The organism is Nostoc sp. 'Peltigera membranacea cyanobiont' 210A (genome assembly GCF_002246015.1).
Lineage (GTDB): Bacteria > Cyanobacteriota > Cyanobacteriia > Cyanobacteriales > Nostocaceae > Nostoc.
In genome coordinates this window covers 230,687-273,721 of record NZ_NOLJ01000011.1, presented here as the reverse complement: position 1 = coordinate 273,721, position 43,035 = coordinate 230,687, and the positions used below count along the sequence as shown (strand labels likewise).

The 43,035-nt window shown below is 42.6% G+C and carries 39 protein-coding genes; 18 read left to right on the top strand and 21 right to left on the bottom strand.

Annotation, left to right across the window (positions count from 1 at the left end):
- Window positions 1-180, top strand: a 180-nt coding sequence (locus CDG76_RS38735; protein ID WP_223265451.1) for a hypothetical protein, incomplete at its 5' end; no start/stop codon positions are given.
- A 199-nt stretch (window positions 181-379) separates the two neighbouring features.
- Here CDG76_RS38735 and CDG76_RS30140 read toward each other — a convergent pair.
- Both CDG76_RS30140 and CDG76_RS30135 read right to left on the bottom strand, forming a co-directional pair.
- A complete protein-coding gene (locus CDG76_RS30140; RefSeq protein WP_094352508.1) occupies window positions 380-1,144 on the bottom strand; it encodes a peptidylprolyl isomerase in 765 nt (254 codons plus the stop codon).
- A 644-nt stretch (window positions 1,145-1,788) separates the two neighbouring features.
- Window positions 1,789-2,163, bottom strand: a complete 375-nt coding sequence (locus tag CDG76_RS30135; protein WP_094352507.1) for a c-type cytochrome — start codon at window positions 2,161-2,163, stop codon at window positions 1,789-1,791.
- Between the two features lie 209 nt (window positions 2,164-2,372).
- On the opposite strand from CDG76_RS30135, the gene petG reads away from it, so the two are divergent.
- Entirely contained in the window at window positions 2,373-2,486 is a 114-nt protein-coding gene (petG, locus tag CDG76_RS30130) for a cytochrome b6-f complex subunit V (protein WP_063721252.1), read from the top strand.
- Between the two features lie 108 nt (window positions 2,487-2,594).
- Here petG and rsmD read toward each other — a convergent pair whose 3' ends face one another.
- Window positions 2,595-3,140, bottom strand: a complete 546-nt coding sequence (gene rsmD / locus CDG76_RS30125) for a 16S rRNA (guanine(966)-N(2))-methyltransferase RsmD (protein WP_094352506.1) — start codon at window positions 3,138-3,140, stop codon at window positions 2,595-2,597.
- 85 nt (window positions 3,141-3,225) lie between these two features.
- Window positions 3,226-3,861 carry an imidazole glycerol phosphate synthase subunit HisH gene (hisH, locus tag CDG76_RS30120; RefSeq protein WP_094352505.1) on the bottom strand — a complete coding sequence of 212 codons (636 nt, stop codon included), beginning with the start codon at window positions 3,859-3,861 and terminating at the stop codon, window positions 3,226-3,228.
- A gap of 58 nt (window positions 3,862-3,919) precedes the next feature.
- On the opposite strand from hisH, the gene CDG76_RS30115 reads away from it, so the two are divergent.
- The 3 genes from CDG76_RS30115 to CDG76_RS30105 all read left to right on the top strand — a co-directional run bounded on the left by CDG76_RS30115 (window position 3,920) and on the right by CDG76_RS30105 (window position 6,470).
- The gene (locus CDG76_RS30115) at window positions 3,920-4,441 is read left to right on the top strand and encodes a pyroglutamyl-peptidase I family protein (protein WP_094352504.1); all 522 of its coding nucleotides are present in this window, start codon (window positions 3,920-3,922) and stop codon (window positions 4,439-4,441) included.
- Between the two features lie 31 nt (window positions 4,442-4,472).
- Window positions 4,473-5,861, top strand: a complete 1,389-nt coding sequence (locus tag CDG76_RS30110; protein WP_094352503.1) for a DUF3370 domain-containing protein — start codon at window positions 4,473-4,475, stop codon at window positions 5,859-5,861.
- A 171-nt stretch (window positions 5,862-6,032) separates the two neighbouring features.
- Window positions 6,033-6,470 (top strand): response regulator, encoded by a 438-nt coding sequence (locus CDG76_RS30105; protein ID WP_094352502.1) that lies wholly within the window; start codon window positions 6,033-6,035, stop codon window positions 6,468-6,470.
- Window positions 6,471-6,623: 153 nt separating this feature from the next.
- On the opposite strand, the gene CDG76_RS30100 is transcribed toward CDG76_RS30105, so the two are convergent.
- Entirely contained in the window at window positions 6,624-7,958 is a 1,335-nt protein-coding gene (locus CDG76_RS30100; protein ID WP_094352501.1) for a hypothetical protein, read from the bottom strand.
- A gap of 508 nt (window positions 7,959-8,466) precedes the next feature.
- Here CDG76_RS30100 and CDG76_RS30095 point away from each other — a divergent pair.
- Together CDG76_RS30095 and CDG76_RS30090 are read left to right on the top strand one after the other, a co-directional pair.
- A complete protein-coding gene (locus tag CDG76_RS30095) occupies window positions 8,467-8,652 on the top strand; it encodes a hypothetical protein (protein ID WP_094352500.1) in 186 nt (61 codons plus the stop codon).
- Between the two features lie 60 nt (window positions 8,653-8,712).
- Complete coding sequence (locus tag CDG76_RS30090) at window positions 8,713-9,324, top strand: LexA family protein (protein WP_094352499.1); 612 nt, start codon at window positions 8,713-8,715, stop codon at window positions 9,322-9,324.
- A gap of 25 nt (window positions 9,325-9,349) precedes the next feature.
- Here the strand turns inward: CDG76_RS30090 and CDG76_RS30085 are convergent, their stop codons facing one another.
- The 3 genes from CDG76_RS30085 to hetZ all read right to left on the bottom strand — a co-directional run bounded on the left by CDG76_RS30085 (window position 9,350) and on the right by hetZ (window position 14,181).
- Window positions 9,350-11,653 (bottom strand): transglutaminase TgpA family protein, encoded by a 2,304-nt coding sequence (locus tag CDG76_RS30085; protein ID WP_094352498.1) that lies wholly within the window; start codon window positions 11,651-11,653, stop codon window positions 9,350-9,352.
- Between the two features lie 352 nt (window positions 11,654-12,005).
- Window positions 12,006-12,983, bottom strand: coding sequence for a PatU (locus CDG76_RS30080; RefSeq protein ID WP_094352497.1), 978 nt, complete (start codon window positions 12,981-12,983; stop codon window positions 12,006-12,008).
- On the bottom strand, window positions 12,976-14,181 hold the full coding sequence (hetZ, locus tag CDG76_RS30075; RefSeq protein WP_094352496.1) for a heterocyst differentiation protein HetZ: 1,206 nt from the start codon (window positions 14,179-14,181) through the stop codon (window positions 12,976-12,978). The genes CDG76_RS30080 and hetZ overlap by 8 nt, the downstream gene beginning before the upstream one ends.
- A 204-nt stretch (window positions 14,182-14,385) precedes the next feature.
- Here hetZ and CDG76_RS30070 point away from each other — a divergent pair, with 204 nt between their 5' ends.
- Window positions 14,386-14,859: a hypothetical protein gene (locus tag CDG76_RS30070; protein ID WP_094352495.1), complete on the top strand. Its 474-nt coding sequence runs from the start codon at window positions 14,386-14,388 to the stop codon at window positions 14,857-14,859.
- 557 nt (window positions 14,860-15,416) lie between these two features.
- Here the strand turns inward: CDG76_RS30070 and sds are convergent.
- The 9 genes from sds to CDG76_RS36645 form a co-directional block, all read right to left on the bottom strand.
- Window positions 15,417-16,388 carry a solanesyl diphosphate synthase gene (gene sds / locus CDG76_RS30065; protein WP_094352494.1) on the bottom strand — a complete coding sequence of 324 codons (972 nt, stop codon included), beginning with the start codon at window positions 16,386-16,388 and terminating at the stop codon, window positions 15,417-15,419.
- A 1,192-nt stretch (window positions 16,389-17,580) separates the two neighbouring features.
- Complete coding sequence (gene murI / locus CDG76_RS30060; protein ID WP_094352493.1) at window positions 17,581-18,447, bottom strand: glutamate racemase; 867 nt, start codon at window positions 18,445-18,447, stop codon at window positions 17,581-17,583.
- A 129-nt stretch (window positions 18,448-18,576) separates the two neighbouring features.
- Complete coding sequence (locus CDG76_RS30055; protein WP_094352492.1) at window positions 18,577-20,493, bottom strand: N-acetylmuramoyl-L-alanine amidase; 1,917 nt, start codon at window positions 20,491-20,493, stop codon at window positions 18,577-18,579.
- Window positions 20,490-20,645 carry a hypothetical protein gene (locus CDG76_RS37835; RefSeq protein WP_190241026.1) on the bottom strand — a complete coding sequence of 52 codons (156 nt, stop codon included), beginning with the start codon at window positions 20,643-20,645 and terminating at the stop codon, window positions 20,490-20,492. Before CDG76_RS37835 ends, CDG76_RS30055 begins: the two co-directional genes overlap by 4 nt.
- Before the next feature lie 352 nt (window positions 20,646-20,997).
- Window positions 20,998-22,875 carry an N-acetylmuramoyl-L-alanine amidase gene (locus tag CDG76_RS30050; protein ID WP_094352491.1) on the bottom strand — a complete coding sequence of 626 codons (1,878 nt, stop codon included), beginning with the start codon at window positions 22,873-22,875 and terminating at the stop codon, window positions 20,998-21,000.
- 664 nt (window positions 22,876-23,539) lie between these two features.
- Window positions 23,540-25,018, bottom strand: a complete 1,479-nt coding sequence (locus tag CDG76_RS30045) for a cation:proton antiporter (RefSeq protein ID WP_094352490.1) — start codon at window positions 25,016-25,018, stop codon at window positions 23,540-23,542.
- Window positions 25,019-25,228: 210 nt separating this feature from the next.
- Window positions 25,229-25,936, bottom strand: a complete 708-nt coding sequence (locus CDG76_RS30040) for a transposase (RefSeq protein WP_223265263.1) — start codon at window positions 25,934-25,936, stop codon at window positions 25,229-25,231.
- The gene (locus tag CDG76_RS30035) at window positions 25,920-26,432 is read right to left on the bottom strand and encodes a helix-turn-helix domain-containing protein (protein WP_094350179.1); all 513 of its coding nucleotides are present in this window, start codon (window positions 26,430-26,432) and stop codon (window positions 25,920-25,922) included. The genes CDG76_RS30040 and CDG76_RS30035 overlap by 17 nt, the downstream gene beginning before the upstream one ends.
- 49 nt (window positions 26,433-26,481) lie before the next feature.
- Complete coding sequence (locus CDG76_RS36645; RefSeq protein WP_143854195.1) at window positions 26,482-26,670, bottom strand: hypothetical protein; 189 nt, start codon at window positions 26,668-26,670, stop codon at window positions 26,482-26,484.
- 62 nt (window positions 26,671-26,732) lie between these two features.
- Here CDG76_RS36645 and CDG76_RS30030 point away from each other — a divergent pair, with 62 nt between their 5' ends.
- On the top strand, window positions 26,733-27,476 hold the full coding sequence (locus CDG76_RS30030; RefSeq protein ID WP_094352526.1) for an SIMPL domain-containing protein: 744 nt from the start codon (window positions 26,733-26,735) through the stop codon (window positions 27,474-27,476).
- 107 nt (window positions 27,477-27,583) lie between these two features.
- Here the strand turns inward: CDG76_RS30030 and CDG76_RS30025 are convergent, their stop codons facing one another.
- A complete protein-coding gene (locus tag CDG76_RS30025) occupies window positions 27,584-27,946 on the bottom strand; it encodes a single-stranded DNA-binding protein (RefSeq protein WP_094352489.1) in 363 nt (120 codons plus the stop codon).
- A 373-nt stretch (window positions 27,947-28,319) separates the two neighbouring features.
- Between CDG76_RS30025 and CDG76_RS30020 the strand changes: the two genes are divergently transcribed.
- The 4 genes from CDG76_RS30020 (at window position 28,320) to ribD (ending at window position 32,454) form a co-directional block, all read left to right on the top strand.
- Complete coding sequence (locus tag CDG76_RS30020; RefSeq protein WP_094352488.1) at window positions 28,320-29,327, top strand: rod shape-determining protein; 1,008 nt, start codon at window positions 28,320-28,322, stop codon at window positions 29,325-29,327.
- Window positions 29,328-29,427: 100 nt separating this feature from the next.
- The gene (mreC, locus tag CDG76_RS30015; RefSeq protein ID WP_094352487.1) at window positions 29,428-30,222 is read left to right on the top strand and encodes a rod shape-determining protein MreC; all 795 of its coding nucleotides are present in this window, start codon (window positions 29,428-29,430) and stop codon (window positions 30,220-30,222) included.
- A 25-nt stretch (window positions 30,223-30,247) separates the two neighbouring features.
- A complete protein-coding gene (gene mreD / locus CDG76_RS30010) occupies window positions 30,248-30,865 on the top strand; it encodes a rod shape-determining protein MreD (RefSeq protein ID WP_094352486.1) in 618 nt (205 codons plus the stop codon).
- Window positions 30,866-31,209: 344 nt separating this feature from the next.
- A complete protein-coding gene (ribD, locus tag CDG76_RS30005) occupies window positions 31,210-32,454 on the top strand; it encodes a bifunctional diaminohydroxyphosphoribosylaminopyrimidine deaminase/5-amino-6-(5-phosphoribosylamino)uracil reductase RibD (protein WP_094352485.1) in 1,245 nt (414 codons plus the stop codon).
- A 57-nt stretch (window positions 32,455-32,511) separates the two neighbouring features.
- On the opposite strand, the gene CDG76_RS30000 is transcribed toward ribD, so the two are convergent.
- The 3 genes from CDG76_RS30000 to CDG76_RS29990 all read right to left on the bottom strand — a co-directional run bounded on the left by CDG76_RS30000 (window position 32,512) and on the right by CDG76_RS29990 (window position 36,397).
- A complete protein-coding gene (locus CDG76_RS30000) occupies window positions 32,512-32,730 on the bottom strand; it encodes a hypothetical protein (RefSeq protein WP_094352484.1) in 219 nt (72 codons plus the stop codon).
- A gap of 366 nt (window positions 32,731-33,096) precedes the next feature.
- Complete coding sequence (locus CDG76_RS29995; protein WP_094352483.1) at window positions 33,097-34,911, bottom strand: serine/threonine-protein kinase; 1,815 nt, start codon at window positions 34,909-34,911, stop codon at window positions 33,097-33,099.
- A gap of 433 nt (window positions 34,912-35,344) precedes the next feature.
- Window positions 35,345-36,397, bottom strand: a complete 1,053-nt coding sequence (locus CDG76_RS29990; protein WP_094352482.1) for a hypothetical protein — start codon at window positions 36,395-36,397, stop codon at window positions 35,345-35,347.
- A gap of 465 nt (window positions 36,398-36,862) precedes the next feature.
- On the opposite strand from CDG76_RS29990, the gene CDG76_RS29985 reads away from it, so the two are divergent.
- The 5 genes from CDG76_RS29985 to CDG76_RS29965 all read left to right on the top strand — a co-directional run bounded on the left by CDG76_RS29985 (window position 36,863) and on the right by CDG76_RS29965 (window position 43,021).
- The gene (locus tag CDG76_RS29985; RefSeq protein ID WP_094352481.1) at window positions 36,863-38,791 is read left to right on the top strand and encodes an alpha-amylase family glycosyl hydrolase; all 1,929 of its coding nucleotides are present in this window, start codon (window positions 36,863-36,865) and stop codon (window positions 38,789-38,791) included.
- A 154-nt stretch (window positions 38,792-38,945) separates the two neighbouring features.
- On the top strand, window positions 38,946-39,620 hold the full coding sequence (locus CDG76_RS29980; RefSeq protein WP_094352480.1) for a hypothetical protein: 675 nt from the start codon (window positions 38,946-38,948) through the stop codon (window positions 39,618-39,620).
- A gap of 81 nt (window positions 39,621-39,701) precedes the next feature.
- Entirely contained in the window at window positions 39,702-40,139 is a 438-nt protein-coding gene (locus CDG76_RS29975; RefSeq protein WP_094352479.1) for a DUF29 domain-containing protein, read from the top strand.
- A gap of 280 nt (window positions 40,140-40,419) precedes the next feature.
- Entirely contained in the window at window positions 40,420-41,994 is a 1,575-nt protein-coding gene (locus tag CDG76_RS29970; RefSeq protein ID WP_094352478.1) for a CPBP family intramembrane glutamic endopeptidase, read from the top strand.
- Between the two features lie 751 nt (window positions 41,995-42,745).
- Window positions 42,746-43,021 carry a TM2 domain-containing protein gene (locus CDG76_RS29965; RefSeq protein ID WP_094352477.1) on the top strand — a complete coding sequence of 92 codons (276 nt, stop codon included), beginning with the start codon at window positions 42,746-42,748 and terminating at the stop codon, window positions 43,019-43,021.
- Window positions 43,022-43,035: the final 14 nt, after the last annotated feature.

The following is a 43,035-nucleotide window of genomic DNA, read 5'->3' as shown; positions in this document are numbered from 1 at the left end:
AAACGCTGCTGCGGCAACGATAGTTTAGGGGTAGCCCTACGCAAAAATAGCTCGATGCCAGGTTTTTTAATTCATACAATACCAAAAGCCCCACGCTCCACAGCCTGGGGCTTTTTGTTATGGTTGTTGGGTAATGTATTCCCTCTTCTCTCACTCTCCGAAAACTTTTGCCATTTCTGAATTCTAGAGCTTTTGTATAGCAGGCGATGTCTACGACGGGCTACGCCTACGCGCGATTATTTTCTAATAACAAATACAAGACGGATTTTTTTGTAATAGTGTAGCTTGTATTGGTTGCCTCATGAGGCTTCTAGCGATCGCCCTCGCGGAAAGTGACAGAAGAGGGATTAATAATACGAAGTTGCCAAAGATAGTATTGTCACGTATCCCCCTCCGCTTGTAGTGGAGACATGATTTGCTTTTGCTGTTCTTGTAGCCAAGTTTCAAAAAGTTCATTCAGCAAGCGCACTTTCATAAATTCATCCAGTTGTGCTGGAATAAATTTTTCTAAACGCAAAATTACAAACCATTCAGCGATACGGGTAGGGGGCAATATCTGACTTGGTTGAGTGCTAGAGAGCATTTGCACCATTATCGGATGTAGTGCATTCAATTCAATCGGGCCTACCAAGCCACCAGTTTGGGCTTCCGGTCCGAGTGAGTATTCCCGTGCTAAATCAGCAAAAGAGTTTTCTTTTGCCTGAATCCTGAAGTATAGTTCTTGGGCAATTCCCACATCCTGGGTTCGTAGTAGGGAATAAATTACTTTGTCCAGTTTTGCCTTGGACTGAAAAAAGTAAGATTCCAGTTTATTACCCCAAGTGGCTTGCTTGAATTTTTCAATTTTCAGCTTACGAGTGGTGATAACTTCTAGTTGATCTGGATTCAGCCCTTGATGTGCCATCCAAGCCTGGATATCTTCTTCATTTTTGAACTGTTTTTCGGCGTAAAACTGCTGTTTAGCTTGGGCTACTTCCTCTGGTGTACAGTCTATTGCAATCTTGGCGGAGCGCAAGTTTTGCTCTATTGCCTCATCAATGATCAATTCTCGCTGCAACTGTGGCAGCATTTGGTAACTTGCCAGTAAGGAAATCAGTTCACTAGCTGTGATTGTACGATTACCGATTTGGATCGTTTCGGTCATTAGCTTTCGGGCATCTCAAGAATATTTAGTCTGTTAAAGAAGCTATACCGTAGCCCATTTACTAGGAGCTTTTACCTTAATTCTACAGAGTTAGGTATACTAACCTCACTTTCGCAATAATTAAATAGTTACTTGCTAACATACTTAAAAATATACAGTTTATATGAGTTTTTATCAAAGATTCTACGCAAATACTAGTGGATGTAAAGATAAAGACAAAATATAGTTCTCGCCACTACGAGTTTAGAAGACGAAGTTTATCGGAGCTAGGCTATTTTGAGGTTTCTATTATTATGTATAGAGGCACAGTGGTATTAGTGTCGTGATTCTTCTCCCAACCTCAAAAGACCGTTTGGTAGATAAGGGGAGACGTGAAGGACGTTAGTACGCGTACTCTTACGGGGAAGCAAGCTACGCGCAGCGTCTCGCACTTAAGTGTTTGGAATTTTCTCAAGTAGAGCAGGCGTGATGTGCCAAGGGCAACGCTCCTACGTTGCTAAAGCGTCTCTACGAGACACTGTGCGATCGCTATCGAGTATCTAGGGATCTCTTTACATTTATCAGAGGTGTAACAAGGCACACATCCTATTCTGCCTTTTTACATAAGGGTATTGTATGTATCCTACAACCAAAAATTCTTAGGTCTATAACGACTCTAAATAGTTCAAAAGATCCGCCATTTCTTGAGCACTAGGTTGGAATTTTGGCATTGGCGGTGTTTCGCCACTAATCACTTGGTGAATCAGCCCATACCGAGACTTGTGCTTTGAAACAGCTTGCAAACTGGGCCCCACTCGCCCGTCTGCTTCCAAGCCATGACAACCAGCACAGTTAATTTGAAATATCGCGTGTCCTTGAACTGGGTTTCCTGTTAGGGATAGAACACTCTTGACATATGGATCGGAGGCTTGAACCAACTGAACACCAAAAAAGCCCAAAGGGACTCCTAGCAGTATAGCCAGCGTTAATAAAACGATCCGCTGAATCAAAATTTCAGGTTTGGTAATCTGGTTATCCAAAAGGTTTGCTGTGAAAGTCTAGGTGTGCTAAAAAGTTTTCATTTCCTACACATAGCTTAAAAGTTCTTGATTGTGTCTGCAAGCACAGAAGACTATTTTTTTGTGGGCAGTCGCCCTCCAAAAGGCTGTAGGGCGCAGGATTCATACGAAATTTGGTAAAATCAAAAACAGGCAACGAATATTTAATAATTACAAAGAGGAGATTTACAGTGGTTGAACCCCTGCTATCAGGTATTGTCCTTGGTCTAGTTTTCGTCACTCTCGCTGGACTTTTTTACGCTGCATATAAGCAATACAAGCGCCCCAATCAGTTGGGCGGATGAGAGAGTAAAGATAGAGTGCCCAGTTGTGAGCGCTGAGTCCTGAGTGGGATGAGAGAAGGGGGACAAGGAGGACAAAGAAGCAATTTTCTGCCCTACTCCCCACTCTTTTCATTCCATAATTCTATAGAAAGTAAGTGATGTGTTGCCGTAAACTTTCTGGCGGCAAATTTCCCAAGCGGGAATCTCTGGCGGTGTCCAACCTTGTGAGGCGTGTTCAACTGCGATTTCGCCGCTAGGAGCTAAAAGTTGATGGTGAGCGATCGCTTCTAATACTGGCTGGTACAATCCACTGGCATAAGGTGGATCGAAGTAGATTCTATCAAACTGTTTACCTGATAAAGTCTTTAACTGCTGGGTAATATCTCCTCGCAATACCCGAAATTCTTGGTCGGCATTAGTTAACTGCTGCCAATTTTGTTGGATGGTGGCACAGGCTCGGCTCGATTGTTCAATTCCCACTACTAGGCTGGCTCCTCTACACAAAGCCTCTGCGCCCATTGAACCAGTACCGGCGCACAAATCTAGCCAGCAACAACCTGCAATTTCTCCTTGCCAAATATTAAAGACTGCCTCTCTTACTCGCGCACTAGTGGGTCTAGTTTCTTTCCCTGGTAAAGTTTTTAGCTGGCGATTACCGTAAATTCTCAGGCTCATTGGTTATTAGTCATTGGTCATTTAGTCATTAGTCATTGGTCATTAGTTTTAGACAAAAGACAAAGAACAAATGACAAAAAGAATATTAGGCAGGAATTTTTTCGCGGACTTGAGCAACGAAATTAGACAGGATTTGCAATCCGATATTAGAGGATTTTTCGGGGTGAAATTGTACTGCCATGAGGTTTTCATGAGCGATCGCAGCTGTGACGGTTTGAGTACCGTGAGTGATAGTTGCTGCACGGATTAGCGGGTCTATTGGGTCAACATAGTAGGAATGGACAAAATACACCCAAGGATCGGACGGTAAATGCTCCCACAAAATACTTTTTGGTTGAGTAACTTCCAGCTGATTCCAGCCCATGTGAGGAATAGTGATGTCAGGTTCGGGACGAAACCGCCGCACTTTTCCTTTGATAATTCCTAGCCCTGGTTGAGTACCTTCTGCACTTGATTCAAAGAGAATTTGCAATCCTAAACAAATTCCCAAAAAAGGTTTACCAGATGCGATCGCTTCTTTAATAGGTTGTTCTAAACCACGCGATCGCAGGTGTTGCACTGCTGGATCAAATGCTCCCACTCCCGGTAGGACTATAGCATCTGCCTGCTCTAATTCCTTTGGAGAATAAGTAACATTAGGAGTTGCCCCAGCTTTTTCCAAGCCTTTGCAAACTGAGTGCAAATTTCCCATCTCATAATCTACGACCGCAATTACTGGCATTTACCTGCTCCTTGTAAATTTATTATGGAGGGTTTTTCTATTCTAAATAATATTTGTTATGAAGAAAAGAATTCTATTAACTTCTTTTGACACTTGGCTAAAAGATCAACAGTCAAATTCTTCTGATGATTTATTACTTGAAGTTACCAAACTTGAGTTGATACCACATGACTTAACTTTTTTACGCCAATTACCCGTAGATGTGCAACTTGCCAGTACTCAGGTAATGGAAAAAATCAAGGCAATCCAACCTGATTACATCATCTGTTGTGGCATGGCTGCAAGCCGTACACAATTAAGTGTGGAAGCAGTTGCTAGCTGTGGAGAAAGTATTTTACAGACAGAAGTTGATTTAGAAAAATTAGTGGTGGGAGCAGCAAAAATTCAGATTAGCCACGACTGTGGGAAATTTGTTTGCGAGGGTCTTTACTATTCAGTGTTGGACTACTTAAGCCAAAGTCAACTCACAGCACGTTGTATTTTTGTCCACGTTCCGCTTCTCAATCAAGAAAATTTGATGGGGATTCTTGGCGATTTTGTATTAATTATTAACAAACTGGCACTCTCATCAAGTTGTTAATGTCTGTATGGTGAAAGAAATATCTAAGTATATGTTGCCATTGTTACTAATTTTCCCAATTGCCCAATCAACTCCTGCTACGCTACCACCTGAAGAAGTCGTGCAACCTCAAGAAGTGCGTCCTTTACCAGGTCAATTGGATACAGTGCCAACCTTTAATAGCAATAGTCCAGAATTGGTTTTGAAAGAAGGAATTTTACTCTCGACTTTTCCACCAGATGGGAAAAAAGTGCCAACAGCGCATCTGAATTTTCCTTTTCGGGGACGATTTGATATTTTTGCTCATCACGTTGCAAAAGCTGAACCACCAGAGAATTTGCGTAGGCGTAGCCCGTCGGAGACATCGCTCTATCTAGGAATAATTTTGCATAACCCTAGTTCGGAACCAGTGAAAGTAAATATTTGGCAGGCGGCGAGTTATTTAAGTCAACCGGATGCACCATTTATTCAGTTACCATCCTTTAGCCAAAACCTTTTAGGTAAAGTTTTTGCCGGGCCAGGCGATCGCGTCATGTCTGATGTGCTTCGGGGAGTGCGACAAGAGATTTTCCCTGCACAAATTGAGATTCCACCAAAGCAAAGTCGGATGTTACTAAATTTACCAATTCCTGTGCAGGGATTGACACCACCCCTAAATGGTCGGTCTACGTTCATGCGACTGCAAAGTGATGGTACTGTCTATGCAGCTAGCCTAGCGATGTTTGCACGGGAGAATCCTGATGGCAGTGAGCGATCGCCTACTTTAGAAGAGTGGCAGAATTTACTAGATAATGGTGATCTAGCTGGGCCACGAGATAAAACTCCCACTCCCTTAGAGGAAACTGGGAAACCAAGAATTTATGGGCGTGTTGCGGGAGTGGTTGGTGGTTCGCGATGGACAGCCTTATTAGTAGATAAGCCTAAAGCTAGCTATCTAACTATTCCCCAGCCTGGTCAAGTGTTTTCCTACGCTCTGAGTACCCTGCATGGCGGTACATTAGGAACTGGTCAAATTCAAAGTGCGCCTATGCTAGTGCGCTATCCTGACACCGCATATCGCGCTCATGGCAATTATGGAATTCAATATAATCTCAAGTTGCCGCTATACAACAATACTCAAAGTCCTCAAACTGTTAGTGTGTCGATACAAACACCACTCAAGGAGGATCAGTTAGTCAAACCAGGGCTACGCTTTTTGAGTACACCCCCTCCTCAAGTATTCTTCCGAGGCACAGTGCGGGTACGTTACAAAAATGACCAAAATCAGCCACAAACTCAGTTTGTGCATTTAGTGCAAAAGAGAGGTCAACCAGGAGAACCCTTAGTTTTATTAAAGATGAAACCAGGCGATCGCTCTTTGGTAGAAGTAGACTTTCTCTATCCGCCAGATGCTACACCACCGCAAGTATTAACAGTTTCAACTCAGGCTGAACCTCGGTAATGATTCACGGGTAATGGGTAAGGGCTTTTTTCTAATTACCTGTTACCAAAAAATAATTAAAGCCTATTCTAGAACTTTTCACCCCAAGTTTCTATATTTAGGGTGAATACTTATTCCGCTCCATACATTGCAATAGAAATAGCAGACTATAGCAGGCAATAAAGGGACGGTATGGCAACCGATCAAAAAATGAATCAAGAAACTGAATTAAATTCGCTCCAGCCGCTTGTTGGAATCTTGATTTTACTGGTAGAGGATGAGCCAGATATTGCAGATTTGCTCATCTTCATTTTGGAAGCAGCTGGTGCAGAGGTTATGGCTTTAACCGATGCAGAAGAAGCTCTTGCCTCAGTTGAATCGCTTCATCCCGATATTCTGGTGTGCAACATGAAGTTGCCCGAACATGATGGAAATTGGTTAATTGAGCAAATTCGAGTGCATTCTCGCCAATTTTTAAGACAGTTGCCTGCGATCGCTGTCACTTCTTATACACGGGAAGTCTCAGGGTATAAGGCTTTGAATGCTGGTTTTAACCGATTTCTAGTCAAGCTTGAGAGTCCAGAAGAAATTGTAGATGAGATTGTTCACCTTTTATCTACCGATTTTTAAATATAACTAGCTAGCTCGATCTCTCTCGTTTTTGATCGTGATTTCACACAATACTCTGTGGGAGCGCACAGCTAGCTATACACTCCTAAAAACCATTTTAAAAATGAAACCATATAACCCTAAGTGAGTAGGATTATATATTGGATATATTTACTAACCTCGTTGAAAACCCTTTGCTGGCTTTTGTTGTCCCTTACCCTTGGGCTTAGATTTGTTAACTTCTCCTAAAGCTTCCTGAAATAAGTTATGCAAATGTATGGGTACACTGGCAATGTCTGGCAACTCTGGCTCGATAGGTTTGTGGAATTCTTGCAAAAGTGTATCCAAGTCACTTTCAAGCCTAAAATCTGGACGTTGCAAAAATGTTTGCAACACATTTTCTAATTGAGTTGGATGCTGTTGCGCTAATCGATGCCAAATAAAAGCATTAATACTTTTATCTTCGAGGTAGTAGTGAACGAGTTTTTCTGCTCCTTGAACACTTTGCCAGTCCTCTGCCGATAAGATTGCTTGTACCTTACTATATGTTGGTAAAAACATTTGTCCCCAACGGGGATGAGAAAGAGCCGTTACCTGTTCTGCTTTCTTGAGTTCAGCAGGCAAATCAACCTTTGGCATCACCATTTTGCTCTTGCTGCTTTTGCTGTTAAACATTTCAGAGACTACGTTGGAATCAGCACCAAATTCTTGTGCTGCGGCTTCTATTTCCTCGTCGCCAATGCCAGCTGCTTCTGCCACTTCAGCAAGAGATTTAGAAGTATCAATTCCTGCGGCTGCAAAAGTTTTCTCAGTAATTACTTCTTGAAATTCCGCTATCTTTTTATTAAGCTGGTATCCAGATAGTGTGATTTCATCAGTACCAAAAAAGTCCACAAACTGCTGATGATATTTTTCTACTGACTGCCAAGCTTCTTCTAGCAAGTCTGGAGCATCGCTGTAAAGATTACTTTTATAGTTTTCTTTGAAATTACCAATTGCTACGGCAAGTTTTGGTTTACCTAATTTACCCATTATTGTGTAGGGGCCAGAAAACATCCAGTAGCTATCGGTAACGGGAGAAATGCGAGTTAGCAAGATTTCTCCGACTTTCAACCGAGATATTGCCTGTAATGTTTGAGTATTGTTTGGCTTGACGATGTAGCGTTTATCTGTCAACCAGTTCGTCAATTCAAAGCCATCAGGTAAAAGATTAGTGATGGCAAATAAGCCAATAAAAGTATGATGCCAACTATTTATCAGACTGCGATCGCTTTCTGCTAAATCTGGATGGCTTTCGATAAACAACTCTAATGGAGACTTATCACCGACTTTCCCGGCTGTCAAAAAGCTATCGATGGTTAAATCCTGCTGTGTATTATCACCACTTCCACGGCGCAACTGTTCTGCTGCATAGGTTTCCAGCGCTTGTGCCAGTTCGCCTTCAGCATCAAGGACAAAATCAACTAAGGCTTGTTTTAATTCGTGCGATCGTTCTAATATGACATCCACAAGTTAATCTCTCGGTGCAACAGATGTAGATTATAGCTTTTGAGAGAATTTCAGCATCTAGCTATTGCTAGATTTTTGAAGATATACACTTAGCAAAATAGGTTTTATCATGCAGGCATACTAAAGACGACATCTTGCACAGCCCGTTTACTCCATACACCTAAAGTACTATTCCTCGACGAACCCACAATTGGACTGGATGTAATTGCTCGTCAGGAATTAAGCGACCTCATCCGAGAGTGGAACTGTAGGGGAAGTGCATCTTTTTTTCTGATTCTTGCTTGTACTTGAGAAAGCGCAGAAAGTCCAGAGTTTCTTATACAAAAAACTCTTGAGAGAATTCATCTAATGAATTCAATTTCTTGGGGTAGGAGTTTTTTGAGAGTTATAAATATCAAGAAAAATGGGAATATAGAAGTTTGATTTCCAGACTTTTTTCAAAACCTACTATGCAAACTTAGTTCGTTTGTACTATTTTTGTATTTGTAGATTTTATTACAGGCATATTATGAAAAGCGATCCTAATCAGAGTAAGGAAACAAATTATAACACTGGGCTGAGTGTTATTTTCTCTGAAAAAGCTCTCATTGCATTGTTGCATATCATACTTGCCTTAGGTATTGCTCATCTACAATTTAGCAGTTCAGCTAATCAAGAACACCCTGCAAAAGTTTTGCAAGACAAACACAATTAGTAAGGTTTTTACTAGGGAAATATGAGAAATTGCGAAAACTTGCACAAAGGATGATTGCTTATGTCTAGAGGCGGTTCCAGAAAAGGTTCAGGTCGTAAATATAAATTTGGGGAGCCACTTGCAGAGATTGGTGTTCCTTCATCAATCAGTAATGACTTGATTGTGGTAATAGAGTACCTCTGGGAAAAGGGAATAAGAGGAAAAGAATTGATAGATGCTCTACGTTCGGCAGAGTTTCGCAAAGTCAGGAAGTATGACTATGCAGTATCAGCAGGCACACACAGCACATCCAGTGTTGGAGGAGATTCAATGAACATCGATTATGAAGAAATTGATCTCTGTGAGGAACTGATCAATGAATCAAATAAAACGGTCATCTTACCTGTAATGGGAGACTCAATGATAGGTATTGGTATATATCCTGGTGATTGGTTAATTGTTGAATTAATTAATCCTCTATATCAAAAGCCTAAGGAGCAAGAGATTGTTATAGTTTCTGTGGATGATGAGACTTTAGTTAAACGTTATAGCAGGGAAAAAGGAGAAGTAGTTTTAGCATCGGAGAATGAGAACCACGAGCCAATCAGACGCTCTGAAGGAGCAATTTATATTTCAGGAATTGTGAAAAGTGCTATTCGTCGCAATTTATCAAAAAGCTTGCCAAATGGATAACCTTTGTACAGGACTCATTGATGAGTTACTTAGCAGCTTTTTTCAAACCTTGCCATCTTTGGCGCAATCGCTGCAAGTTAGGCGGATTATCACCATAACGCCAACCAACATAAGCTTGACAAATTTCATCTATTACCTCAGCAGTTGCTAGAGCATGATGCTGGTATGAGACTCTGGCATACTCTAAAGGCGTTTGTGCTGGATGTTTACCTAAACCTTTTTGGGTTGTCCATTGCAGCATTTGTTGATAAAGGCTTTCCATTGCTGGCAATTTCTTTAACCATCGACGGTTGCGCCACTCTCGCCACTGACCCCAACCCAGCCAAGCGAAGAAAGCTGCTGTAGTTGACAAGATTAAGCCAGTTAATACGCCAAACCAACCTTGAGAGAATAAAGCTAAAAACCAAGCGATCGCTCTAATCACCCACTTAAATATTGTCTCAAATACATTATTCAACAAACCTGTCACCGGAGAAGGTAGCCAGCCAGCAACCCAATGCCACAATTGGCGCAACACACTAAAAGTCTGAGTGTCTTCAATAGATGGGGGAATCAGAGGATGATTGGGAATAGGGTCAAAGGCAAACCAACCATATTTAGGAAAATACACTTCTGTCATCGCATAAGCGTCAGTATTACGGACAACGTACAGTCCTGTAAATGGATTAAATTCTCCTGAACTAAACCCTGCTACCAACCGCGCTGGAATGCCAATGGAACGTAGCATCACCGTGAGAACTGTTGAAAAGTGGTCTGGATAGCCTCCCTTTTGCTTAAACAAAAAAGTTTCTACCAAGTCTTCTTTTTCACTCAAATAAGGTAGGTCTAAGGGATTTTGAGGAACAGAGTAACGTTGCTTTAAATATTGAGCTAAATAGAGAGCTTTTTCGTAGGGTGAATCCAGGCTTTTAGCAGACTTTGCGACTTTTTCTTGATTGTAGTTAGCGAGGATTTCTTCGGTACGTTGCCGGACTTTTTCGGCAATTTCGGGAGGAATTTGCAGATAATGCTTTTTAATTTGTTGAGGATATTTAGTAGAAGCTTCACCTAACAAAGTGCGATCGCGGTATGGCACTTCGGAAATTACTGTGTAGGTAAAACCTTCTGATAATTCTACAGGCGATCGCAATCCGTCTTCTTTATCAACAGCGATCACTGGTGCTGGAAAGTAAACTTCCTTGGGATAAGTCATCGCCGGAATCAGGTTAGGCAAATCCGACACCACTGTATAAGTTTGTACTACCTCTTGGGTTTTACCAGTGAGTACAGATGGGGAAAGAAAAATTTGGTAAGACCAAGGCGATCGCCTAACAGTTGTAACATCTTCATTACGGGAAACTTCCCATCCCTTTCCTGTATAGTGGTCAAATCCTAATACTCGCCAAAAACCCTCAGCTTGCGATCGCACCCGCATGACAACCTTGGGTTTCATCTCGCCCCGCAGGTTTTGATTCATTTGGCTATTAAAACCGTAATAAAAATTATTATCTACTTTACCTGGTTGACCAGTTTTATTTTGTCCTGTACCACCGCTACCACTGCCTTGATTATCACCTTTACCTTGGCGGACATAACCGGGATTAATGATACTACGACCTGTGAAATTACTTTTTACTTGAATAGCAGAACTTACAGGAAAATTCCGTAATTGATAGCCCGGAAATCTGGGTAAAACAGCAAAAATTGCCAGCCCCAGACCGACAATTAGTAAAAAAGTTAGAATTAAAAATTTAAAATTAAGACTTGAGGAATTCTTCTGATTGAATTTTTCCTTTTGAGTTTTTAATGGCTGCAAACCCAAGCGTGAGCGGTAGTCTAGTACTAAAGTTGGCAGAGCGATCGCTAAAAATAACAGCAACACAGGTGCAAATGCTAAAGTCTGACTTAGGGTTGCTGCTACACCCAATAAAATCAGTCCGATCACAATCGAATAGCCCAAATTTTTCCGGCGGGGTGTATCAAAGCTATGCAACACCTGGAGTTGAATTAATAACTCTGCCAAACCCAACCGCGTATCATTCAACTCTCCTACTAATCGCCCAAAGAAAGCACCCAGTGCTACTAACATTCCAATGGCGATACAGAATTTAATTGCGATATTGCGATCGCGGCGACGATAATAACTCCAAATTGCACCCACAACACTTAGGGGTAACGCCCAAAAACTGAATGAAGTCTCAGCGGCAATATCCGTTGCCACAATTCCCAAAATAACCAACGCTAGCACCAGCACCCGCAATAAAATTGAATCTTCCACTTCAATCAAAGGCGACCCCTGCGGATTTTGCCGCCAGAAATTACCTACAGGGATACGCCAAAACCGATTCATCCTGGATAAGTTAAACATTTGAGTCTAGTAGAAGCAATGATGTAGATGCAACAAACACAATGCAGGGGAGGTAATTTGCTACCCTAGCACTGTGTTAAAAAAATGATATCTAAGGGCTAGAGATGGAAATACACGAGAAATGGGTGACGCAGTAAATCGAGAAATAATCAAATACTTTCTCAATATCCCCATGTCCCCATATTCCCGTGTCCCTGTGTCTTTGTAATAACTGCTTCTCGTAGACACCCTAATGACCGTTTATTGAAAAATAGGATAAGCTTCAAAACCAGGAAAATCCTCTTAATATATATCGGCGTTGATTGACATAGTGTGCTAGCGGTGGCAATTTAACCTAAATCGTGGGATTAATCACAAACAACAACGACTGTTCGTCTATTTCTGGAAATTCAACTTCCAGGGTATAAGTTGGGTTAAGTTGCTCGCAGCCTAACTCTACATTTAAGTATCCCGAAGTCGAAGATGTTGTCATTGCTAAAGTGCCACTTCCCCGCAGCGTCAAAGTTCCTTTAACAGGTAACTCAGCTTGCACAAGCAACTTCGTAAGTTTACCTAGAGACTGGTATTCTACTCTGATGTTCAAAGCACCAACACTGGTTAGCCATTGTCTTTCTACCACCGGACTGGTTGCTGAAACTGGTAGAGTCAGATTTTCCAGCAGTTGTTTAGCTGCTAGCAACGACAAAGCCATCTGTTGACGCGGTTGTAAATCTGAGTAATCGCTCTGAATAGCGGGCATTGTCTCCAGAGTACTTGCAGACCGATAGGTGCTTCTTAGCACCAATCCAGCTATATCATTTAATGCTTGAGACTCATTGGGAAAAAAGCTCTCCACCACTTGAACTAATTTTGCCCCCAATGGCACTGAAGATGTCACTAAAGCCTGACATTGTTCTAGCAATTGCTGGAAAACTCTTTCCGGTAAGCGAGTCGGCAAGGTCAACTTCGATTGTTGTACCATCCATCCCCAGCTAGGAACGAGTGTCATTGACGGCTCATCAACAAAATCAGGATAGTCGATTAATTGTGTTTCCCAAGGAAACAACGGTGGGTGCTCTTGGGCTTGGATTTGTAACCGATTCTTAAGGACAGCTTGAAAACGATCTTGCACAGTAGGAATTTCTCCCAGTTGAAAGGTCTGGGGCGTTCCTCCCAATTTTGGCTCACTGCTTTTTGAAGCAGTGGCTTCCTTGAGAAGATTTTTTACCCCGTCATTTTCCTCACATTCTACCGATTGCTCGTTATTTTTGACATCATCTGTCAACAACCAATCGAGACACCGGTGTTGTAAGGATTCTGAGTCACTATTCATGAGTAGATGCACCTGATCCGGAAACTAATGAGTTACGAATTTCCCAAGCTTGCTCAAGAATTTTAAACCATCGTTTTTGCAGTTGTGCCATTGACAGCCCTAAAGTTTTTGCTATTTTTTCATCAGCTTGTCCTTGTTGCTTCAACTCTAATAAAGACCGTTGCTTATTGTCCAGCTGTGCTGTGTATACTTGCCATTGCTGGGGAGTTAAACCCAAATTTGTGTGCAGAGAAGCTTCCAGCCACTCGTGAACTAATTCCCAACGGTGCAACAGGGCAAACCGAATCAAATGATACTTAAAGCGCTGCTGCAAATAATCTCTCTGACGAGGAGTTAAACCTAAAACCGATTCAATTTCCTGTGCTGATAAATCTTGGAGGCGGAGAGAAAAATAATCAGCGCAGTCAGATTGTTGCCGTTGTTCGAGATAATTCATTAATTCCGTAACCACAACGGAACGCAAGGTGTCTTCTTCGGGTTCGGGTTCGGCTTGTGTTGCCATTGTGGAGCGCAATTGGTGAATTGCTGGTTCTTCCCAAGAACCGTCACCTTCATTATTGCTACCTTCTGCGGCTTGTTCTATATCTACACTGGTTTCTGGGGGCTGCTGTTGGGAAAAAGTTTGCGCGCGCAGGATAATTAGCTGTTGCTGACGACCTGGTAAAGGAATGCGTCGCTTGCCGTAGCGCTCGGTAAATGCCATATACTCGGACAATTCTAGAAGCGTCTGAGGGCGATAAGTAGCACCGAGTTGATTTTCTCGCCGGAAAGCGTTCAGCGCCTCTAGATAAAAACTCTGAAGGAAATCTTCAATTATTGTCAGCCGCCCTTGATAGCTCAATTGCTTCTGAGGAGGATTAATATATCGATAAATAATTGCACTCAAAGTACTGTGTAATTCGACCCTGCCCCGATTTGAACCCAACTGATAGTACCTGAGACACTGTTGCAGCCGATGCCGAGCCAGGGTCATCGCCGAGCTTTCTACAGATCCAGAAGCTTGGATACGTTTACTCTCATGACAAATCCGGTAGACTTCGGTGGTAATACGTCTTGCTACATCGTGGCAATTCTGTTCCGAAGCTTTAGTTGACTGCTGAAACTCCTTGGACAGGAGTTGAAAGATCGCCTCCACGCCTGTAGAATTTTCTCCCAGAATAGTTGCAGATGGAATAGTTGCGGTTGCGGCTGAATTCATAGTCTCGGTTTTCAAAAGACCCTAACTTACTTAAATACAACCTGTACGACTGTGGGTATTGGCTGGTTTGGTTTTACGTATAAGCTAAACGCAGGCCAATCCTATATTGAGGATATGGCTGATTTTATTATTCCCAATTCTGATGGGATTGTTCACACTTGATAGATGTTATTGCCGTTACCCAAGAGTCGTATACAAGTCATTATGGATTTAGAAGCACAAATTCAATTGCTGATTGACAATGCACCCCGCGATGGTATGACACCACATCTTGTTGCAGCAATTGCTCCTGCCCTTAGAGCGATCGCTCAAAAATTACGTTACTCCCAGTACTATATTCTCCAAAATTCGGAGGCAAGCTGGGTTTTAACTACGTTGAGCAATCGTGCTAATCCAGGATTGGAAAAGCGTGTGATTTACGCTTTCCCTACCATACAGGATGTCTCTCTAATTTCCCCTGCTGGGCTTGACCCTCAAATGCTAGCTAAAATTACTCCTGTCACCCATATTTTGTTCCAAATGATGGCATTAGAACCCGTAGATAGTATCGTTTTTTTGGAGACGCCGGGTAAGACCACTCATACCGTCGAAGTTCGGCGAACTGAACTAGAAAAACTTATACAGAAACAGTTACGACAACAGCGATCGCCTAAACAGATCCCCCCTGATATTGCATAGAAAAAATTTGGATGTGGGATTTTTTAGATACAATCCCACATCCAAAATTTTAAATCTCAAATTTCTTTAAAAAAGTTTTCTAAATCAGTAAAAAAAGAAATTTTTTCTTTCCGTTCCACCATACGAGTGACTCAACTTTCGGTGAAACCTAAAATTGATTAAAAAATAGTTATCAGTGAACATTTTTCCGTTTTTAAGTTTTAGTTTCCTAGTGAAGCAGAGTTTTATACTTAAGAACTTTCACATCAAAAAATAATCCCATTCTTTATTGTGAGGTGGCCAGTAGCCAAAAGCGGGCAAGTATTTAGAGTAAGCGCTCAGTCGAACACTATCCACCCCAGAAGTAGTAGTAATTTATTTTTTGGAAATCTCTAATAAGAACCTCCAAATGAAAACCCCACTTTCTACCTGTTAAATAAGTGGATTGAATTAAACATAAAACTGCTTTAGTGCATTAAAGCGTTAACACAACACTTCAGGTTTTCGGTACGTTACGGAAGCCACAACACACCTACATCTAAATCCCCACTTTCTACCTGAGAACTCTGATAACTGATTTAATAGAGGCGACTCAGTGTGTACTCAGCGATGTTAATCAATGCCTGGTGGGATTCTGAGGATGGGAGAACTGCAAGATGTTCAATTGCCAACTTAGCATGGTGAGCAGCTAACTCTCGCGCCTGCTGTATACCTTGACTATCTTGAATCAGTGCTAGTGCTTGCTCTAAATCTCCTTCTTGAGCAAACTCTCGTTCAATCAGCACTTCTAAAGATGGTTTTTCCGCCAAAGCAAATAAAACGGGTGCAGTTAGATTACCACTTTTAAGATCCGACCCCGCTGGTTTACCCAAGGTATCCGTTGTACTGGTGAAATCTAAAATGTCATCAACAATTTGAAATGCTATACCAAAATGACGACCGTAGCTATACAGATGCTCAACAGTTTCTCGCGAGACTTCACTGAGTAACCCAGCAGCTTTAGAACTGTTGGCGATTAAGGAAGCTGTTTTGTAGTAACTCTTCTCAATGTAAGTTTCAATAGAGATACCAGCATCAAAACGATTTAGTCCCTGCTGAATCTCCCCAGTAGCCAGATCCATAATGACTTCTGAGAGCAGTTTCACTACCTCCAAATTGTCCAAGTTTGCTAAATACCAGGACGATTGGGCAAAGAGAAAATCTCCTGCTAAGATGGCAATGCGGTTCCCGAACAAACTATGAACGGTAGGAACGCCTCGCCGCACGTCTGATTCATCTACCACATCGTCATGTACCAAGCTTGCTGTGTGAATCATTTCTGTAATCTCAGCAAGGCGGCGATGACGCGATGTAATGTCTTGTTCTAACATTGTTGCCCGCGATATTAGCAGGACAATTGCTGGTCTGATACGCTTTCCCCCAGCTCCGAATAAATGTTCGGCTGCTGCAAACAGAATGGGGTGGCGATTTCCAACTAGCTGTTTTAGGTTATCTGCTAGTAGTCGCAGGTCTGCTTCCACAGGGGTAAACAGGGAGGTGGCTGGGGTCATGTATGGGCGGACTCTGACTTAGGTTACGAAAGTTTACATATCCTATACTCATTTTAAGATAACCCTGTGCCAGCGCAAAGTTTTCATAAGGTAATCCCATTTTTATGAGTCTATGGGTGATAATTAAGGTTGCGGAGGTTTTTGTCAATAAGTAATTGTGCTTATTTTGTGGCTACTCAAACTTTAAACTAACTTAAAAGATGAATTCTCAGTACACGGGATAAATTCCAAATTAAATTGTGTTAAGTAGTTTCTCATCTCACCTTTCTTGCCACAGTTACAAAGATAATTTAAGCAATATTACTTATTGACAAAATTCCAGCGTTTTAAATTCGTCGCTAAGAGGCAAGGCTAAATTTCTCCAGATTGAGGTGTAGCTCTTCAAAAAATTTGAAATTTAGCAGCCGAATAAGCTCAAAATTCAGGGTCGTTGTGTTACGCTAAAATATAGGAATTTTAAATTTTGTAAGATATTCACACCCAAAAGTTAAGTCAGCTACTAGTTGATTTTACTGAGTTGGTGTTGTGAGTCTAAAATAAATATTCGTCGGTTAGATTAAGGGAATAAATTCTTTAATTTTTCCTACGATAGGCAAAACTCCTGGTTTGGAGCTGTGTGATATCCCTATGGGAACTCGCTACACGTACTCAGCGCACGTAGAGCGCAAGCATTGCTCTTTTCACAGCAGTTTGAGCAAAAATAAAGCAGATCGGGTAGACCGCTGAGAATCGTAGTTTTAGATTGCTAAACGGCAAGCTAACTGCTGTGGGATCTATGGTCTGCAAGAAGTCGCATTAGCTCATAAATTCTTTGTCCGTAGAAGATTTTGTCTCTATAGGTAATTTTACCATAGGAAACTACAGCCATCAAGAATGCACTTGCTTGGCTGAGGTTCTACTAATTTTATGGAATTTTATATTCGTTTAGAAGGGTGCTAGTAGAACAATGATTTACGGAAGTATACCTATGATGATTTTTATTTTAGCCTCTGGATATTTGTTTACAGTCTACCTGTTATTAGCACTGGCGAAGCGAACCGGTACAAAGACTGTTCCTACAAGTTTCCCTTCATCTACTGAAGGAAAACACAAACAGGAGATATCAGTTAATAGTCAATAGTCATTTGTCCTTCGTCCTTCGTCATTTGTTTCGATAAATGACTGAGGACGATGGACTAGGGACTAATTAGTTTTATTGGAGTTGGGAAATAGCTATATCAGTGAAGGAAACCTCTTCAACCATTGGGGTATAGCCTAGCCACTGAACTCCTGACTGGGAAAACTGTTGCGGACAACCGCTGACGGCGAAGCGAGTTGGCAATGGTAGATGAGTATTTCTTAAGCCTAGTAAGTCTAGTTCTTGGGCGCAAGCTGCCACAACATGAACAGCTGGATCGACCAACTGGACTTGAGAGGGGAGGAGCGATCGCAGTACTGGTGTAAGGTGGGGATAATGGGTACAGCCGTGAACTAGGGTGTCAATTTCCTGCTCTAATAAAGGCTCTAGGTAGCCTCGTGCGACTTCCGCAGTGTAAGGATCGTGAATGCGGTTTTGCTCAATCAGTGGCACAAACTCTGGACATCCAACTTGCCAGACTTGGACATCGGGAGCAATTTCAAGAATAGCGTGCTTATAAGCATTACTTTTAGCTGTAGCTGGAGTGGCAATTACACCAATCCGCTTTCCTTGTAGCACCGCGGCTTTTGCACCCGGTAGGATTACTCCCAAAATGGGTATGTTGAATTCTTGACGCACGGTTTCTAGAGCTAAAGCGGAACTGGTGTTGCAAGCCATAATTACCATTTTTACCTGCTGCTGTTGTAGCCAGGTAATAATTTCACGTGTAAATCGTAAAATTTCTGCTTGTGAACGAATTCCGTAAGGAAGTCTAGCTGTATCCCCAAAGTAAACAATTGATTCATTGGGGAGTTGTCGATATAGTTGTCGCAGTACTGTTAGCCCACCCACACCACTATCAAAGATGCCAATTGGGGCACGTTGGGGTTCTCGCTCGGAAAAATCGTCAAGATTCCCTTCAAAAATGGAAGATGAATACACAGGCAGATATATATTTAGGTTTTGGGATTTAAAATACAGAATTTAGCAGACAATCTCCAAATTGACCACTAAATTCTGTGTGTCAAAGAAGTTTAAATACCACCTCTTTAATTAGTAATTTGTACTATATTACCTCTGCTGTAAGTATTTTAGGATGCCACGAGCGATCGCTTCTGCCATCCGATTTTGATATTCTCGTGTTCCCAATCTGGGATTATCCTCATAACCACTCATATAACCTGTTTCTACCAAAATCGAAGGCATGGAGCTTTTCCTAAGAACATAGAATCTGGCTTTGCGGGTTCCCCGGTCTTTAATAGTGCCGATGTCCTGGAGAATGGTTTTACGAACGACTTCAGCCAGACCATAACCGCTCTCGTAATAATAAACTTCTAAGCCATTGACATCAGGGCGATTATCCACGGAATTAGCGTGAATGCTGACAAACAAAGTCGCATTAACTCGCTTGGCAATATCTACCCGTCCCTGAAGTTCTACGAAAAAGTCGGCATCCCGCGTTAGTACCGCTTGTACACCATTTTGCTCTAAAATTGCTCCTACCCTTTTCCCAATAGGCAGAATTACATCCTTTTCTAAAAGTCCCCCCAAACCAGGGGCACCTGAGTCTTTTCCACCATGTCCTGGGTCAATAACTACTAGCAATTTCCCTCTGGGAGCTGAGGGGCGTGGTCGTGGCTGGGAGATTGGACGGGGATTATCTATGGAATTTGGTAATTGTCCTTGGTCTGGTAATGGCAGAGGAGGTAAAGCAATGGGCGGTGTGATGCTGCTACTAGAGCGTCGTAATTCTAAAGCTAAAAGCTGGTCGCCAACCTGGTTGAGTTCCCCAATTTGTACTCCAGCGGCTGGTTGAACCAAGACGGTGACAGTGTTGGATTCTTGTGGTTGCAGGCGTACCCGCAAAATCGGGCTATTAGGATTAAAAGTCGGGCCTGTGACTTTAGGAGCTAACTTAGCATTGTTAATAGTGATGCGGAACAGACCAGAGGTTCTATCCCAGCCTCCTGTAGCAGATAAAGTTTGGTCGGCTCGAATCAGCAATTGTGTACCATTATTAGCCAGTTGCACAGACTGAATGTTAGCAGGTGTGTTACTTGGTGCTATGGGACGTGGACTGTTACTTCCAGGCAGTTGGGCGACTCCACGACTGGGTAGAACCACAAAACCACCAACACTGCTAGTGGTTGCTCGCCAATTTGGACTATTTTCATCTACTTGTAAAGTCAGGCGAACAACAGATGGGCTGGTTTGCAGCTGGGTGAACTGGATACGGCTAACACCATAGCGATTAATTGACAAATCTCGCTGCTCTAAACTTGGTGATAGAGTTGCGCCAGCAATGTCGATGTTAATTGCCTTCTGATCGTTGCTACGATTTACCTGAATCTGAGGATTACCACCATTGGTACGGACAAAAAAACCATCACCAGTGACTTGTAAGTTCTCAATTTGAGTAACTTTGGCGACAACCATTCTGTTGTTCAGTGGTCTTTTGTTCAGTGGATTTACAGAACCTGCTGTCACCACATTGTAAATATTCCTTGGGGGGAATGTTTGTGTAGATGTTCTGGGTGAAGTATCAGTGGCTATAGCTTGTTCTGGTTGCCCCTCAGTGTTTCTTGTCGGTACATTGTCGGCTTCTGGCGTAGGTAATTGCACTATCCAGCGATCGCCAGTTGTACCCACAAATTGCACTCGTTTAGGGTCTAAACTATAACCAGGAGTCAGTTCAACAACTATACGCGTTGTTTGTTCGTCAAACTGCCCAACACGAATAGAACGAATTGCACCGCCCACTTGTTGGGTTAGCTGCGGGCGGCCAAATGTGGTTCCTGGTAAATCAATAACTAGACGAGTCGGGTTAAAAATTAATTGTGCTTGGGGTTGAACATCCCCTTGAGTATTAATTTCCAGCTTGTTTTGATTGGCATCAAAACGCCAAGATTCAAGTCTCGCGGCCATTGCCGGCGACGATAGCATGAAGATGGTTCCAATAGTACTGGATAGTAACCAGCGTAATTTCACAGTCTTTTCTCCTGATTCACATTTATGGGAGCCGTCAACATCTCAACATATTGGCTAATCCTCACACCGTCACCGCGCACACTTGAGTTTGGCGCTGTTATTAAGACACAGCTAATGGCGTAAAATATAGCACGCTCCTCTGGTTTTGCCATGCCATTAGCCTATATAAGTTTGACTGCCAATTTTAGATTTTAGATTCCCGATTTTAGTTTTCTGCCAGATTAGGGTCTTGCTACACTAACACCTGTTGTAGGTGATACAAATCCAAAATCCAAAATTGTTCGACTGAGCGTAGCCGTACCCTCCGGGGAAGCAAGCTACGCCGTTCCGCAGGACAGTCTAAAATCCAAAATTTGTTGACTTGCAAAGTATCAGATGACAATAACAAAGAAGCTACTCTTATTCCGCCGCAAGAATACTTAAATTGTTTTACTACTAAATTGGATAAAAATGGTAAAGATTAGATGTACTTACTCAACAATTTAGAAATTTAGACTAAATTACTTATCTTCTCTTTAGATACTGAAGAACGCCACGAGCGATCGCTTCTGCCATTTGATTTTGGTAAGCTGAAGTTCTGAGCCTAGACATATCCTGCCGACCAGTCATATAACCCGTTTCCACGAGAATGGAGGGCATAGAACTTTTTCTAAGGACATAAAATCTGGCTCGCCGCACTCCCCTGTCTCGGATATTCAGGCTTTGGAGAATACTGTTATGGACTATGCGAGCTAGACCCAAACCACTGTCGTAATAATACGTTTCTAAGCCATTAACATCTGGACGACTCGCACCTGCTGAATTAGCGTGAATGCTAACAAACACATCAGCATTCGCTCGTTCTGCTAATTGCACGCGTCCCGGAAGGGTAACAAAATAGTCAGAATCCCGCGTCATAATAACCTGTACGCCGTTTCGCTGCAAAATCTCAGCAAGTCTCTTACCAATAGGTAAAATAACATCCTTTTCGCGTGCCCCCCCAATCCCCACTGCTCCTGAATCTTTACCCCCATGTCCGGGGTCAATAATAACTACAACTCGCCCATTGGTAACTCGGCGCTGTGGTTGTGTTATGGGTTGAGGATTTGGATTGTTTGGGTCAGGGAATGGCCCGCGGTTTGGTGGTGGTAACCCAGGTAAAGCAAAGGGTGGTCTTCCGGGGAGGGAGACAATTCGCCGAGAACCTTGTATTGGTAAAGCCAAAAGCTGGTCGCCGATTTGCTGGGGTTGCCCAAGTTGCACTCCTCCTGCTGGTTGAACTAAAACAACCACTGTATTGGATGCTTGAGGTTGCAGACGTACCCGAAGAATGGGGCTATTGGGAGCAAAAGTAGGCCCTATAACTCTCGGAGCTAACTTAGCATTGGTAATTGTGACGCGGAAAATACCTAAGGATCTATCCCAGATTCCCGTAGCAGATAAAGGTTGGTTGCCTCTAATTAGCAGTTGTTTGCCATTATCAGCAAGTTGCACAGACTCAATTGTTGCTGGCGAGTTGTTGGTAGATGGTCTATTGGGAAAGGAAACGGCTTCTGACTGATTGTCCGAATTATTACTTCCAGGCAATCTGACAATCCGACTAGGTAGAACTATCAAACTACCATCGTTACTATTAGTTGCTCGCCAATCTGGGCTATTTTTATCTACCCGCAAAGTTAGGCGGACACCAGGAGGTTGGGTTTGCAATGAGGTGAATTCGACGCGGCTAATACCATGTTTGTTAACGCGTATATTACTCTGCTGCGTCAGACGTGGTGATAAAGATGCACCAGAGATATCTACGAAGATGGTAGCGCGATCGCGGCTGCGAATTACCTGAGTCGGAGGATTACCACCACTGGTGCGAATAAACAACCCATCACCTGTCACTTGTAAGTTTTCAATTTGAGTTGCCCCTCGTGTAGTAGTGGCAACCCTTGAAATATTAGATTGACGTTCGGAGTCTGGGGTAACTACACTGTAAGCACTTCTAGGAGATGAAGCGACTTTTTCGACTTCTGGCTTCGGTAATTGCACCGTCCAGCGATCGCCAGTTGTACCAACAAATTGCACTCGTTTGGGGTCTAAACTGTAACCAGGAGTAAGTTCGACAACTATGCGTGTTGTATCTACATCAAACTGTCCAACACGGATTGAGCGAATTCCACCACCCACCTGTTGGGTTAACTGCGGACGACCAAATGTAGTTCCCGGCAAATCAATTACCAGCCGAGTTGGGTTGAAAATTAGTTGTGCTTGGGGTTGAACTGCTCCCACAGTATTAATTTCCAGCCTGTTTTGATTGGCATCAAAGCGCCAAGATTCAAGTCTCGCGGCCATTGCTGGCGACGATAGCATGAAGATAGTTCCAATAGTGCTGGGTAGTAACCAGTGTAATTTCACAGTCCTTTCTCCTAATTCACATTCATGGGAGCCGTCAATATCTCAACTCATTGGTAAATCATCATCACACCATCACCACCTAAACTTGACCTCTGAATCCCTTGTTTGATTTTTAAGCCGATATTTAGACACAGTTAAATCATTTATCGGGTTTCAAATTAAGTTTAAATCCCCATGCGAAACCTTCCACCTTTACAGGTGGAGAACTTTGACTCCCAATAAAGCTAGAAAACTGATAATTGATAGCTGTTTACTGATAAGTGTTTGTTCTTTGTTGCCATCGATGCACTGAGTAAATAATTCCCATTACTGTCAAACGATCTAGCAAGATTTATGGGTGTTACTCCCTATTATCTGGAAAATATTCAGATAAAGGCTCACAAGCCGAGGGAAACTAGAAATTAAGTAACATTCTGAAGGCTGGTAGAAATTATAAACAAATGATTATTCTACAATCACACGGGACGGAGATTTGAGGATAGAAGTTTCCACTGCACAATTGGGGCAGAGGGGCAGAGGGGCAGGGGAGCAGGGGGGACAAGGGGGACAAGGGGGAATTATTGAACAAGTCTCTCCCTCGTCTCCCCCCTCTCCCTTGTCTCTTGTCCATTCCCAATACTTCGACTTTGCTCAGTACAAGTGCCCAGTGCCCCATTCCCAATAATTAACGATCGCCAGAATCTGGAGTTACTCCCAAATTGCTGCTGTCATTTGATGCTGGCACCCTCGACTGAGGTGGTTCAATTACCAACGAAGTCCCAGAGGAACCGTCTAAAATTAGTTGCTCTGAGCTTCCGTCCACAGTTTTTGGATCTGGAAACACAAATCGTAACAATGGAGGAGCTAAAAAGGTTGTCAAGATAACCATCATGATAATTGCTGCTCCTAATGGTTTCGAGAGAGCGCCACTGGCAGCGCCGACACCAGCAAATACTAGCCCAACCTCGCCTCTAGGAATCATCCCCACACCGATCGCTAAACGGTTGATTTCCGGTTGACCAAACACGCTTAAACCTGTGATTACTTTACCGAGAATGGCTACTACGATCAGGAAAGTTGCCATAATTAGACCTTCCCGATTGTCGGGAATCGCTGGGTTTAACACTCCCAAATCAGTTTTTGCGCCAACAGTCACAAAGAAAATTGGCACTAACATATCGGCAATGGGACAGACTTGCCTTTGCAGTTCTTTACGCTTATCTGTCTCTTCTAGAACTAAACCAGCTGCAAAAGCTCCCAGAATTGCTTCTAAGTGGATGACGGCAGCAAGGTATGCCATCGCAAAAGCGAAGATGAATGCTGGGATTACTAGTCCACCACGTGTTTTGAGTTGATCGGCGATCGCTACAAAGGACTTATTGAAAACATTGCCTAGTAGGATTGCTCCCAAAATAAAACCAGTGGCGCTGATAATCAAATAAATGACTTTGCTGACATCCACCACGCCGTCTTTAGCTAAACTGGCAACTACCGCTAAAACGATGATTCCTAGTACGTCATCAATTACAGCAGCACCCAAAATAATCTGCCCTTCTTTAGAATTGAGTCGCCCCAGTTCTGACAGCACTTTGGAAGTAATACCAATACTAGTAGCAGTCAAAGCCGCCCCTGCAAAAATTGCAGGTATAGCGCTAATACCAAACAGAGTCATCAGTCCCACAGTCCCAGCTGCAAAGGGTACTACTACCCCCACTATTGCGACAACAGTGGCTTGGATACCAACTGCCATTAAATCTTTTAAATTCGACTCCAAGCCGATTTCAAACAGCAGAATAATCACACCCAATTCTGCCAGAACGGAAATGACCTCGGACTGGGCTGCAAACACCGCTGGAGCGGCTTCAGGCGTTAAACCAGCGGTGGTTTGAAGGAAGGACACGATCAAAGAGTTAGAACTGTCTGTGCCGCCTTCTGGAAACACTAAAAGATGGAAAACAGAGATGCCAACTACCACACCGCCAACGAGTTCGCCTAAGACAGGCGGCAAACCCACTTGGTTTGATAACTCTCCACCAACTTTACTGGCGAGATAAACGACTACTAAGCTTAGTAGCACTGCTTCGACTACCATTGAACTGTCTGCGGCTTGTGTTGCGCTGGCCAGCAGAGGAAAAGAGAAGTTGATTGGATCTAACAAATGCATTAGGTTCTCTGAAAATCCTTCTCTTTGATTCTGACGCGTTTCTGAAAAACATCCTATAGAAATGCTATTGGCAACTTCTTTAAATTAATTTGTGCCAAGTCCGCAGTAAGGACTTCAGTCTTTAATTTATAAGCACTAAAGTGCTTACTACAAACCATTAAAACTAGCTTGAGAAAGTACTAGTACAGCGCGGCGGAAATAAGCAGACCATTAAATAGCCAAAACTTTGCCCTTATATGTCCACTTAAAAGGTTTAGCCATTGTTTGGTTAAAGTAGTCGATAAACTTGAGGATTCGATTTTTCAAATCATCCTGACTGACGAAACTGGCTCTTCTGAGTAACTTGCGAACCAAAATACTGAACCAAATCTCAATTTGATTGAGCCATGAAGAATGTTTAGGAGTGTAATGCAACACAATTCGGTGTGCTGGGTCACGCAAAAAAGTCATGCGGGATTTCATTGATTTGAGGATGCCACTTTCTCCCTTAATACCCAGATCAATATCCAAACCTTCCATTTGTGCAACTAAACGAACCAGGGATTCAGACTGATGAGTGTTCAGACAATCCATAATCAGATGCCATTTTTTGGCATCTGGGTCAGTTTCAATTGTTCGGCGAACATGAAGGGTAAAATCAACTTCTGTTCTTGTATCTGAACAAGTCGGCTGGACAATTTGACCAGTAGCAACATCGAAACTGGCAATTAAGCTTTGTGTACCGTGACGGATGTACTCAAATTCTCTTCTTTCGACTTTGCCTGGTCGCATTGGCAAATCCTTTTCTAACCGTTCAGTGGCTTGAATACCTGTCATTTCATCAATGGATATTGTGCGCTCCCCCTTTATATGACGCTCAATGGCGCTGATATATAAACCAGTTATATCTTCCACTTTGGCATCAAATTCTTCGTCCACAGGGGGGGGTTAACCAGTAGCGACTCTGGTGGGGTTTAAGTTCTGCTTCTTCAAGCAATCTTCCAATATGGCGAACAGATATGCTTTCAATAATACCTTGTTTCATAATTTCGTTCGCTAGTTCTCTCGCTGTCCAATGACTTATTGACCGTCCGTAATCTTCAGGTGGAGAACAGGCCAATGCAAATAATTCGATTACTTGTTCCATACTAAATTTTACTGGTGTGCCAACACGCTCTTGATCTTGTAATTTTTGAAAAACCGATAATTCTTGACCCTCGGTTTCTAACCATCGGTTTCGCCATAAACGAGCCATCTGCCTATTAATATCTAAATTTCGGGCTATTTGTCGATGGTTTTGACCCTCAGATGCCATGAGAATTATTTTGGCTCGTATTGCTATCTGTTGCGGCGTGTTGTGCCTGTTTATCAACTTTTGCAGTTGCTCACGCTCTTCATCACTTAAATTTAATATTTTAGGAGCTAATCTAGCCACACCTTGATTCCTCCATCTGTCCCTACCAAACGGCTTTTATCCTGATTATTTATTCTCCCACCAATATGGTCTGTTTATTTCCGCCGCGCTGTACTAGTGTAATTTTTTTAGTTTCAAAAAATGTAACCATTTCAGCTTTTGACGATCGCAGTGTCAAAGTAAGAACATACAAATCGTATCTAGCGATCGCACTTGAGTTGTGAAAAACTGATGGTGGCTGTTGTCTCTCAACGACCACCAGAAGATTGCTACATACCTTTATTCAAAACATCTGTGGATACTTTGAGGAGTGCAAATATGATGACTAGAGCCGCTTTATCTGGTTCTCAGTTTCCATCTGGAAACCTGTGGAAAATACTGCCTTTAGCAATGCTTGTATGTGCAACTTTTGTACTACCTGCATTCGCACAAGAAAAAGATAAATTGTGGCGAACCCTTAGTGTCAGTGGTCGCGGAGTGGAAACAATTCCGACAACTCTGGCACAAGTCAGTTTAGGAGTGGAGATTCAAGGGAAAACAGCCCAGGAGGTACAGCAAGAAGCCGCTCAGAGGTCATCTGCGGTGGTTGCGTTTCTCAAGAGCAAAAATGTTGAAAAATTACAAACTACTGGTGTCCGTCTCAATCCGGTTTACAGCTACACCAATAATGTACAGCGGATTACAGGCTATGCTGCCACTAACACTGTGAGTTTTAGTATTCCTGTTGAGCAAGCTGGAACATTATTGGATGATGCAGTCAAAGCTGGTGCAACACAAATTAACGGCATTACTTTTGTTGCGAAAGATGAAGCGATCGCAGCGGCTCAAAAGCAAGCATTAAAAGAAGCTACTCAAGACGCACGGCAGCAAGCTGATGCCGTTTTCAGTGCCTTGGGTTTTAAATCCAAAGAAATAGTCAGCATTCAAGTTAATAATGCCAGTGCGCCTCCACCACCACCAATGTTTTTGCGGGCTGAGGCTGCAAAATCAGCTGATGCTTCCACCCCGATTGTTGGTGGTGAACAGCAAGTAGAAGCATCGGTGACGCTGCAAATTAGTTATTAGTCATTTGTCATTAGTCCTCTCTTACAAAGTTCTGAGCGCCGGAAGCCGGCGCTCAGACTTTGCGCTTTGTCCTTTGTAAAGGCAAAGGACTAATAATCAATGCCCAATTAAAAATGCTCTGAAGACATATCTCCTGTACCGCCTTCTCCATCTCGCTTAGAGCCTAATAAATCTAGTTGATCTACTCTAATAATTGGTGATGAGCGGTTTGCTCCTGTTTGGCGATCGCTCCATGTGTCAAACTTTAAGGAACCTTTGATGCCAATTAAGCTGCCCTTACGGACATAATTACCTGCTACTTCAGCCGTTTTATCCCATAATTCCAGCGTGAACCAGTCAGGTTCATCGCTGTTGCGCGATCGCCTTTTTACAGCAAGTGTCAATCTACACTTCACACTACCAGATTCAAAATATTTTATATCAGGGTCGCCACCTACACGACCAACAAGAGTGACAATATTAATACTCATGTGCGTTACCTTTCAGTACAAACGTACTTAACAATTTCGACTTTCATCATAGCGAATTGTGAAAGACTTGAAAATAATGTGTTAAACAGTTAACAATATAATTGACTTGAAAATTTATACACACTATTTGGAGAAACACATAAAAATATACGGATATACTAATCTAACCAGAGAATATTAAAAAGTACGGAGCTTGAGACATACTAAATATTCCTGGGAATCATATAAAAATATAGTCTAGTTGACTCAACTCAGGATAATAACTTTATCGAATCCGGCACAATTAACTATTACCGTTGTAGTCAAAAAGTATCGCACATAGGGGGCTTACAGACGCGTGGGTATTTTTAGGAACTTTCGCACTTCATGGGATATGGGTATCGACCTCGGTACCGCAAACACCCTAGTTTATGTATCTGGTAAAGGTATTGTACTACAAGAACCTTCTGTAGTTGCTATCGATGTCAACGAAAAGGTTGCGCTAGCAGTAGGAGAAGAAGCCAAAAAAATGCTCGGTCGGACACCGGGAAATGTGATTGCTCTCCGTCCTTTGCGGGATGGTGTAATCGCTGACTTTGAGATCGCCGAACTGATGCTGAAAAGCTTTATTCAGCGTGTAAATGAAGGTAGGTCTTTGATTTTACCTCGGATTGTCATTGGTATTCCCAGTGGTGTCACAGGAGTAGAAAGACGAGCGGTGATGGATGCAGCTCACCAAGCAGGAGCCAGAAAAGTTTATTTAATCGATGAGCCTGTAGCTGCGGCGATTGGTGCAGGACTACCTGTTGCCGAAGCTACAGGCAACATGATCATCGATATTGGTGGTGGGACAACAGAAGTTGCAGTGCTGAGTCTTCAAGGTACGGTAATCAGCGAATCAGTACGGATTGCTGGAGATGAACTGACTGATGCGATCGTTCAGTATATTAAGAAAGTTCATAACTTAGTCATTGGTGAACGTACTGCCGAGGAAATCAAGATTCGGCTTGGTTCTGCCTATCCGACTAATGATGATAATGACGCCATGATGGAAGTCCGAGGCTTACACCTGCTTTCTGGTTTACCGCGAACTGTCACAATCAAAGCCCCAGAAATCCGGGAAAGCATGTTGGAACCACTATCAGTAATTATAGAAGCTGTGAAGCGGACACTGGAACGCACACCTCCAGAACTGGCAGCAGACATTATTGACAGAGGTATTATGTTAGCTGGTGGTGGTGCTTTGCTCAAAGGCATAGATACCCTAATTAGCCATGAAACAGGGATTATTACTCACATTGCTGCCGATCCTTTGTGCTGTGTTGTACTGGGAACAGGTCGTGTGTTAGAAAACTTTAAACAGTTGGAACGAGTTGTTACCGAAAGCTCTCGCAATATGTAGCAAAAAAATATCAGAATTGAGTTCTATTTGAGTTCTATTTGGGTTCTATATAAATAGAATCCAAGTAGAACTTAATTTATATAAGTATATACAGGTATATATGGTGACAATACGGCGTTGGTGGGATCGTAAAGGGTTGCAAATTGGGTTGTTAGCTTTAGTACTTGGTAGTGCTTGGATATTGCGACAGACTCAAGGTGAACTAGTGCTTGAGACATACCAAGCAATTATCCGTCCATTAGAGATGTTGCAGTCAGGGCCAACTCCAGAAGAGCGTCTCAGAGATGCCCGGATGATGGAATTGCAAACCCGTATAGTAGATTTGGAAAGTCAAAAGACAAAGCTACAAGATTTATTAGGCTATGTGGAAAAAGAGCCATTGGCATCACGACCAATTCCAGCACGGGTGGTAGGACGTAGTGCTGACCAGTGGTGGCAACAAGTTACGCTGAATCGCGGTGCGAATGCAGGGATTCAGGAAGGCTTCGTAGTCAAGGCAGAAGGCGGATTGGTGGGTCTGGTGGAGAGTGTAACTCCCAATACTAGCCGCGTGTTGTTAATCAGTGACCTCAAGAGTCAAGTGGGTGTATCGATTAGCCGCACAGCAGCTAAAGGCGTTTTGCGAGGAGATTCTTCTGCTGAAGCTGTATTGGAGTTTTATGAAAAAGTTCCAAATGTGAAAGTAGGAGATTTAGTTTCCACATCTACTTACAGTCAGAAATTTCCCTCCGGTTTGGCAGTAGGACGAATTAAGTCGCTGGATTTAAAGAAACTCCCGGCATCAGTAGCAAAAATTGAGCTTTTTCCGCCAATCCGCTCTCTCGATTGGGTAGCTGTTTATCCCAAGCCAGAAAACCAAGAGTCGGCAAATCAAGTGCCGCAAAAGTCTAAGTAAATTCTTTGAAAAAATCCATAGAAAAATGAAGATTCCTGCATTTGGTGGTAGCAGGCAGAAAAAGCCAAAATCGTCAGAGCGAACATCGAAATTCCGAATCCAGCCGCTTGCTCGTTGGCATCCCGGTATACGTCAGTTGTTGGGCTGGATAGTGACGGCTAGTTCTGTACTATTATGTTTACTTTTATTACCAACCCGATTCCCAGGTATGGAATTGTTGGGAATTGGCCCTAACTGGCTATTAATTTGGGTGGTAGCTTGGAGTGTGAAGCGCACGGTGTTTGCCGGAGCATTGGCAGGTATAGTTCTGGGGCTACTTCAAGATTCGATGACATCACCTAGCCCGACTCATGCCATCAGTTTAGGTATAGTGGGGGCTTTAACTGGTCTGCTCCAGAAACAGCGTTTTATCGAAGAAGATTTTATTTCAATTGCTGTAATTGTCTTTGTTTTGGCAGTTTTGGCAGAAACTATCTTTGGGTTGCAATTAACTTTGCTCGGTAATGAGCGCAAGGTGACAGATATTTGGACATATTATCAGCGCGTCGCTCTTGCCTCTGCCATTCTGAGTAGTCTGTGGGCACCTGTGGTCTATTATCCCCTGAATCTTTGGTGGCAACGGATGAAATTGTTGGAGCAATAGTAAAGTTAGAGACGCGATTAATCGCGTCTGTACAAGAGTTAGGAGTAATGATGCGATTAATCGCATTTGTACAAGAGTTAGGAAGGGGATAGGTTACAGGTGACAGTAAAGAAAATTATCTTTTGTACCCTGTAACCTAAATCTTTATGGAATTTGGGCAACCTCTGGCAATATGGATTCAAGCTACAGTGAACTGTAAGTGTGAATATTACAGACTCATGTAAGTTGAGACAGCCAATAATAGCGCCTAGATATTACTGTTTAATTATCAGGAGCAAAGCGCGATTCTCTTGTGGAGAGGCTGCGCGATCGCGTGCAGAATATTTACAGTGTTGCCTAAAATTATGGATAATTCCCCAGTGGTCGCTCAAGCAGATGCATCCTTACCAAATTACACTCAGGAAAATACACCAATAGTGGAGTCAGCAGCTGGCTCGAATTCACCACCGAAGCAAAAGGTAGGAACTGACTTTGACTCTCGCATGATGCTGCGGTGTTTAGAACTTGCCCGTCGCGCTTTAGGGCGGACTTCGCCAAATCCGTTAGTGGGAGCGGTGATTGTCAAGGATGGCGAGATTGTCGGCGAAGGATTTCATCCTCGCGCAGGTGAGCCTCATGCGGAAGTGTTTGCCTTAAAAGCAGCAGGCGTTGGCGCAGCCTCTCCTCAGGAGAATCGCTCTCGTGGTGCAACAATCTATGTCAGCCTCGAACCTTGCAATCACTACGGACGTACTCCCCCTTGTTCGGAAGGATTGATCGAAGCAGGGGTGGCAAAAGTAGTGGTGGGTATGGTTGATCCCAATCCACTGGTGGCTGGAGGTGGCATCGCCCGTTTACGGGCAGCGGGAATCGAAGTATTAGTTGGAGTAGAAGAGGAAGCCTGCCGTCAGCTAAATGAAGCTTTTGTGCATCGCATTCTCCATAAGCGACCTTTGGGAATTTTAAAATATGCCATGACTTTAGACGGCAAAATTGCTACTACCTCTGGTCATAGCGCTTGGGTGACAAGTCAAGAAGCCCGCAGCGAAGTACATCTAGTGCGGGCGGCTTGTGATGCCATAATTGTCGGCGGTAATACAGTCCGACAAGATAATCCTTACTTAACCAGCCATCAGGTGGGGGCACATAATCCCCTGCGGGTGGTGATGAGTCGCCATCTCAACTTACCCGCAAGTGCCCATCTATGGCAAACTGCGGATGCTCCAACTTTGGTGTTGACACAGAAGGGTGCTAACCCCGATTTTCAAGAACTGTTGCTCAAACAGGGTGTGGAGGTGGTGGAATTAGCATCACTTACGCCGGATGAGGCAATGGCGTACTTATATGAACGAGGTTTTTGTAGCGTGCTGTGGGAGTGTGGTGGTACTTTAGCTGCTAGTGCGATCGCTCAAGGAGCAGTGCAAAAAGTTTTAGCATTTATTGCCCCAAAAATCATTGGTGGTAGTATTGCTCCCACACCAGTGGGCGATTTAGGTTTTACTACCATGACTGAGGCGTTGTCTTTAGAACGTGTTCGTTGGCGTGTAGTAGGCTCTGACTGCTTAGTGGAAGGTTATTTGTCCCAAAAAGTTAATAGTCAACAGTCATAACGCTTGACGATCAATCTATTTATCTTGATTTTGCGTTGGCGTAGCCCGCCGTAGGCATCATGAACACTGGCGTTCATGGGCAAGATCGCGTATAAGGGCTAGTCGAGATTGAATGTAGTGGCTAAGAAAATCAGTTTCGTTAGAATCTAACAACACTTGCGTTTCGGTTTGTTTCACTAACCACTGCACCAAGGTAGCATCATCCAGTTGTAAAAGGAGCTTGGCTTGAGCGGTTTCAACCACTGACCAAAGCTGACGCATGATTGTAGGAGTCATCAGACCTCAATTGAATAATTTAGCTTTGCTGTCTTCAGATTACACAATTCCAATCGAACTTTACGACATGAATGTAGAAGCTGAGATAAGTATTATTAAAAACTTAATAATCGTATTTATAACTTTATGAAGATTAAGAATTGAAAATAAAGATGGGGAATGGGAAACACAGATTTTTATGGATTTAGTTGCAAAATCTAGAAAACAAATGCACTAATTCTAAAAATTGGGTTTTTGTGTTTGGGAAGACTGAAATTATCTTAATTGTAGCCGAATAAAATCAGTTTTTAAATCACTATGTTGAATCCTGAGTCTGTCTTGTAGGATACAAAAATCTAACTTTTGAGAATGGTGTTTGCCAGAAAGTTAACACTGTTTGGCTGTAGATGGATTTACAAAATTATGTAAATCTGCATCCCAAATGCTAATGTAAATAAAATCACATTCTTGGCGAATAATTTGGCCTTTGACTGAGCCATTATTAAAACTAAAATTATCCGATTGGCGCTGTTGTACCTGTTTGAGTCCCTGCTTAATTTCTTCAGTGGCTTGCCCTGCTAACATTCCATTCAAGGTAGTCTCCATTACTTCTGGATCTACCGATTGAGCAAAAGATACTTCAGTTTGACGCAGCGTTTTAGAATTACGATCGAATAAGTAGCCAAGGTCAATTTTGTTTGGCACAAGTTTGTAAACGACAGCACGAGTATTGCCCCATGCGCCTCTTAAATCTTGATTTGGTTTGCCGAGGGTAGCTTCTACGATGTTTCTTGTTGTACCTGTAGGGAATGCGGGAACGCTTTGTCTGCTGGCAGTGGCAGCTAATTTACTGCGCGGCTTGTTTTGTGGTGTAGAACGCGCTTCTGGTGTGGGAACTGCACTTGCTTCATTTTCTGGTTCTGGCTGTGGCGTGGATGTTGCTACGGGCGCTGGAGTCTCTGAAGTTATAGGCTCTTTTTCTGGCTGTGGTATAGGTACAACTGGGGGATTCGAGGTTGGTCGCTGTCGTGGTGAAGAGCTAGGGATAACTGGAACTGGAGAAGTTTGCGAGGAAACGGGCGGTTCAGTTGATTCAGAAGTCGGAAAAGATTCTGGCGATGGCGTGGAAGTTGTGCCAATGGTTGTTTCTGGTTGTTGCTGACGAATGATGCTAGGAATTGCTACTGCACCAATCAAGCCGCCTATGAGCAAACTGCCAACAATCACAGCAGATTTTTGCCAGTTTCCAGGAGTGGAAGACCCTGGAATCGCAGAATTGTTTTGCAGAGAATATAGTGGCTGAGTTTGTCGAGCCGATGCATTGGGAGAAAAAATGACTGTGGAAGTATTTGCAGCTAACTCAGTAGGTATATTACTAGCAGATTGCAGGGCGTATAGCATTTTACTAGCAGTGCTGTAGCGATCGCCAGCATGAGGCTTAATTGCCTGATTGAGTACTGCCGCCAATTGGGAAGAGACGTTAGGGACGTGCTGTTGCCAAAGTATTTCCCCAGTTTTTAGATCGGTTACTAGTTCTTGCGGGTGTTTACCAGTCAGCAGATAAATTGCCGTTAAACCTAAACTGTAGATATCAGTGGCGTAAACTGGGCGGCCAACGGCTTGTTCGCTAGGCATATATCCAGGCGTACCAATAACAAGCGATCGCGTGGGGTATCCTGGAGAATTCACCACTGAACGAATTGTTTCTTTGACTGCACCAAAATCAATCAAAACTGGCTCGTTATCAATAGAACGCAGAATAATGTTATCTGGCTTGATATCTCGGTGAATAATGCCTTTACTGTGAACATAATCTAAAACTGAAAGCAGACTCAAGAGAATTTGCCGAACAGCAGTTTCACTCTCAAATCCTTTGGCTTCGACAATTTTTGTCAGGGTTTGGCCGTGAATCCATTCTTGGACGAGATAAAATTGTCCATTCTCAGAAAAGTAGGCGTAGAGTTTGGGAATTTGGTGGCTACTTTCACCCAAATACTCCAAGGTTGCGGCTTCCCGTTCAAACCTTTGTTGGATAAGTTGGTAGGTTTGCGGGTCATTATTGGTTATCGGTTTTAGTTGCTTGATTACACAGCGACGGCGAGAAGGCATGTGGACATCTTCTGCTAGAAAGGTTTCGCCAAACCCACCAGCGCCGATTACCTGGATAACTTGATAGCGATTGTTCAGCAGGGTTATTGTCATGAAAAATTATAAGCGTAGACACCCAGTGCAGAGCCGGAGACTTCTTGTCTTCTCCGAACTTGTCGTCAGACATTGCCCTTTCCAAATGTACCTCACATGAGCGAAGCCAGGGCGAATATACTCTGGTGAAATTAAATATGCGTTATCCTGAACCCTTGTAGAGACGTAGCAGTACTACGTCTCTACATTCTTTTTCAGCACATACAGCGGATTTCAAGGAAAGTGAAGTACACAAACTAAGTCTCAAAACCAGGTACAAAGCCTGTTTTACTTCTGTTAGCGCAGCGGGGCGTAGCCCATTCTGACTCCTGAATTCTGACTCCTGAATTCTGACTCCTGAATTTTGAATTCTGCTGTATCTAATGCAAGCCGATGCATTGGTATCGCAGAATCCTGCCAAATTTACTTCGCTACAAATGAATGAAATACTGTACTAAGCGAACTCTATAGTCTCAACAAACTCTAAAATACTTTCTTTGATGTCTTCAGCCTCTTCTTCAAGAGAATCGGGAGTTTCACCGTCAATAAAACTGTGCTGACTACTAACTATATACAAAAATTCCCCACTGATAAACGTGAGCAAACCCCGGTAAGCATCTAATCTGATTGCAGTTCCATTATTTTCTTGCTTAGAAATTGTGGAACCTTTGGGCATATCAATTAACACGTAGTAAGCACCTCGCAAAGTATTTTCCAGATATTCGGTATATTCCACAGAAGCATCTGGTACATTGGCGAAAATCGCTTGAGGTACATACTTATCTACTAAAATTGTTTGTAAATATTCTTCTTGTCCAACAGACTCCAATTCCTCTAACTGTTCTAGGGGGAAAGGATAATAATCGATTCTCAGTAAAGTACCGATGTCATCAGAAAAGCCAACTACTCCTTCCTGGCTTTGAATTCTACCGCCCTGCTGCGGCTCAACCGGAATTGGCACGCTAAAATTACCTAAAGGGGATTGATAGGTCTGTTCGCTAAAATCTTCAATGACCACTGTTTCATCATCATCGTCGTCTTCATATTCTTCATCTTCTGCTTCTTTAAAGGCTGCAATTACCTCCTTGATGATTTCCTCTGCTTCTTCATCCTCAAGTTCTAAAGCTGCTTGTAGCTTTTTCAGGTAGGCTTGTTTTGGTTTGGGGATGGCGAGGTCATCGTCTAAAAGCACTATTACCCCAGCAGCAAAACCATCTAGCACTAATTCATCTGAGAGAGATACTTTGGCGGCATTAAACAGGGGGCCAATTCCCTCTTCTTCGGCAATGGAGATGAGTCTATCAACTATTTCTGCAATTTCATCTTCTGAGTATTCCTCGAAAACCTCGAATTCCCAGAGGATACCCGCTAAACTTTCTGCATCTACCTCTTCAATAAATGAATCAGCGATCGCAGTCACAGTTGCGATCGCCGCCACCGCTTCCTCTGGACTTAGTGATTCCTCTGATGTCTTTGGTGAGTTAAAAACCTTGTCATATTTGGTCATAATTGCTACCTAAATTAATTCCTTGATAGTAATAACAGATTGAAAGTGACAATGGTCAGTTTACCAATGGAGCGAATCTTCTAGAGAAAAAGTTGGCTTATACGTGGTTTACTCAGTATCGATCGGGTGTAACAAAACTTTATTGACAACTAATTTCCCAGGCGTTGAGGTTTTCTAAAATCTGTTGTCGAATATACACTTAAACACGAGCTAGGCTCAATATTTACCGCAAGTCAATTTAATTAAATATTGTAAATTTTTGTAACCCAGCAACTGCTATATTCCTTTATTTTTATCCTCTAGCAGATGAATTATATCTACCGATAGAATTATAAACTAGCTCGCGATAGATACCTACACCGTAGGCAGGATGTCACAATACCGAAGTTTGTAGTGACACACAATACTCGAAACGTTGTACTGTTGGTTCTGCAAGTGTGAATTAGATGAAATTTTGAGTTTTTTATGGTACAAACCCCACCATCCCAGTTTTCACCAGATCAATATAAAGTAGATCCTGCAAAGGAAAATGTAGAAGCTCTTATACAAGAACCGCAGTTAGATATTGAGATTGCTCTAGAGTTCCTTTACACCAGAGATATTGAATTTCGTCAGGAAACAATTTATTTTCTCGTAGTTGATCGCTTTTATGATGGCGATCCAGATAACAGCGAAGGTGCAAACTCAGAACTGTACGATCCAACTAGACAAGATTGGGGTAAGTACTGGGGTGGCGACTTGCAAGGTGTCATCGATAAATTAGATTATCTCAAAAATATGGGAGTTACAGCTCTTTGGCTAACTCCACTGTTCGAGCAGGTTGAAGAGTTATTTGTTGGCAATGCAGCAATACATGGCTATTGGACAAAAGACTTTAAACGGCTTAATCCTCGATATATTGCTGACGGAGATAACCCTTCTTTAAACGCCACTCAAGAAGAAAAAAATACCACCTTTGATCGGTTAATTACAGAAATGCACAAGCGCAATATGAAGCTAGTGCTGGATATTGTCTGCAACCATAGCACACCTGATACTAGCGGTAGTAAAGGTGAATTGTATGATGATGGTGTCAAAATTGCTGATTTTAATGATGATGTCAATCATTGGTATCACCACTATGGCGAAGTGCAAAACTGGGAAGATGATTGGCAAGTACAAAACTGTGAACTATCTGGTCTAGCAACCTTTAATGAAAACAATACGGAATATCGGGAGTATATCAAGTCAGCAATTAAACAATGGCTAGACCGGGGTGTGGATGCACTGCGGGTGGATACTGTCAAGCATATGCCAATCTGGTTTTGGCAAGAATTCACTGGCGAGATGACCAATCACAAACCAGATGTATTTATTTTTGGTGAATGGATTTATAGTAATCCAACTGACGATCGCTCAGTGGAATTTGTTAACCATTCAGGCATGACACTTCTAGACTTTGGGTTGTGCGTGGCAATTCGAGCCGCACTAGGGCAAGGTTCAGAAATGGGATTCCAAACAATTCAATATATTTTTGACCAAGATCATTGCTACAACGGGGCAACAGAGTTAGTTACATTCATCGATAACCATGATATGTCCCGTTTCCAATCGCTGAACCCCGATCCAGCGATGTTGAAGGTTGCGATCGTCTTAATTATGACCTGTCGCGGCATTCCCTGCATATATTACGGCACAGAACAGTATCTGCATAACGACACTGATGGCGGTAACGACCCATATAACCGCCCAATGATGGAAAATTGGGATACTGAGAGTGAGATTTATCGTTGCATCAGGCTGCTGTCTGGCTTACGACGACTGAATCCAGCCGTATCAATGGGTAGTCACTGGCAAAAATACTTAACACCAGATGTTTACTGTTATGTACGCCGCTATCGTGACTCGCTGTGTTTTGTAGCTTTAAACCGGGGAGGAGAAGTTACTCTCCCAGAAGTAGAAACAGAATTGCCCGATGGCGAACATACCTGCGTGGTGACTCGCAACAAGTATGAGGTGAAAGATGGCAAGATTTATGACCTAGTACTAGAAGAACGGGGAGTGATTGTTTTCAGCCACGTTGGCGAACGGATAAAAGCACAAACAATTGTCCGCGTCCAACTCAATGGCGTAGAGACTAAACCTGGTGAAATCATTGTGGTGACAGGAGATTGCCCAGAGTTAGGTAACTGGGATATCAGCAAAGCCTATCCCCTAGAGTACATCAACACCAATACTTGGTTTGCCGAGATTCCCTTTGATGAAAGTGCTGGTAAGCTAATTGCTTATAAATATGCCATGTGGCGGGAAGGGCGATCGCCTCTACGCGAAAATCTCGTAAATCGCCGCTGGGTGATTGCGAAAGAAGGTACTGTCAAATGGCGTGATACCTGGGCATCGGGAAGAGAATCTTAGAAATATAGAATGAGGTAGAGTGAAGGATTAAAATTTTGATTCTTCACTCTTCATTATTTTTGAATTTTTGGTAACAAAAAATACATAAATAAGCGTATCGAACCGCAGTGTGCGCCATAGTGTAGTAGTTAGATGCTCTAGTGATTTTGTACTGATGAGACTCTTCTCTTACTGCCTACGTTATGATGATGGCGCAGCTCCTAACCCATTCTGGGAACTTTGCACTCTCGCAATTTGCAAGCCTGTTATCCGACGAGCCGCAAACATTGGAGATTGGGTTGTAGGACTTGGTTCTACACAGTCACCAATTGGGAATATTACCGATTGCATTGTATATGGAATGCAGGTAACGGACAAAATGACATTGCAAAAATACGACGAGTTTTGCCGAGTTCATAGTCCTCACAAAATTCCAAAGTGGAACAGCGAAATATTTGAGTATCGTATTGGTGATTGCATCTATGATTACAGCCAAGGAGAACAACCAGTATTGCGACCAAGTGTTCATGACATCAGTAATCAAGAAACAGATTTAGGCGGTATAAATGTTTTGATGTCACGGCACTTCTACTACTTCGGTGATAAAGCTGTTCATTTACCTGCTTGGCTCACTCCACTTGTTCATAAAAACCAAGGACACAAATCGACAGCAAATCAGCCATACGTAATAGAATTTGTAACTTGGATCGATAATTTAGGGTACACGCCTAATCAAGTACATGGTGAACCTAAACTCAAAAAGGAATTTATCTTCAACCCAGATATCAGCGGTTTCTGTGCCCAACACAACTTGCAAAATGACGATGCTAATAAGAGGAGTAATTGCTAGATTACTTTTGTGAGATTATTCGTGGATCAACATTGAGCAAAAATAGGCAAAATGTTGCTGAAAACAAAGGGGTAACTGTTGATGAGTAAAACGACACTCTACAATCAGGACTTTCTGGTGTGGACGCAGCAACAAGCTGAGTGCCTGAAGAAAGGACGCTGGGCTGAGTTAGATGTTGAACATTTGGTAGAGGAACTAGAGGCTTTGGGTCGGAGCGAACAAAAAGAACTTGGAAGTTATTTACAGGTGCTTTTAATGCACTTACTCAAATGTCAATATCAACCAAAACGAAAAACTAAAAGTTGGGTTAACACAATCTCAAACTGCCGAAACCAAATTCAAGATTGCTTAGAAGATACTCCCAGTTTGCAGCGCCTTCTAGAAGACTGGGAGTGGATACAGAAATATTATCGCCGCGCTCGTCGAAATGCTGCAAATGAGACTCAAAAGTCAATAGAAACTTTTCCCCTTGAGTGTCCTTTCACTATGGAACAACTTCTCGATCCTGAATTCCTCTAAGTTAGACTACTGAGACTCAGTAAGTAGGCATAATTAAACATAAATAAAATCCTAGTTCGTAGTGAGTTATTCATCTCTCAAAACAAAGATTATCAGCTTCCTCAATGTAGGAGAACACCACTGTAATTTAACATCGTGGGTGCATAGGCTTGCAAAAAGCGCAGGTATTGTACATTCATCGCAAACTTTTAATATTGATGATATCTATCCACCTCTGACTTTTTATTGCGATAATTCCCAAGGGGGACGCGCTCTCCACTGGTCAGTTAAAGGGGGATAGATGACACTCAAGCGGTTGGTTTTATTTTTTGTGATGACGCCGATAGCAGTTCTGTTGGCAGTTTCGGCTTTATTCGGCAGTTGGCAAGAACCTCAATTTCAAAGTCGTTTGGAACTATACCAAACAAATATTGCTTTACAAGCTCAAGCTTGGCAATCAGAAGATAGCGGTGATGACAAACTCCAGGCGATTCAGGAAGCAATACTTGGTGAGCAACCCCTAGAAAGCGCTACAAAGCAGTATCAGGAGGCGCGTCAATCAGTTCAAGCTAATTTAGACAAAGTTAACAACAAACTTGCACAATTACGCTCTCAAGCTGAAATAACTCCCACGCCTCCGAAACCTCTACCAGACGCTCCTCCCACTATTAAAACCCCTAAACAGGGACAGCAACAGTTACAACAGTCTTTTAAGCAATTACAAAAATTACTGGCTGAATTAGACCTGCGCTTGGGAATTTTACAAGCACAGCAAGGACAGACGGATACAGCCTTCAAGACTTGGAGCGAATTACAACAACGCTCAGATATTAATCCAGGGTTTGGGGAAACCGCTGCTGTATTGACTGGACTGTGGAGCAATCCTCCTCGTATCCTCCCAAATGCTCAAGAACCAATTCAAAAGAATTTAGAAGGTTGGTTTCGCTCTACTGCTTTGGTTAAGTTATACCAACTCCAGCAACGACAAGATGCGTTATTAGCAGTAAAAGCCGCACAACAAGAATCTTCTGCTCAAGCAGTGGTGAAATTGGCAGTTATTGGCACTATTCCCACCTTGGCAGCTTTAATTGGTTTAATATTGCTGATTTTATTATTTGCTCAACGCTTGTTGAAAGGAAAAGCCTCGTTATTAGCTCAAAATGCTGATATCCCTTGGTCAACGCCTTGGGGTGGTGAAACGGTTTTGCAGGTTTTTATCATCGGCTTTTTCTTCATGGGGCAAATTTTTGTACCTTTGGTGATATCACTGCTACCCATCCCGCGTCCCATTGTAGATGTACGACTTCAGGCATTTTCTGTGTTGGTTAGTTACTTCTTGGTGGCATTAGGTGCGCTGTTAGTGCTGTATTTCTCTCTCAAGCGCTTTTTTCCACTACCAGAATTCTGGTTTCGCTTCCGTTTTCAAGATAACTGGTTTTTGTGGGGACTGGGAGGCTATTGCACGGCTTTACCTGTAGTTGTGGTGGTATCTTTAATTAATCAGCAGCTATGGCAAGGACAGGGTGGGAGTAATCCTCTGTTGCAACTAGCCCTGGAAAGCCAAGATAGTATCGCACTTGGTATATTTTTCTCCACAGCGGCGATCGCCGCTCCATTTTTTGAAGAAATCCTATTTCGCGGTTTTTTGTTACCTTCTCTAACTCGTTACTTACCCGTGTGGGGATCGATTCTGATCAGTAGTTTGTTGTTTGCGATCGCTCACCTCAGCTTATCGGAAATTCTCCCCCTGACCGCATTGGGCATTGTGTTGGGAGTAGTCTACACGCGATCGCGCAATCTTCTCGCTCCTATGCTCCTCCACAGCCTTTGGAATAGTGGTACGCTATTAAGTTTATTCATTCTGGGTAGCACTTAATACAGGTATGTTACTGTTGCCAAAAACAAAAATATCTGATTTTATCTGCATAGGTAGAGACGATTTACTAGTGATAATTGGTTATAAGCATAAATACTAGCTGAAAACCCAATTACGATAATGGCAAAAGCAAATTAAAGAATGCTATTAACATTCTCATTCAGGTAGATTTTAGCCATCTTTCGAGATGTTAATTGTCTTCTTGAACCATTTTTAGCTGTCATAAATTGGAATGCAATTCCGGTTTGCGCTCATGGAAGTGGGGATCGGTAACTAAAAAGCGGTTAGAAAGATATGGAAGATGCCTTTTGCGCTTCTAGATTCACACTAGCCACGTCATTGTCTTGCCATTGGTGCGATGGCGTTTCACATTCGCTGGAAGCATCGCAAAAGAATCCGGAAATAATACTGATGGACTTGTAAAAAGTGGTGTATGTAGCAGCTTTTGCTGATTATTTAAGATTTATTCTGCTCAAGATAAACGCCTGAGCTAAAAATCTGCAAAACTGCTGCACCAGGGTTTGCGATCGTCAAATCCAGCAAAAGTCATCAAGGAACGCCAGTTCGGCCTAAACTGCAAGACATCTTGGCGTCTCCTCTGGAATAAAAGCACGCTGATTTTAATTATTCATCTTGAGACTTACTCAGACTGAAAAAATTAAAAATCTATTTATTAAGCAAGTAAATGTATTTGCTTCCATTACAATAAAGACTTTATTTTTATACTCACTTATCAAGGAGCAGCACTTATATGGCAAATCTCAACCCCAGTCACCCTACCAAACAACTTCTATCTGGTTACTGTGGCATTATCCTGGGAGCGTTTGGGGTTCATAAGTTTATTCTAGGATACGCTTCGGAAGGCTTTATCATGTTAGTGATTTCTGTCGTTGGGGGTTCTTTTACCTACGGCGTTGCTTTGTTAGTTATGCAACTTGTAGGTCTAATTGAAGGCATGATCTACTTAAATAAATCCCCTGAAGGATTTGTAAATACCTATTTTGTGAATAAGCAAGGCTGGTTCTAGTGCAAGAATAGCTT

Coding starts and splice junctions, on each gene's coding strand:
- sds (WP_094352494.1), bottom strand. CDS start 16,388: ATGACCCCAGCCACCTCCCTGTTTACCCCTGTGGAAGCAGACCTGCGA.
- CDG76_RS30000 (WP_094352484.1), bottom strand. CDS start 32,730: ATGACTCCTACAATCATGCGTCAGCTTTGGTCAGTGGTTGAAACCGCT.
- CDG76_RS30020 (WP_094352488.1), top strand. CDS start 28,320: ATGGGTATCGACCTCGGTACCGCAAACACCCTAGTTTATGTATCTGGT.
- CDG76_RS30090 (WP_094352499.1), top strand. CDS start 8,713: ATGTCTAGAGGCGGTTCCAGAAAAGGTTCAGGTCGTAAATATAAATTT.
- CDG76_RS29980 (WP_094352480.1), top strand. CDS start 38,946: ATGAGACTCTTCTCTTACTGCCTACGTTATGATGATGGCGCAGCTCCT.
- CDG76_RS30140 (WP_094352508.1), bottom strand. CDS start 1,144: ATGACCGAAACGATCCAAATCGGTAATCGTACAATCACAGCTAGTGAA.
- CDG76_RS30025 (WP_094352489.1), bottom strand. CDS start 27,946: ATGAGTATTAATATTGTCACTCTTGTTGGTCGTGTAGGTGGCGACCCT.
- CDG76_RS29985 (WP_094352481.1), top strand. CDS start 36,863: ATGGTACAAACCCCACCATCCCAGTTTTCACCAGATCAATATAAAGTA.
- CDG76_RS30085 (WP_094352498.1), bottom strand. CDS start 11,653: ATGAATCGGTTTTGGCGTATCCCTGTAGGTAATTTCTGGCGGCAAAAT.
- CDG76_RS29970 (WP_094352478.1), top strand. CDS start 40,420: ATGACACTCAAGCGGTTGGTTTTATTTTTTGTGATGACGCCGATAGCA.
- CDG76_RS30115 (WP_094352504.1), top strand. CDS start 3,920: ATGAAGAAAAGAATTCTATTAACTTCTTTTGACACTTGGCTAAAAGAT.
- ribD (WP_094352485.1), top strand. CDS start 31,210: ATGGATAATTCCCCAGTGGTCGCTCAAGCAGATGCATCCTTACCAAAT.
- mreC (WP_094352487.1), top strand. CDS start 29,428: ATGGTGACAATACGGCGTTGGTGGGATCGTAAAGGGTTGCAAATTGGG.
- rsmD (WP_094352506.1), bottom strand. CDS start 3,140: ATGAGCCTGAGAATTTACGGTAATCGCCAGCTAAAAACTTTACCAGGG.
- CDG76_RS37835 (WP_190241026.1), bottom strand. CDS start 20,645: ATGGCAAAACCAGAGGAGCGTGCTATATTTTACGCCATTAGCTGTGTC.
- CDG76_RS30110 (WP_094352503.1), top strand. CDS start 4,473: ATGTTGCCATTGTTACTAATTTTCCCAATTGCCCAATCAACTCCTGCT.
- CDG76_RS30045 (WP_094352490.1), bottom strand. CDS start 25,018: ATGCATTTGTTAGATCCAATCAACTTCTCTTTTCCTCTGCTGGCCAGC.
- CDG76_RS30095 (WP_094352500.1), top strand. CDS start 8,467: ATGAAAAGCGATCCTAATCAGAGTAAGGAAACAAATTATAACACTGGG.
- CDG76_RS29990 (WP_094352482.1), bottom strand. CDS start 36,397: ATGACCAAATATGACAAGGTTTTTAACTCACCAAAGACATCAGAGGAA.
- hisH (WP_094352505.1), bottom strand. CDS start 3,861: ATGCCAGTAATTGCGGTCGTAGATTATGAGATGGGAAATTTGCACTCA.
- mreD (WP_094352486.1), top strand. CDS start 30,248: ATGAAGATTCCTGCATTTGGTGGTAGCAGGCAGAAAAAGCCAAAATCG.
- CDG76_RS30030 (WP_094352526.1), top strand. CDS start 26,733: ATGACTAGAGCCGCTTTATCTGGTTCTCAGTTTCCATCTGGAAACCTG.
- CDG76_RS29965 (WP_094352477.1), top strand. CDS start 42,746: ATGGCAAATCTCAACCCCAGTCACCCTACCAAACAACTTCTATCTGGT.
- CDG76_RS29995 (WP_094352483.1), bottom strand. CDS start 34,911: ATGACAATAACCCTGCTGAACAATCGCTATCAAGTTATCCAGGTAATC.
- CDG76_RS29975 (WP_094352479.1), top strand. CDS start 39,702: ATGAGTAAAACGACACTCTACAATCAGGACTTTCTGGTGTGGACGCAG.
- hetZ (WP_094352496.1), bottom strand. CDS start 14,181: ATGAATTCAGCCGCAACCGCAACTATTCCATCTGCAACTATTCTGGGA.
- CDG76_RS30070 (WP_094352495.1), top strand. CDS start 14,386: ATGGATTTAGAAGCACAAATTCAATTGCTGATTGACAATGCACCCCGC.
- CDG76_RS30105 (WP_094352502.1), top strand. CDS start 6,033: ATGGCAACCGATCAAAAAATGAATCAAGAAACTGAATTAAATTCGCTC.
- CDG76_RS30080 (WP_094352497.1), bottom strand. CDS start 12,983: ATGAATAGTGACTCAGAATCCTTACAACACCGGTGTCTCGATTGGTTG.